The organism is Fischerella sp. (assembly GCF_013388695.1).
GTDB lineage: Bacteria > Cyanobacteriota > Cyanobacteriia > Cyanobacteriales > Nostocaceae > PCC9605.
Genome location: NZ_JACAEU010000163.1, coordinates 1 through 57,671, shown reverse-complemented (window position 1 = coordinate 57,671; position 57,671 = coordinate 1). Strand labels below are relative to the sequence as shown.

47 protein-coding genes and 3 pseudogenes (1 of these 50 running past the window's edge) are annotated in these 57,671 nt (G+C 41.9%); 15 read left to right on the top strand and 35 right to left on the bottom strand.

The genetic code is table 11. From position 1 onward, the window contains the following. Window positions 1-302: the end of a phosphoadenosine phosphosulfate reductase family protein gene (locus HXY43_RS22760; RefSeq protein ID WP_290888174.1), read on the top strand. It extends 637 nt beyond the left edge of the window; 302 of the gene's 939 nt are visible here — the last part of the coding sequence; its start codon lies beyond the left edge, outside the window; it ends in the stop codon at window positions 300-302. Between the two features lie 191 nt (window positions 303-493). Here the strand turns inward: HXY43_RS22760 and HXY43_RS22755 are convergent, their stop codons facing one another. The 3 genes from HXY43_RS22755 to HXY43_RS22745 all read right to left on the bottom strand — a co-directional run bounded on the left by HXY43_RS22755 (window position 494) and on the right by HXY43_RS22745 (window position 2,368). Beyond that, entirely contained in the window at window positions 494-916 is a 423-nt protein-coding gene (locus tag HXY43_RS22755; RefSeq protein ID WP_146007200.1) for a hypothetical protein, read from the bottom strand. Between the two features lie 336 nt (window positions 917-1,252). Then, entirely contained in the window at window positions 1,253-1,477 is a 225-nt protein-coding gene (locus tag HXY43_RS22750) for a hypothetical protein (protein WP_290888166.1), read from the bottom strand. A 186-nt stretch (window positions 1,478-1,663) separates the two neighbouring features. Continuing rightward, window positions 1,664-2,368 carry an NlpC/P60 family protein gene (locus tag HXY43_RS22745; protein ID WP_290888163.1) on the bottom strand — a complete coding sequence of 235 codons (705 nt, stop codon included), beginning with the start codon at window positions 2,366-2,368 and terminating at the stop codon, window positions 1,664-1,666. A 200-nt stretch (window positions 2,369-2,568) separates the two neighbouring features. Between HXY43_RS22745 and HXY43_RS22740 the strand changes: the two genes are divergently transcribed. Continuing rightward, window positions 2,569-2,859: a hypothetical protein gene (locus HXY43_RS22740; RefSeq protein WP_290888160.1), complete on the top strand. Its 291-nt coding sequence runs from the start codon at window positions 2,569-2,571 to the stop codon at window positions 2,857-2,859. Between the two features lie 212 nt (window positions 2,860-3,071). Here the strand turns inward: HXY43_RS22740 and HXY43_RS22735 are convergent. Beyond that, window positions 3,072-3,365: pseudogene (locus HXY43_RS22735) on the bottom strand (DUF4336 domain-containing protein); the annotation flags it as partial. A gap of 250 nt (window positions 3,366-3,615) precedes the next feature. On the opposite strand from HXY43_RS22735, the gene HXY43_RS22730 reads away from it, so the two are divergent. After that, complete coding sequence (locus HXY43_RS22730; RefSeq protein ID WP_026731893.1) at window positions 3,616-4,101, top strand: DUF4149 domain-containing protein; 486 nt, start codon at window positions 3,616-3,618, stop codon at window positions 4,099-4,101. Between the two features lie 39 nt (window positions 4,102-4,140). Here the strand turns inward: HXY43_RS22730 and HXY43_RS22725 are convergent, their stop codons facing one another. From HXY43_RS22725 to HXY43_RS22715, 3 genes are all read right to left on the bottom strand, one after another. After that, window positions 4,141-4,428 (bottom strand): TMEM165/GDT1 family protein, encoded by a 288-nt coding sequence (locus tag HXY43_RS22725; RefSeq protein WP_026731892.1) that lies wholly within the window; start codon window positions 4,426-4,428, stop codon window positions 4,141-4,143. 77 nt (window positions 4,429-4,505) lie between these two features. Continuing rightward, on the bottom strand, window positions 4,506-4,934 hold the full coding sequence (locus HXY43_RS22720) for a TMEM165/GDT1 family protein (protein ID WP_290888155.1): 429 nt from the start codon (window positions 4,932-4,934) through the stop codon (window positions 4,506-4,508). 233 nt (window positions 4,935-5,167) lie between these two features. Beyond that, the gene (locus HXY43_RS22715; protein WP_290888152.1) at window positions 5,168-5,530 is read right to left on the bottom strand and encodes a YkgJ family cysteine cluster protein; all 363 of its coding nucleotides are present in this window, start codon (window positions 5,528-5,530) and stop codon (window positions 5,168-5,170) included. A 229-nt stretch (window positions 5,531-5,759) separates the two neighbouring features. Here HXY43_RS22715 and HXY43_RS22710 point away from each other — a divergent pair, with 229 nt between their 5' ends. After that, window positions 5,760-5,882 carry a photosystem II reaction center protein Ycf12 gene (locus HXY43_RS22710; RefSeq protein WP_016873729.1) on the top strand — a complete coding sequence of 41 codons (123 nt, stop codon included), beginning with the start codon at window positions 5,760-5,762 and terminating at the stop codon, window positions 5,880-5,882. Between the two features lie 130 nt (window positions 5,883-6,012). Here the strand turns inward: HXY43_RS22710 and HXY43_RS22705 are convergent, their stop codons facing one another. From HXY43_RS22705 to HXY43_RS22685, 5 genes are all read right to left on the bottom strand, one after another. After that, window positions 6,013-8,121, bottom strand: a complete 2,109-nt coding sequence (locus HXY43_RS22705; protein WP_290888146.1) for a DHH family phosphoesterase — start codon at window positions 8,119-8,121, stop codon at window positions 6,013-6,015. A 103-nt stretch (window positions 8,122-8,224) separates the two neighbouring features. Beyond that, window positions 8,225-8,650 (bottom strand): hypothetical protein, encoded by a 426-nt coding sequence (locus tag HXY43_RS22700; protein WP_290888144.1) that lies wholly within the window; start codon window positions 8,648-8,650, stop codon window positions 8,225-8,227. A gap of 174 nt (window positions 8,651-8,824) precedes the next feature. After that, window positions 8,825-9,325 (bottom strand): cytochrome, encoded by a 501-nt coding sequence (locus tag HXY43_RS22695; protein WP_290888142.1) that lies wholly within the window; start codon window positions 9,323-9,325, stop codon window positions 8,825-8,827. Window positions 9,326-9,418: 93 nt separating this feature from the next. Beyond that, entirely contained in the window at window positions 9,419-10,027 is a 609-nt protein-coding gene (locus tag HXY43_RS22690) for a hypothetical protein (RefSeq protein ID WP_290888139.1), read from the bottom strand. A 213-nt stretch (window positions 10,028-10,240) separates the two neighbouring features. After that, on the bottom strand, window positions 10,241-11,122 hold the full coding sequence (locus tag HXY43_RS22685; RefSeq protein ID WP_290888136.1) for a 4-hydroxybenzoate solanesyltransferase: 882 nt from the start codon (window positions 11,120-11,122) through the stop codon (window positions 10,241-10,243). A gap of 312 nt (window positions 11,123-11,434) precedes the next feature. Here HXY43_RS22685 and HXY43_RS22680 point away from each other — a divergent pair, with 312 nt between their 5' ends. Then, on the top strand, window positions 11,435-13,084 hold the full coding sequence (locus HXY43_RS22680) for a Ppx/GppA phosphatase family protein (protein ID WP_290888133.1): 1,650 nt from the start codon (window positions 11,435-11,437) through the stop codon (window positions 13,082-13,084). 135 nt (window positions 13,085-13,219) lie between these two features. Here the strand turns inward: HXY43_RS22680 and HXY43_RS22675 are convergent, their stop codons facing one another. The 3 genes from HXY43_RS22675 to HXY43_RS22665 form a co-directional block, all read right to left on the bottom strand. Next, on the bottom strand, window positions 13,220-14,575 hold the full coding sequence (locus HXY43_RS22675; protein ID WP_290888130.1) for a heterodisulfide reductase-related iron-sulfur binding cluster: 1,356 nt from the start codon (window positions 14,573-14,575) through the stop codon (window positions 13,220-13,222). Window positions 14,576-14,630: 55 nt separating this feature from the next. Continuing rightward, window positions 14,631-15,944 carry an FAD-binding oxidoreductase gene (locus HXY43_RS22670; protein WP_290888127.1) on the bottom strand — a complete coding sequence of 438 codons (1,314 nt, stop codon included), beginning with the start codon at window positions 15,942-15,944 and terminating at the stop codon, window positions 14,631-14,633. Window positions 15,945-16,250: 306 nt separating this feature from the next. Then, window positions 16,251-17,588 (bottom strand): NAD(P)/FAD-dependent oxidoreductase, encoded by a 1,338-nt coding sequence (locus HXY43_RS22665; RefSeq protein WP_290888124.1) that lies wholly within the window; start codon window positions 17,586-17,588, stop codon window positions 16,251-16,253. A gap of 187 nt (window positions 17,589-17,775) precedes the next feature. Between HXY43_RS22665 and HXY43_RS22660 the strand changes: the two genes are divergently transcribed. Next, window positions 17,776-18,012, top strand: a complete 237-nt coding sequence (locus tag HXY43_RS22660; protein ID WP_367161498.1) for a hypothetical protein — start codon at window positions 17,776-17,778, stop codon at window positions 18,010-18,012. 150 nt (window positions 18,013-18,162) lie between these two features. Further along, window positions 18,163-19,923, top strand: a complete 1,761-nt coding sequence (locus HXY43_RS22655; RefSeq protein WP_290888121.1) for a peptide ABC transporter substrate-binding protein — start codon at window positions 18,163-18,165, stop codon at window positions 19,921-19,923. 415 nt (window positions 19,924-20,338) lie between these two features. Here HXY43_RS22655 and HXY43_RS22650 read toward each other — a convergent pair whose 3' ends face one another. The 12 genes and pseudogenes from HXY43_RS22650 to HXY43_RS22600 all read right to left on the bottom strand — a co-directional run bounded on the left by HXY43_RS22650 (window position 20,339) and on the right by HXY43_RS22600 (window position 37,752). Next, complete coding sequence (locus HXY43_RS22650) at window positions 20,339-22,828, bottom strand: BsuBI/PstI family type II restriction endonuclease (RefSeq protein WP_290888118.1); 2,490 nt, start codon at window positions 22,826-22,828, stop codon at window positions 20,339-20,341. Window positions 22,829-22,837: 9 nt separating this feature from the next. Beyond that, window positions 22,838-22,978, bottom strand: coding sequence for an SDR family oxidoreductase (locus HXY43_RS26985; protein ID WP_367161499.1), 141 nt, complete (start codon window positions 22,976-22,978; stop codon window positions 22,838-22,840). Between the two features lie 88 nt (window positions 22,979-23,066). Continuing rightward, a pseudogene (locus tag HXY43_RS22645) lies at window positions 23,067-23,661 on the bottom strand (dienelactone hydrolase family protein). Between the two features lie 165 nt (window positions 23,662-23,826). Then, the gene (locus HXY43_RS22640) at window positions 23,827-24,768 is read right to left on the bottom strand and encodes an ABC transporter permease (protein WP_026731872.1); all 942 of its coding nucleotides are present in this window, start codon (window positions 24,766-24,768) and stop codon (window positions 23,827-23,829) included. A gap of 17 nt (window positions 24,769-24,785) precedes the next feature. Then, complete coding sequence (locus tag HXY43_RS22635) at window positions 24,786-25,748, bottom strand: ABC transporter permease (protein ID WP_290888113.1); 963 nt, start codon at window positions 25,746-25,748, stop codon at window positions 24,786-24,788. Window positions 25,749-25,910: 162 nt separating this feature from the next. Then, window positions 25,911-27,155 carry a sulfite exporter TauE/SafE family protein gene (locus HXY43_RS22630; RefSeq protein ID WP_290888216.1) on the bottom strand — a complete coding sequence of 415 codons (1,245 nt, stop codon included), beginning with the start codon at window positions 27,153-27,155 and terminating at the stop codon, window positions 25,911-25,913. A gap of 600 nt (window positions 27,156-27,755) precedes the next feature. Then, window positions 27,756-28,820, bottom strand: a complete 1,065-nt coding sequence (locus HXY43_RS22625; RefSeq protein WP_290888110.1) for a DUF6765 family protein — start codon at window positions 28,818-28,820, stop codon at window positions 27,756-27,758. A 133-nt stretch (window positions 28,821-28,953) separates the two neighbouring features. Then, on the bottom strand, window positions 28,954-32,394 hold the full coding sequence (locus HXY43_RS22620) for a hybrid sensor histidine kinase/response regulator (RefSeq protein WP_290888107.1): 3,441 nt from the start codon (window positions 32,392-32,394) through the stop codon (window positions 28,954-28,956). A 209-nt stretch (window positions 32,395-32,603) separates the two neighbouring features. Next, window positions 32,604-35,315 (bottom strand): GAF domain-containing protein, encoded by a 2,712-nt coding sequence (locus tag HXY43_RS22615; protein ID WP_290888105.1) that lies wholly within the window; start codon window positions 35,313-35,315, stop codon window positions 32,604-32,606. A 153-nt stretch (window positions 35,316-35,468) separates the two neighbouring features. Beyond that, complete coding sequence (locus HXY43_RS22610; RefSeq protein ID WP_290888102.1) at window positions 35,469-35,960, bottom strand: chemotaxis protein CheW; 492 nt, start codon at window positions 35,958-35,960, stop codon at window positions 35,469-35,471. 10 nt (window positions 35,961-35,970) lie between these two features. Further along, window positions 35,971-36,333: a response regulator gene (locus HXY43_RS22605; RefSeq protein ID WP_026731862.1), complete on the bottom strand. Its 363-nt coding sequence runs from the start codon at window positions 36,331-36,333 to the stop codon at window positions 35,971-35,973. A 216-nt stretch (window positions 36,334-36,549) separates the two neighbouring features. Further along, a complete protein-coding gene (locus HXY43_RS22600) occupies window positions 36,550-37,752 on the bottom strand; it encodes a response regulator (protein ID WP_290888097.1) in 1,203 nt (400 codons plus the stop codon). 412 nt (window positions 37,753-38,164) lie between these two features. Here HXY43_RS22600 and HXY43_RS22595 point away from each other — a divergent pair. The 6 genes and pseudogenes from HXY43_RS22595 to HXY43_RS22570 all read left to right on the top strand — a co-directional run. Continuing rightward, a pseudogene (locus HXY43_RS22595) lies at window positions 38,165-38,371 on the top strand (isocitrate lyase/phosphoenolpyruvate mutase family protein); the annotation flags it as partial. A 372-nt stretch (window positions 38,372-38,743) separates the two neighbouring features. After that, complete coding sequence (locus tag HXY43_RS22590; protein ID WP_290888094.1) at window positions 38,744-39,946, top strand: AbrB family transcriptional regulator; 1,203 nt, start codon at window positions 38,744-38,746, stop codon at window positions 39,944-39,946. A 32-nt stretch (window positions 39,947-39,978) separates the two neighbouring features. Next, entirely contained in the window at window positions 39,979-40,647 is a 669-nt protein-coding gene (locus HXY43_RS22585) for a phosphoribosylanthranilate isomerase (RefSeq protein WP_290888090.1), read from the top strand. A gap of 7 nt (window positions 40,648-40,654) precedes the next feature. Next, window positions 40,655-41,542, top strand: a complete 888-nt coding sequence (locus tag HXY43_RS22580) for a DNA adenine methylase (RefSeq protein ID WP_290888087.1) — start codon at window positions 40,655-40,657, stop codon at window positions 41,540-41,542. 63 nt (window positions 41,543-41,605) lie between these two features. Beyond that, window positions 41,606-42,421: a DUF1838 domain-containing protein gene (locus tag HXY43_RS22575; RefSeq protein ID WP_290888084.1), complete on the top strand. Its 816-nt coding sequence runs from the start codon at window positions 41,606-41,608 to the stop codon at window positions 42,419-42,421. A 265-nt stretch (window positions 42,422-42,686) separates the two neighbouring features. Further along, complete coding sequence (locus HXY43_RS22570) at window positions 42,687-42,962, top strand: GntR family transcriptional regulator (protein ID WP_290888080.1); 276 nt, start codon at window positions 42,687-42,689, stop codon at window positions 42,960-42,962. On the opposite strand, the gene HXY43_RS22565 is transcribed toward HXY43_RS22570, so the two are convergent. Continuing rightward, window positions 42,939-43,595, bottom strand: coding sequence for a DUF3386 domain-containing protein (locus HXY43_RS22565; protein ID WP_290888077.1), 657 nt, complete (start codon window positions 43,593-43,595; stop codon window positions 42,939-42,941). The two genes, HXY43_RS22570 and HXY43_RS22565, sit on opposite strands and share 24 nt — an antisense overlap. A 107-nt stretch (window positions 43,596-43,702) precedes the next feature. Between HXY43_RS22565 and HXY43_RS22560 the strand changes: the two genes are divergently transcribed. Continuing rightward, window positions 43,703-44,371, top strand: a complete 669-nt coding sequence (locus HXY43_RS22560) for a LuxR C-terminal-related transcriptional regulator (protein ID WP_290888074.1) — start codon at window positions 43,703-43,705, stop codon at window positions 44,369-44,371. Window positions 44,372-44,414: 43 nt separating this feature from the next. Here HXY43_RS22560 and HXY43_RS22555 read toward each other — a convergent pair whose 3' ends face one another. From HXY43_RS22555 to lepB, 7 genes are all read right to left on the bottom strand, one after another. Beyond that, entirely contained in the window at window positions 44,415-46,187 is a 1,773-nt protein-coding gene (locus HXY43_RS22555) for a hypothetical protein (protein ID WP_290888070.1), read from the bottom strand. A 608-nt stretch (window positions 46,188-46,795) separates the two neighbouring features. Further along, a complete protein-coding gene (locus HXY43_RS22550; protein WP_290888067.1) occupies window positions 46,796-48,526 on the bottom strand; it encodes a R3H domain-containing nucleic acid-binding protein in 1,731 nt (576 codons plus the stop codon). Window positions 48,527-48,592: 66 nt separating this feature from the next. Further along, on the bottom strand, window positions 48,593-49,768 hold the full coding sequence (gene ldpA / locus HXY43_RS22545) for a circadian clock protein LdpA (RefSeq protein WP_290888064.1): 1,176 nt from the start codon (window positions 49,766-49,768) through the stop codon (window positions 48,593-48,595). 44 nt (window positions 49,769-49,812) lie between these two features. Further along, window positions 49,813-51,243, bottom strand: a complete 1,431-nt coding sequence (locus HXY43_RS22540) for a response regulator (RefSeq protein WP_290888213.1) — start codon at window positions 51,241-51,243, stop codon at window positions 49,813-49,815. Window positions 51,244-51,367: 124 nt separating this feature from the next. After that, window positions 51,368-52,420: a PleD family two-component system response regulator gene (locus HXY43_RS22535; RefSeq protein WP_290888061.1), complete on the bottom strand. Its 1,053-nt coding sequence runs from the start codon at window positions 52,418-52,420 to the stop codon at window positions 51,368-51,370. Window positions 52,421-52,448: 28 nt separating this feature from the next. Continuing rightward, complete coding sequence (locus HXY43_RS22530) at window positions 52,449-54,293, bottom strand: EAL domain-containing response regulator (RefSeq protein WP_290888058.1); 1,845 nt, start codon at window positions 54,291-54,293, stop codon at window positions 52,449-52,451. Window positions 54,294-55,157: 864 nt separating this feature from the next. Next, window positions 55,158-55,799, bottom strand: coding sequence for a signal peptidase I (lepB, locus tag HXY43_RS22525; protein WP_290888055.1), 642 nt, complete (start codon window positions 55,797-55,799; stop codon window positions 55,158-55,160). A 413-nt stretch (window positions 55,800-56,212) separates the two neighbouring features. On the opposite strand from lepB, the gene HXY43_RS22520 reads away from it, so the two are divergent. Then, a complete protein-coding gene (locus HXY43_RS22520) occupies window positions 56,213-57,538 on the top strand; it encodes a dihydroorotase (RefSeq protein WP_290888052.1) in 1,326 nt (441 codons plus the stop codon). The last annotated feature ends 133 nt before the right edge of the window (window positions 57,539-57,671 follow it).

Sequence of the window (57,671 nt, the reverse complement as noted above, 5' to 3'; positions counted from 1 at the left end):
GTGATTGGAAAGATATCGATGTTTGGGCTTTATTGGTAAGCGAAAATAGTCCAATTTCCCCCATATACTCAATGCACCAAATACCGCAAAAACAAGGCAACAAAGCCTTTCCTAGAACATTGTGGTATTGCACGCCAGAAATACTATGTTCACAGTATTACAAATGGCTTGCTTTTTATGCACCAGTTCAACTCAAAGAACTGTGTGAATTGTTTCCAGAAATTCAAGCACGGTTCACTCTCAGAAGGAAGAAGGAAGAAGGAAGAGGGAAGAAGGAAGAAGGAAGAGGGAAGAAGGGTTAAAAACGACGTGGTGGCTTGTGCATCCACCCATCCCCTTCATGGAACGGCGAACCATCAACAAATTCCCATCGCCGATACCAAGTTGCTAATTCATTCTGATTAAGCCCATCGCCAAAAGCTTCGCAACGCAGGCAGATTGTATTGTAGGGGTAAGTATTGAGAACCTCTCTAAGGAGCGATCGCCCATTGCCCTATCCTCTGGCTTTTAAATTGATGCGTATTTGCTCAATAGCCTGCTCGAAAGCCCTGATTTTATGAGGGTCTTTGCAATGCCCCCAAAAGACCGCTTGACAGCCTTTTACCTTTTCAATAGGAGTTTTAAATAAGATAGCCCTAGTCATTCTATAAGCATATCCTCCTTGGCTATCTGGAATGCAGTCTGCGATATAAGCAGCCCCTATTATGGCTGATCTTTTTATGTCTGCTGGATTAATCTTATATTCTTTAAAGCAATAGTCAGAATCCTTGGATTGCGAAGCATGAATTAAGACCCAGCCTCTTCTCTTGGTAGGTGAATTCCTGTATTCAAATGGCTTTAGCCCCAAGCAAATAGCATAGGCATGGGGCGCATGGATTGAAATGGCTTTAATTTTGTCTAATATTTGCTTTGTCATAATCTTCATTTAATTGCTTTTATGCATATATTATTCAATCAGCTAAATAAATAGGCAAAGATTTAATGAAGATATTAATATTAGAATTGCCAAAAATATTAACTAATTATATGAGAATTCCACAATACAATTTCATTGACAGGCACTTGCATTGGCGGCATTTACAAAGTAATTGCTAACGCGCTTAAGTAGTCTAAATTATTTTATCTAGCTTCCGTAAAAAATCAAATTCCTACATCAGTAAGAGCTTTGAACTTTGTGTAAGGAAATTGTGAATTACTGCAACAAAAAACCTGTCACATAATCTATGACAGGTAATGAAAAATTGTGCGATCGCTAATTCGCAGAATGAATTTCGTCCGTTGCTTTCTCTAAATAACCTACAACCTCATCAAGCTGTGGCTGCTCAGAAGCCCAATTAGCAAGAGCGTGTAACAAATCTTCAAACGTGTAGCTTTCAGAAAGCAGAACTGGCATAAACTCATTAAAAAACTGTGTTAACCCAGCACGGCGAGAATCCTGTAAACCGTGACGAATCCCTTTGCGTGATTCTAAGTCCATTACTCCTCCGATGAACTACCTACGCACTCCGCTTAAGCTACGTGCGAGGTTTCTGACGCTTCAACTGCTGAACTTTCCTAAAACCTCCACAAGGCTGTGGGTTTTTAGAAAGAGGTTCAGCATCGGCGTTTGAGAGGCTAGTTCCTAACCCCTTGGCATAATTAATTATGAATTACGACTTACGACTTACGACTTACGAATTACAGCCCGTGTCCTGTCTACCCAATAGCCCCCGTACATAAAAATTTCACTGAGTCGTCCCTCTCCCAAATTGTGTAGTGCCTTCCCAGTCCGTGGGTCTAAAAGTATGGCGGCATGGTGAGTGCGATCGCCCACAATACACATGAGTATCACGTCGTTTGCTTGGAGTGGTTCATCTGTTTCGAGCTTCCGAAAACCACAGTCTGCAAAGTTAGCCCCAAACATATCCCAGTTGGGTGAAACTGTTTCTTCGATATCACCTCTGGGAAAGTCGGGCAACTCGATATCCAACATCCCTTTGTAGTAGCTACGGAATAGCGTGTAACAATCGCTACGATTGTACTCAAATCGCCATCCCAAGTAGTATTCCAAATCTTTGGGTGTATGGGGATTGGGAATTAGGGGATATGGGTAAATATCGTTAGGGTCGTAGTAGTCCCACTGGCCAAAGCCACTGTGATACAAGAGGTAGGGTAATTTTGCAGCTTTACTATTAGCTATGTCTATAGGACTAAGTAAAGCTGGTTGCGAATCTTGCCAATGGCTGTGGTAAATAGCCACTACTCGGTTAGTAGCGTTTATTTGGTCAAAATAGTCTGTTGAGATCGCAAATTCTTCTTGTGGATTTTCTGCAATATTCGCACAAGGAAAAACCTCGCCATTCTCACAAATCAATCCACATATTTCCATCTCGCTTAGGTACTGAGAATGGTTGATAATTTTTTGTTTAATTTGGGTTGTGATGAGCATGTAAACTAAAACACAGTATATATACTGAATTTTAGTTTTTAAAATTATTACTTTTTCTAAAGCACAAAAATTTTTAAGCTTGTTACATAATTTGCTACATTTTAGTTTTATTTTTTCAAAACATTTACCAGTAAGGCTTTTTGAAGCAAGGCAGAGGTCTGCAAAACCTCCATTCCCCGGTTCAAATCCGGGTGCCGCCTTTGAGAAATCTTGTTGGCTCTCTTAAATATCTAAACATTAGTAGCCATTCAGTAGCCAATTATCGAGATACATTTGCACCGAATGTTGTCTACATCGAGCTGATGGCTATGGCGGGGCGATGGCTGCCTGGTGCCCGTGGTGTTTTATTTCTGCCCCACCTATCAGGAGAGCGCAGTCCCCACCAACAGGGATTGCTTAGATTAATGTTGATTGCCATAGCGATTGCTTAAGTTGGATTGTAAGCGATCGCCAACCATCAAAGGGTAATTCTAAAAAGCCTGAAACAACCAAATTTCGTTAATACACATGATGGTCTATTTGTACAGTGCGTAAGTCCTAATCTGCTCCAGCTAGCTTTAGCCATCCCCAAATATTAGTAGCAACGCACCCTACGGCAGAGATGCGATCGCACTGATGGCAAGTGAAGGCGAGATGGAAACTTTTACACCTTCTCCTTAGCTGGTGTAGCGATGCCGCGCTTGATCAGATCTGCCTCTAGTTCTCTGATAAATCTCAAGTCTTCCTCCAATAGGGGTTGGCTGTCGCTTCCAGATGAGTTCTCACTCACGGAAGAGTTCTTCTCTAGGAAAGCAAATGCCTGCCGGAACTGACGCGGAGTTGCTTCAATTGGCGAGTCAAAGTGACAGGAAATAATCCGCTGAAAATCCCAAGTCGCAACCTTAACAGCCCAGTTGAGTACTTGTGTTGGTGCTTGAGGAAAAATGAGAGTTTGTAAACCTGCTTTAGGCTTTGATGTATATCACTTATTTTTGATATGTTTTATTTTATCAGGTAAAAGTAACTTATCTTTTTATCAATTATACTTTCGCAAGTATTCTTAATAATCAAAGGTGATATGCGATCGCAAACTACTAGGCATATATACGTTTTAATCTGAAAATGTAAAAGATAATTGAAATTTGTTGTCAAAGCAATTCGTTAAGTTAGAAACTAAAAATATAGATACAAGCAATCATTGATTCACCATGAATACTGTTTCTAGCTTCGGATTCAAGCGTCCGATATGGCAATCAATTGTCATGCTGACTTTGGGCTTCTGGCTCAGTGCAAGTCTGTTTTTAGACTGGGTAATTATGCCTAGCCTATATGTTTCTGGCATGATGACACAAGCCAGTTTTGCAACAGCAGGCTATGTCATTTTCTGGAATTTCAATCGCATAGAATTATTGGCTGCTGGCTTGGTATTAACTGGCGTTTTAGCTTTAAATAAAACCCAATCAAATTGGCGTGTAAGTAGCCTTGTTTTAGCCGTGCTACTGCTAGCTATATCGCTAGTTGATACATATTTTTTAACCCCGCAAATGTCTGCCATTGGACTGCAACTAAACCTATTTCAGGCAGCAGCGGATATTCCAGCAAACATGAATGTATTACACGGTGGTTACTGGCTTCTAGAAGCAGTCAAACTGGTGGCAGGAGGTACGCTACTAACTTGGTACTGGCGGCAGTAAAATTCTTAAAAGACGCGCTTTGGGCGCGTCTTTTGATTATTAATCTTCTGGTGTCTGATTTTGAAACCACAGCAGACGTACAGCCAACACAGCAAATCCCACCGCAGCGATCGCTTTTAACAACCGCGTAGGCAATAATTCTGCCACCGCTCCCCCAGCTAATGCACCTAACAAGCTAGTTAACAGCAATGCACCAGCCGTACCAAAGAACACAGCACGGGGAGACTGGCAACGGCCTGAAAGTGCGATCGCAGCTAACTGGCTTTTATCGCCTAATTCAGATAAAAAAACGGTGATAAAGCTCAATCCTAAAAGATGCCAATTCATAAATTAGTCCTTTGTCATCGGTCATTTGTCACTTGTCCTTTGTCATTTGTCACTTGTCTTTTGTTATTTACTAATGACTAATGACTAATGACTACATCGCAAAACAACATCAGAGAAATCAGCAGTAGCATCACTCCTGCGGCTTTCTCTACAATCTTTGGAGAAAGGCGGCTAGCTATCCAACGACCTAAAAGCACACCTAACAAGCTGGTGGTTATTAGTGCAGCGGCAGATCCTATAAACACCACCCACGGTGAATGTGATTCCGCACTCATCAATAGAGTAGATAACTGTGTCTTATCACCGATTTCTGCAAGAAAAATGGTTAAGAAGGTAGTGAAGAAAACCGCTACATTTGACTGCTTCTGAGGACAATCGCCAACCACCGACGATAATGGCTCAAATTTGGCTATACTTGTGTTGCAGTCAGTAGTGCTTGTTACTTCCAGCTGGCATTCAGATTTAGATATACTAGCGGTGCTCACAGGTGCAGAATCTAGTTTCACAGGCAGTAGTTTTATCTAGAGGTTTTTCATATTTCTCTCATTTTCTCAGATTGTCGTTACAAATTGCAAGTCTAGTATTTAAGAATCGGTCAGTGGGGGAGTGGGGGAGTGGGAGAGTGGGAAATTGGGGGAATGGGCATTGGGCATAGTTAACAACCACTAACTACTAACCACTAACCACCAACCAACAACCAACCAACAACAACCAACCAACAACCACCAACAACTAGCCACTAGCCCTTGGCTAAATATCCAACGGCTTTATTAAAGCGCAACATTTCTAGACTGCGATCGCCATAAACGCCTTCTATTTGCTCTTGGCAGCACTCAATGGCAAAGTCGTTTAACTCTTCGGGAGTAATACCATACATATTTTCAAACACTTCTGGTTCTACCCGGCAGAAACGCGGACGATTAGGATAAATACGGCATTCACGCGTATTTATGTCAAAATTGATACACCATCCTTCTTCACCAACCATGCTCAGGTAAAGTTCCAGTTCTTCGGGTGACAAATAATCATGCAAATCTGGACGGTATGCTGGGTCAAGATGACAGCAAGCTCCACATTGCTTTACACATTGCCAAGTTGCCATTTTTCAAACTTTTTTTGGTTAGTGGTTAGTAGTTAGTGGTTAGTGGTTTACTACTCCCCCATCACCACATCTCCCCATCACCCCATCTCCCACTCGCCATTTTAGTTTTTTATGTTGTTTCTTATCATTTTGTTAAGTAAATTAAATTTAGCAGGCGATCGCCGGATATGATCAATTCCGAGTTTGACAATTAGAGTAACAGATTGTTTTAAGTTTACAGGGAGGGAAAATGTTTGAAGCTTTAACAAGCATCAATTGGGAAGTTATTTTCCAGCTATTGTTTGTAGCGCTGATCATGTTAGCTGGCCCAGCGGTAATTTTTGTACTAGCTTTTCGTGGCGGCGATCTCTAAATATTAAATCCAGTATTTAATCTTTTTTGCTCTGGCCCGCAGAAGCGGGCTTTGTTTTGATTTGTTGGTTGTTGGTTGTTGGTCGGTGGTTATCTGTTACAAACAACAAGCAACACACAACTAACAACAATTACTTTCTTGATTCTAAGGCTTTTAGGGCTGCTTGAATGATGGAGTCATACTGGGGTTGAAAAATATCAACTTCTTTTGCATCTTCACGGTTAATACCAAGTAAACCAATGCCCTGTCCTTGCTGAACGGCTAAAACTTTGCCTTCAGGATTCTTAATTCTTAATTCAGGTGAAGAACCATTGTGATAGATGCCACAGGTATAAAGACGTTGGTTGTACTCAAACGAGGCTTTTAGCGGAGTAGCGCAAGAGACAAAAAGCTGATGTGACTGATTTGGGAGCCTGACGCCAACTAATTCTAACTCGATGGTGGTGTTGCCATTAAAATAATTTTCTCGCAGTTTGTAGGCAATATCTATTCGCGTTGGTAGAGGAAAGTAATCACGCCACCGCCAAGCGATCGCTTTAATTTTAAATTGCCGATCGTTGATTGTTTCAGCACAAGTCAGTTTAATATGACCTTTGCCAACTATTTGTTGTTCAATGACTTGGACATTAGAAGTCCAAAAAACCGGATCGGGGTTATCGATCCCGCAGGGTTCTAAGGCGTTAAGTTGTTGATAGAGTTCTTGGTTAATTTGATTGAGGTTTGCTTGAGCGTCAATTTTTAGCAGCGGCTTCAGGTGTTGAATTTCAAGACATTGGTTGGCGAATTCCACCAGCCGCGATCGCAAGGCTGCTAAATTTTCGGCAGGTAGAGAAAATCCACCGGCGGCTTTGTGTCCACCGAATTTACCCAGCAAGTCTTGGCAATATTCCAAAGCAGCAAATACGTGAAACTCTGGTATTCCTCGCGCTGAACCACGAATTAAGTTGTCATCTTCGTAAGTGGCAATAAATACAGGAACACCGTAGCGTTCTACTAAGCGGGAGGCGACGATACCAATAACACCGTGATGCCAGTTAGGTTGAACAACGACCAAAACGCGATCTTGGTATAGAGACGTTGCATGCAACGTCTCTACAATTGCGATCGCCTCTTGTTCAATTTCTTCGCACATTTGCTGGCGATGCTGGTTAATTCCTTCACACTGCATCGCTCGTTCTAGCGCAATCCCCATATCATCTGTAGTTAGTAGCTCAATCACTATTTGGGGATCGCCAATCCTACCAATAGCATTAATTCGCGGCCCAAGACGAAAACCAATATCTTCAGGCTTTAACGATTTTGGTTGTTGGTTGTTGGTTGTTGGTTGTTGGTTGTTGATTAATCTTTCCCCGATCCCCGATCCCCGATCTCCTCTCGCCTGCACTCCAGACACCTGAATCAAGGCCTGCACTCCTGGTAATTTAGACTTGGGTAATTGCTGCAAACCACGTTTTACCCAACGGCGGTTTACTCCAGTCAGGGGGGCTAAGTCGGCAATTGTTCCCAATGTAAATAGTTCCAACATTGGCTTGATAATGCCACTATTAGCTTGCTCTAGCTGTTGTGCAAGAGAAATTGCCAAAATGTAGGCAACACCCACACCCGCAACACCGCGATAAAGTGACGATTCTGGTAGTAATTTCGGGTTAAGGATGGCATTCGCTGGAGGTAATTGTTGGGGTATGTCGTGGTGATCGGTGACAATTACCTTTACACCAAGTTCTTTAGCTCTAGCAATGGGTTCAAATGCAGAGATACCATTATCAACAGTCAGAATTAGTTTTACACCTTCACTGTGGAATTCTTCCACAATGCGTTTATTGATGCCGTAGCCTTCATGCATCCGACTGGGAATAGCGTAATTTACCTCCGCGCCCAACCAACGTAAACTACGCAACAGTAAAGCAGTGCTGGTCATTCCATCTGCATCGTAGTCGCCGCAGATGGCAATTTTTTCTTTACAGGTAATGCAAGATTGCAATAACTCCAAACTAATTGGCAGATCTGGAAACTCCTCCAAAGGTGAAGGCAAGTTCAAAGATTCGGATTCTAAGAAAGCTTGTGCTTGTTCGGGGGTTTCAATACCGCGATTAATCAGCAGTTGGTTGATCAGAGGTAATAAATTAGTCGCTTTTGTTAAATGTTGTGCTAATTCTGTTTTTTGTGGGTAAATCTGCCAGCGCTGATTAGGTAAGCGCCGACGGGTTTTGACTGCTGTAATTGGGGATTTGTCTAGCACAGTTGGAGTTAGGAGTGGGCATATGACTTATTGCTCATATACCTTATCAAACCCAAATTTTAGTACAGAAGCAACTAATTGCCTCTGTACCAACTCCTAAGTTTCACAACACGTCAACTCGACCATCATCAAGAATGTAAATTGCGCGATCGCCTGGAGGATACCAAGTCGGACGTAATTCTACTTGCAGGGTTGCAAAGTTTGGTTTAGAGACAGTTGCTTTCAGCGGCAACCCTGCTTCATTCCAAAATAAGAGAGATACATTTGGCTCTGTACCGTCTCCTTGGTTTAATTGTAGTTCTTGTCCAGGTCGGAGGGTAATTGGATTGGTAGTGGATGGTTTCTGTAAATTAACTAAATTTGGTGTTTTATTTAAGACTTTCAATTGAATGCGTTGACCTGGGGAAAATTGAATTGGGCGAGGGCCGCATTTTGAAGCACAAGTGCCAGCAATAACAGAGCTATAATCTTTATATACTGAGATAAGCAGGGCTGTTGCGATTAAGATTGCAGAGACAAACTTAGACATGGAATCAGTACTTAAACAGGTTTACTAAAAGTATGTAGAATCGAATACCTTAGACTAACACCATATTTTGCGGTTTGTGTAGCTAATGTGTATATAAAATTACCTGATTTTTTTAATGCCATTGTGTTTTTCAATGCTACTGGTGAGATCGTTTATAATTCCTTTTAATTTCTTTTAATCCAAACTACTATTTAAAATTTGTGTAGCAGTGGCGATCGCTGCCGTTACGCTCTCAACAACATGAACATTTTCTGGCGACAGTTTTTTGAAGAAAAATTTGCTTTCTTCATCCTCAGTTAACAAAATTACTTGCTTATTTGTCTTCAAAGCTAGCGCTACTTCTGAAGCAGTTCCTGCACCCATTCCACAGGCAATTACCAAGTCAGAAGAAAGAACATTAATATTATTTCGAGCATTGCCCATATCAGTGAAAATGGCAATATCTACTGCCTCAGAAACATTCTTTTGATTCTCACTAGGTAGGATGCCAATCGTTAAACCATTGACAGATTTTGCGCCTTTATTTGCTGCATCCATCACACCGACATTTCTACCGCCAGTGAGCAATACCCATCCTTTTTGAGCAATAAATTTTCCTAATTCGTAAGCATTTTGTACATCAGTTACTGTTGCTTTTTCTCCTGGCCCCATCACCCCAATAATGATTTTTTTCATTTTTAGTTATTTGTTGTTTGTTGTTGGTTGTTTGTTGGTAGTTATTTTGTAAAGTTACCAATCAACTACCAACTACCAACTACTAACATTTTCTTACCATTCTTCAGCCCAATAGACGATTTCCGAAGCTGAGCTATCAATTGCTACTCCATAACTATCGCCATGATTCCACTTAAATTCGGTATTTCCTCTATCATTTGCACCTAATACAAATATTTCATAGGAACTAGGAAAGGAATCTTCTTGAGAGCCACTGGTATAGAAAAAAGTTGTAGGAACACCATTGGGTAAGTTAGCGTGTTCGTTTGTGTTACCACCTCTATACAGATGTTTAGCAACTGTTCTGTATTGAGTAAGTAGTCTTTTGATCTGTTGTTCTGGAAGTTTAAACTTGATCTGAAAAAAATTACTTCCTTGCAAAAAACCACGAGAAAAAGCAAGGTTTACATTAGAAGCATCAGCAGGAATGCGATCGGGAAAATGTTTGACTTGGTTTTGATTCAACCACAGTTGATAGCGGATTTCTCGGTAGCGTGAGGTATCTTTTATTATCTTTGCTTGATGATTGCGAACGCTCAAACCTTGTTTGACAACGAAACCTACCCCAACAATACCGATGCTGCTAAGCGACATCAAAACAATAACAGCAATTTGTAAAAGTTGTATAGACCCATAGTGTCTTGTTGGCAAACTTCGCTTCATTTAGTTGGGTTTTGAATTATGGTTATATACCCAACTTTTATCTAAATTCGTAGAAATTCGGAAGCGATTCTAAGTGTATTTACTCAAAATTTACAAAAAGTTTATTAAATCACAGTATAAACTCGGTTACTGATAAAAGTAAGGGGAAGGTGAAAGAAGCTTTTTATCCCCTTGTCCCCTTGTTCTATGAACCAAAGTTTGTTTGTCAAAGTACTAAAAACTGCCAATAATCATTCCAGCTAGGACTATAAAACCAATCCAAACATTTTGCCGGAACATCTCACCATAAACAGAATTAGGCAAGTCTTGTTGATTTAAACGAATAAACTGCCAAATCCAGCCACCAGTAGCAATTGCAAGACTAACCCAGAAGGCGATGTGGAGGTGAATAACCACTCCCAACCAAGCGAGAAAAAAGACGGTTCCAGCAAAGAAAATTCCGATCGCAACAGGTGCGTAATTACCAAAAAATAAGGCACTGGAATTAACACCGATGCGGCTATCATCCTCGCGATCGCTCATGGCATACACAGTATCAAATCCCAGTGTCCAGAGTACAGTTGCACCCCAAAGTAGCCAAGCCGGTTGGGAGAGATTTTGTGTGACTGCACTCCAGCTAATCAACACGGCAAAACCCCAAGCGATGGAAAGCACCAGCTGCGGTACGGGAAACACTCGTTTTGCCCCTGGATACAGTAAAATCACGGGGACTGCTGCTACACACAGCCAAAATGAGATTGGGTTAAGATATAAAGCGAGAACCGCAGCACATCCCAAAGCCACCATCGCGACAACGATACCGACTTTTACGGAAAGCGCACGGGAAGCGAGGGGGCGATCGCGTGTTCTTTCTACTTCTGGATCTATATCTCTATCCCATAAATCATTGACAACACAGCCAGCAGCGCTTGTGGCAAGCGTTCCCAAAATAATCACGCTAACCAATGGTAAAGGTGGCTTTCCAGCGGCTGCCAGAAACACAGCCCAAAGGGCAGGAATCATTAAAATTAGTCGTCCCTCTGGTTTATGCCACCGCAAAAGGCGGACGATCGCAAGCCACGTAGGTTCCTGGTTGTGTTCTGGCGTACTCAACATAGGGGATAGGGGATAGGGGATAAGGGATAGGGGAGACAGGGGGACAAGAAAGAATTTATCTCTAAATTTATTTCCCGATCTTTAATTCACACATCTTCACATCTATAGAATAAGTTTATTTGATATTTGTAAAAGTAGATCTTAAAGTGGCAACTTTGATTGAAGATCATAGTCACTTTAGTGTGAAACGCCAGGGTCAACAGAAAGACTCAATTAGAGTCAAATAAACAGTCAACATATTGTTAACAACAGTCACTACTTCACTGCCATCGGCAAGCCAGCTTTTTCCATCATTTACAGAGAGAAAACTAAATGGTCAATTTGGTTTCTGCTAGCTGGGGGGATACACCAACTCCAACAGACAAGCAACAGCGAATTATCGCTGCAATTGATTTGGGAACCAATTCTCTGCACATGGTTATTGTGCGGATTGAAGCAACACTGCCAGCATTTAGCATTATTGGTAGAGAAAAAGAGACCGTCAGACTGGGCGATCGCGATCTAGACACAGGCTGCTTAAAAACAGAAGTGATAGAAAGAGCGATCGCTTGCTTGCGACGCTTTCAAGAAGTTGCCAAAACTCTCAACGCTGAAACAATCGTTGCTGTCGCAACTAGTGCTGTGCGAGAAGCACCCAACGGTAAAGAGTTTATCCACCAGGTAGAAGTCGAGTTGGGTTTGAGCATTGACCTAATTTCCGGTCAAGAAGAAGCACGGCGAATCTATCTGGGTGTGCTGTCGGGGATGGAATTTAACAACCAGCCCCACGTCATTATTGATATTGGTGGCGGTTCCACAGAATTAATTTTGGGGGACAGTTACCAAGAACGAACTCTCACCAGTACTAAAATTGGTGCAGTTCGACTCACAAATGAATTAATCTCTACCGACCCAATTAGCAACGCTGAGTTTCAGTACCTGCAAGCTTATGCACGCGGGATGTTAGAACGTTCCGTAGAAGAGGTGCAGGCAAACTTACACTTTGGTGAATACCCCCGGTTGGTAGGAACTTCCGGTACGATCGAAACTTTGGTAACAATCAATGCCCGCGAGAAACTGAATTTTGTTCCTTCCACGCTCAATGGCTACCAGTTCAGCTTGAAAGACTTGCGCGAGTGGGTTAATCGCTTGCGAAAAATGACTCACTCCGAACGCGCAGCAATTCCTGGTATGCCAGATAAACGCTCAGAAGTGATCCTGGCTGGGGCAGTCATCTTACAGGAAGCGATGAGCCTGTTGGGAGTAGAGTTGTTAACAGTGTGTGAGCGATCGCTCCGGGAAGGAGTGATAGTAGACTGGATGCTCACCCACGGGTTAATTGAAGATCGCTTGCGCTACCAAAGTTCCGTACGCCAGCGCAGTGTCCTCAAAACCGCGAAGAAATACCATGTCAACTTAGAACACAGCGATCGCGTGGCAGTATTTGCTTTGAGTATATTTGACCAAATTCAAGGTATACTTCATAACTGGGGAGCCGAAGAAAGGCAACTGCTGTGGGCTGCGGCAATCTTACACAATTGCGGTCACTATGTCAGCCACGACTCTCATCACAAGCATTCGTACTATCTGATTCGCAATGGAGAGTTACTCGGCTACACCGAAACCGAGATGGAAATCATTGCCAATATAGCGCGATATCATCGCAAATCCCCGCCGAGGAAAAAGCACGAAAATTTCCGCAATCTTCTGCACAAAGAACACCGCCAAGCTGTCACTCAACTGAGTGCCATTTTAAGATTGGCAGTTGCTCTAGATAGGCGGCAAATTGGAGCGATAACGCAATTGCAATGTGAATTGATTCCAGATACGCGAGAATTCAAAATGCAAATTTTTCCATCTCGTCCTGATGATGACTGTGCCTTAGAACTCTGGAGTTTGGATTACAAAAAAGGAGTCTTTGAGGCAGAATTCAATGTGAAATTAGTGGCGACTTTAGAAAATTCTGCGATCGCAGTTGGTTAGTTATTAAGTAAATTAACTCACATTTTGCAACTGTTGCAACACTCAGGAGGCGCAACCTCCAAATCCTCGTTACCAGGTTCAACCTGGTAACGAGAATTATAGGCTTTGGCTCTGCCAGGAAATGAGAGAATTTGCTTACTCTGGGAGTTTAATTCCCCGAATAGAATAATCCAACAACTCCATCGGATGCATAATCGAAATTTCCTTCCCTTGCAAATTCAAATGCTTGCTAATCTGCAACGTACAACCTGGATTTGGTGAAGCAATTAAATCAGCACCAGTATTCAACAAATTTCGCACTTTTTGCTTACCCAATTCCTCTGCAACTTCTGGTTGCAGCAGATTGTAAACCCCAGCACTACCACAACATATAGCTGCATCTAAAGGTTCTTTCAACTTCACCCCTGGAATTTGCTGCAACAATTGACGCGGTTGCACGCTAATCTTTTGTCCGTGTAACAAATGACAAGCATCTTGATAAACCAAACTCAATGTTTTATCAGTCAACGGTGATAGTTTTGCTGTTAAACCAACCGTTGCCAAAAACTCTTGTGCATCCCTTACTTTCGCGGCAAATTTCTTTGCTTTTTCTCGATATTTTGGATCATCTTCTAAAATGTGACCGTATTCTTTTAAAGTATGACCGCAACCAGCAGCATTGATAATCACAAAATCTACGCCTGTATTGGCAAAACTATCAATCATCTGCCTAGCCAAAGCTTTAGCTTGTTCAGTTTGTCCTTGGTGTTCCGGAAGCGCCGCACAACAACCTTGAGATTTAGGAATCACCACCTCACAGCCATTTGCCGTTAAAACTCTCACCGTTGCTTCATTCACAGGTGAGAAAAACAGCCGTTGTACACAACCCAAAATCACCCCAACTCGATAGCGTTTTTTACCCTTTGCCGGAATCACATCTGGCAAATTATCCTGAAAAGATTTCAACGTAATTTCTGGCAGAATAGATTCCATTGCTGCCAATCGAGGCGATATATTCTTCAATAACCCAGTAGCACGAAAAAACTTAGAAAAACCTAACTTCTGATACACCAACAACGGCACTAGTAAAATTCGTAAAGCATCAGGGTTAGGAAACAAAGAAAATATCAGTTGCCTAATCAATCTATCCGACAAACTACGCGGATAATTACGTTCAACTTGGTGACGAGTTGCAGAAATTAACTTGTCATATTGCACCCCAGAAGGGCAAGTCGTCACACACGCCAGACAACCCAAACAAGAATCAAAATGTTGGACACTAGCTGTATTCAGTGCAATTTCACCCTCATTAATCGCATCCATTAAATAGATGCGTCCTCTCGGAGAATCCATCTCCTTACCAATCACCCGATAGCTGGGACAAGTCGCAAGACAAAACCCACAATGCACACAAGTATCTATCAATTTCGGGTCAGGCGGATGATTAGCATCAAACCCTTTCAAATTCTTCAAACTAGCCGTATTATTAACAGAATCTTCCGAAACTTGCATAATATTTCTTACTCTCCCCTCTCTTGGCGTCCTCTGCGTCTTGATGGTTCGTTTCCTAAATTCCCCCCACAAACCGACCAGGACTTAAAATATTCTTCGCATCAAACTGCGCCTTTATCCGCCGCATTATCCCCAAAGCATTGCCAGTGTAACCCCACACATCCAACTTTTGCTTAACCGCCACTGGTGCTGTCAAAATCGTCAGAAATCCCCTATGATTTTCACAGAGCGATCGCATCCCCAACACCCGCTCAACCTCCGCTTCACTTTCAAACCGCAACACCCCCAAACCGCTAGCAATGTGAATCAAACCCTTTTGCGCCTGCATCAAAATCTCAACAGCCGCAGTAGGTAACACTCCTATTTTGCAAGTAATTGCCGACTCACTGCTACTAACATGCATTGATTCTCGCAATCTTTGCCATAAATCAGCTTCATCCGCCCCTGCGTATATTGTCCCTTGCAAACCCAACTGCTGCCCCACTTCCACAAGCCGATTTGACTGTTCCTTGACACTCTCAGCTATACTCTGGAAGCGAGCAATTAATCCCATTCCTTTACCCAACCCCAACTCAGACACCAGCTGCATTGAGAGTAAATCAGCTTGAGTTGGTGTTAGTGCCGAACCACGCAGAGTAGCAGCAGCTTGAGAAACATCCTCTGCTGTACCAGTAAGTACGACTGTTCCAGATATTTCCGGTAATGGGTAAACGCGGAAAGTAACTTGACTAATCACACCTAATGTGCAATAGGAGCCTGTAAACAACTTCATCAAGTCGTATCCAGCTACATTTTTGACCACTCGCCCTCCAGCTTTGGCGATTTTGCCATCAGCACGCACAAAAGTAATGCCTAGTAATTGGTCGCGCACACTACCATAGCGCTGTCTCAGAGAACCTGTATCGGCGGTAGCAATAATACCACCAACAGTTGCTGATTCTGGTGCTACTGGATCGAGGGCAAGAAATTGGTTAGCCTTTGCCAAAATAGCTTGGAGGTCAGAAAACTTCATCCCCGCTTCGACTGTAACCGTCAAATCACCCACGGCGTGGTCTATGAGTTTGTTGAGGTGTTTTGTGCTGATTACAACATCAACCCCCTTGACTAACCCCCCCCAACTGAGTTTACTGCCACTACCACAAGCAAAGACGCGCCATTGGTTGTGGTTAGCTTGGGCGATCGCTTCTGCTAGTTGTTCAGTAGTGCGGGGATAGACAATGCAACTGGGAAGGCTTCCAGGTATTATTGCCTGTGATATGAGTTGTTGCTGATTGGCTGTTAAATTTTCCCAAGAACAGACAGCATTTTCGCCAACAATAGATGCAAAACTAGCAGCACAAAGGCGTAGCGGGATTTGTTCGCTAGACATTAGCTTTCATCGTTAAACGGTTTTTCTCTATGAAAATACGATACCGCAAATAAAATGGTTAGTAGTTAGCAGATGGTAGATAGTTGCTGCAAACAACATCTACTAACCACTAACCACTACCCCTGTCAAGGTGTGAGTCTTGGAAATGTATTTTTCTTGGTGTCTTAGTGTCTTGGTGTTTCAATGATTCTTTTTTCACCACCAAGACACTAAGACACAAAGAGGAAAATTGTCTTCTCTACTAAGATAATGGTTCGTTTTTTACCCACCTTGACAGGGCTACCACTAACCACTAACCACTAACTATTACACATTAACCATCTCTCTACTTTTATCTGGTGCGTAGTAATCTAATTTTTCCTTACCTGTAATCAATCTTGCGCCACGTTTGCGGGTGAAATAATTCCAACCCCACTGAACCATAACTATCAATTTGTTGTCAAATTCAATTAAGAAGTAGATGTGAACTAATAGCCAAAACAGCCACGCTAGAAAACCTGTCAACTTCATGAAACCCAAATCTACAACGGCAGAGTTTTGCCCAATTACTGCTAAGCTACCTCTGTCAACATAATAAAACCGTGGCAATGATGTTTTACCTTGAAGCCGTTGTTTAATGAGTGAAGCGACGTATTCTCCTTCTTGCATTGCTACGGGTGCGACACCAGGTAGAGGTTTACCATCTTGATGGGCAAAATGCGCTAAGTCACCTATAACAAAAATATTAGGATGTCCCTTGATACTTAAATCGGGTTCAACGATAACTCGTCCGGCGCGATCGCACTCTACACCTGTTCTTTCTGCTAGCACTTTCCCCAGTGGCGAAGCTTTCACGCCTGCTGCCCATAATACCGTCTTGGCATGAATCTGCGTGACTTCATCGCCTTGTTTGAGGGTGACAACATCACTTTCAATATTCGTTACCAGTGTTTTTGTCTGTACCGTCACACCCAATTGCTGTAAGGATGCTTCTGCTTGTGCTGATAACTCTGATGCAAACGGTGGCAAAATGCGATCCAAGCCTTCGAGAAGTAAAACTTGTGCTTCTGTGGTGTCAATGTTGCGAAAGTCTTCTTTCATGGTGTGGTAGGCTAATTCTGCGATCGCACCAGCTAATTCCACACCAGTAGGGCCACCACCGACAATTACAAATGTTAACCAAGCACGGCGCAGTTGCGGATCGGTTTCCTTTTCTGCGGCTTCAAACGCCATAAAAATGCGGTGACGCATTTCAATGGCATCTTCTACAGTTTTTAAACCAGGGGCGAATGATTCCCATTCGTCCTTACCAAAATAGGAATGCTTCGCACCAGTAGCAACTATTAACGTATCGTAGGGTATCGCTTCACCACCCATCAAGACTTTTTGTGCTTGGGGATCGATATCATTCACTTCTCCCAGCAACACCTTTGTATTCTTACTCTTATTTAGTACCGAACGTAATGGCGAAGAAATATCAGCAGGTGATATTGCGCCTGTTGCTACTTGATACAGAAGGGGTTGAAATAGGTGAAAATTGCGTTTATCTATGAGAGTAACATTCACATTAGCGAGATTAAGTGATTTTGCGGCATAAAGTCCACCAAAGCCGCCACCGATAATGACTACCTGATGCGGTGGTTGATTCTCAGTTGTGTTCGCCATAAAATTGATTTCCTTGTGTTGAGAGTGCTGTCACCATTCTTAACAAATTTTTACCAATTTGGTCAGATGGTTCTGTTTGCTATTCACATATTAAATTTTGTAAAAGTAATCGATAACACAAATAAAATGTAGTTAAAACTACTTTTTCCCCAACTGCTGCGAAGTAATCAATGATATTGCTGAGGCATTGATTATTCAAGGTATTCCTTACTTGTCAGCAGACGATCGCAAAGTCAGAAAGATTGACTCTTTGCCAACAAATCTGGGAGAAGCGATCGCCCACCTCAAACAAGACGATGTACTTTTAAATGCTTTAAATTCACAATTGTCAGCAGCTTACTTAGCTGTGCGTCAAGCTGAGTGGGAAGCCATGAAAGATTGGGATTTACAGGCAGAAGTGAAAGCTTTGTTAGAGCAATATTAGTGAAGTCATTAGTCATTGGTTATGCAGCTACAAATATTGGTAACATTCTGCGCTATCCAGTGGGAAATCGGATAGAAATAGCACAGGTGAAGCATGAAATCGACACGCTAAACCTTAAAATTTACAACACTACCTTGAAAAAATTTAAATATGTTTGTATCTAAAAAATTTAGCAGAAGTCAAATTTTTGCTCTGTCGTTAATAAGTGTATTGTTTGTAACAGCTTGTTCTCCTCAAAAACCTGAATCTTCTAACACCACAGCATCTACTCAACAAGCATCAAGTAGTAATAATGACACATTACGATTACTTTACTGGCAAGCTCCAACAATCCTTAATCCTCATCTCACCCAAGGCACCAAAGACTATCACGCCAGTCGAATCACCTATGAACCTCTTGCCAGTCATGACAAGGACGGTAAATTAATTCCCTTTCTCGCCGCAGAGATCCCTACACTTGAAAACGGTGGACTAACGAAGGACGGCAAATCAGTTACCTGGAAACTCAAGCAAGGAGTTAAGTGGTCTGATGGAAAAGCTTTTACAGCGGCGGATGTGGTATTTACTTATAAATTCCTCTCCAATCCGGCTGTTGGTGCTACGACCACCGCTTACTACGAAACCATCAAAAGCATCGAAGCTATTGACGACCATACCGTTAAAATCACTTTCAAAGATGTCAATCCCGCTTGGTCTTTGCCGTTTGTTGGTCAAAATGGGTTAATTCTACCGCAGCACATCTTTGAGAAATACAATGGTTCCAACGCTAGGGAAGCTCCTGGAAATTTGCGGCCTGTCGGTACTGGGCCCTATCGAGTGGTAGAATTCAAACCTGGTGACATAGTTATCTTTGAGCCAAATTCCTTTTTCCGGGAACCCACTGAGTCTTTGTTTAAGCGAGTAGAACTCAAAGGCGGTGGTGATGTAACTTCTGCTGCTAGAGCCGCGCTACAGACTGGAGACGTTGATTTTGCTTGGAATCTCCAGGTAGAAGCACCCATACTCAAGCAATTGGAAAGAGTCGGCAAGGGTAAACTAGTCAGCAGCTTTGGAGGTTTGGCAGAGCGGATTTTTCTCAATCAAACTGATCCAAACAAGCAGACAGCGGATGGCGATCGCTCTAGTCTCCAGTTTCCCCATCCTTTCTTTACTGACAAGAAAGTGCGCCAAGCTTTTAGTTATGCTATTGATCGCGACACTATTGCTAAACGCTTGTACGGTTCCACTGGTCGTCCTATTGCCAATACTCTAGTTGCACCAGATATTTATAATTCGCCCAATACTAAATACGAATTTGGCCTCAAACAAGCAGCCGCTTTACTTGATGAAGCAGGATGGAAAGACACAAATGGTAACGGTATCCGAGATAAAAATGGCGTCGAAATGAACGTTCTTTTCCAGACAGGAGTTAATCCTATCCGCCAGAAAACTCAGGAAATCATTAAACAAGCATTAACATCGATTGGCGTGAAGGTGGAACTCAAAAATATAGATCCAAGTATTTATTTCTCTGCCGATCCTTCTAATCCAGATACGACTGCTCGTTTCTACGCCGATATGCAAATGTATACTAACGGCAATGAAAATCCCGACCCTGGTGCATATATGAAGACGTGGACTTGTGATGATATTCCTCAAAAAAAGAACAATTGGTCACGTTACAACGTTTCACGCTATTGCAATCCTGAATATGACAAGCTTTGGCAACAGTCTACAAAGGAGTTAAATTCAGAAAAACGCCGACAGCTATTTATTCAAATGAACGATTTACTAATTAAAGATGCAATTGTGATTCCCCTAATTGGTCGCGCCAACGTCAGTGCTGCAAGTAATCGGCTGGCTGGTGTAGATTTAACTCCGTGGGATACTGATACTTGGAACATTAAAGATTGGCGAAGGAATAATAATTGATAAACAGATAATCAACATGCAAGTAGAGACACAACGACTTGTTATTAGGGAATTTAAACAAGAAGACTTTCGGCAACTTGCACCAATACTTGCAAATCCGCAAGTCATGAAGATAACATCACAAAGCTATGCAACCGATAAACCAGTACTGGCGGTTAATAGTTCTGTGTTAGACAGCGAATTAAGATGTGGATGGAGAATGCATAAGGGCGATCGCTCCTCGTGTGATTCTTTATTAAAGATGCAATACCGTTTCTCGAAAAAATGACTGCAAATTTTCTCTGCTTGTAGTAAGCACAAAGCGTGCTTACTACGAACCATGTGTAGTTCTAGTTTTGAGAATTGGTATAAATTGTTTCATACGTTCTCACCGACAACTGAAGCAGTCTAACGATTAGTTATGCTGCGTTTGTCTCTACTTTCTACTCTCCGGTTCTTCATAGGGGCCAAGAAATCTCTCTCCGTTGAAATGAATCATGTGATCTGGTTGATCTGCAATCCAAACTTCTGTTTCCCAAGAAATCTCAGCAAGATACCGAGTCATTTCCTTGCGGCTTGGGAAAGCAGTAACAAAGACTAGACCCTTACTACTTGACTGAAACAGCCGCTTTAATTCATTGCGACGTTTTAAGTTAACCGGACCATGACTGGTTACGGCCTCTATCAATACAAGCCAGTCTGGCTGCTCATAATAAACTACAACATCTGGCATCTTACCGTGAGGATCTAACTCAACTCCCATTTCTCTGAACTTCTGGGTTTCGTTAATGATGAACTTATCGACTGCATCACCCACATACAGAACCACACCTCCAGGTGTAAATCTAGAGCAGAAGCTTTCCAAAATGTCTTTTATCAATTTGTTTTGTCCACCAGATGAAAGCTGAATTGCTTGACCGTCGGGTAAGCTAACAGGAATCATCGGTATATTTCGATTTCTGTGCTGCAATAAATTTGTTACTGAAACAGCATAATTTTGACGAGCCTCTTCCCACTGCTCAGAGCCATATGTTCGTAGAAGTGACAGTGCTTGCTGCTGAAGCTGATAACACCACTTGGGGCTATTAATCGGTCGATCTGGTCGATCTGGATTCTCAACAACTAACCCCATCTGCACAAACTGGTGCATCGTCTGTCGTCTGACTGTTTCGCGTGTATTCGGTGCGTATTGCTTACCGTAGTAATCGCGAAACCAATCCATCATTTCAGTAATTCTGCGTCTTGGTGCTGTCGCTTGATTCCAAGGAGTTTCAGGTCGAATGTCTGTCAATGCGAGTAAGCAAAGTGCTGATCGTTCATTTTGCTGCTCCCTTGGAGCAGAAATATCTTTGAGAATAGCAAGTGCTTCTTCGATTCGTTTACTAGCCTGGATCGCGTTTGTTGCTTCGCTCATGATTGACAGAGTTTTGTGTACAAGCGTATCAAGTTGCTCCTGGTCAAAGACAGAATCACCAATGTGGCTTCCCAGTTGGATCAGATCATCTTTGCACGGGTATTTAATTCTACGCAAATCCGTTGCATTGACTTGTGTATGCCCACTGAACTGCCGGAAGTAGTTATCAAATAAAGTTGAATTAAGAAATGCTGCTAAACCTCGTGCCAGATCGGGATTCATTCCCTTAGCTTTAGCATGGTAGTAGTTAAGGTGATTCTCTATGCCTAGTGCTGGTGCGTCTATAGGAGAACATACAGCAGCAACAACACGACGCTTCTCTTCCTTAGCAGAAAAACGTTTTGTTAAGACATACCAACCCGGTTGAACTAACCATTTTCCTGTTTCCTGGTTTTGTTCAATAGCAATTGGCTTACGGGGATTGATTGGTGGAAACAACACTTTCCCTGCTTTCATGGATTCTGGGTAAAGCAATGGGACGTTCTGCTCGCTCAAGCAATTTCTCAAAGCTGATTTGAGACGAAAATCTACAACCGGGCCTGTTGACACCTCTAAACCAAGTTCCTCTAAGGTGGAAGGAAATTTATCCATTTGCACTCTCAAAGAATCTTCGAGAGAGTTTGTAACAATATGAACAAACATCTCGGGATCATTTGTGTCAATAACTTCGCTATAGGGAACACGTCTCATTTCTGAAAACTCATCTAACCCATTTTCAGAATTACTAGTGACTTCTATAAACTCCGGTTTAATTTTTGTTTTAGTAGCATGAAAAATAATATTTTCTTGTAATACATCATCTTCTGAAAAAGCTAATGAACGACTTTCATAAACATGAATTTTTTCAAGTCCCATCTCTCCCAAAAAAGCTTTACGGAAGGGACGAAAATAAGTGCCATTACAGAAGCTTCTAGGAGTAATCGCAACTAACTCTCCACCCTCAGCAAGTTGTAACATAGCAAGCCAAACAAATGCACTATATAAATTGACAGTTTCAATTCCAAGTTTTGAAAGAATTTTTTTCTCGACTGATTGACTGTTGATCTTTTTGTAGGGTGGATTCAAAATTGCGTGAGTAAAACTTATAGATGACGTAGTAAAAAGTGGCAAATTTATTTCAGCAACAGCCTCTATGAAGCTTTCTTCGCGTAAACAATAATCTGCTTGAATTCCTCTGTTTTCTAAAGCTGCACAACACTCTGTAAGGCATTGTTTCAAAGATGATAGAAAGGTTACTTCCACTTCATATGCTGTGATGAAGCAACTCTCAACCTTATCTGAATTTATCAATAATCGCTCTACAAAGGCAGCAGTTAATGCCCCAACTCCGGCTCCAGGGTCTAGAAGACTAACGTGACCTGATAGATTGCTAAATTGTCCTGCCATAAAACGGGCAATGATCGCAGGAGTCAAAAACTGACCCAATTCACTACGCTGTTTCAGATTCAGCCTTGAGGAGAAATGAATCCTAGAGATGTCTGTGGAGTCTGTAAGGAACGGAAAATATTGCATGCCCAAGGATTAGAAATGAGTTAGATATCCACCATCAACCGCCAAAACCTGACCAGTGACGTAGGATGCAGCAGTTGAAGCAAAGAAAATGACAGCACCAGCGATTTCTTTGGGTTCTCCCCAACGACCAAGGGAGGTTCGCTTTTGCAGCCAAGCGGTGATTTCCCGATTTCAACGCAGAGGGGCGCGGAGGTAAACGCAGAGGCTCGCAGAGTCTTGGTGCAAAAGTTTCGCGCACTTAAACGCCATGCTGCTTAAACCATGCCTGGAGGCGTTGCCAGCCTTCTTTGGCTTCTTTTTCGCGGTAGGAGGGGCGATAATCAGCAAAAAAGGCATGGGGTGCATTGGGATAGACGATGATTTCGGATTTGCTGCTACTGGACTTGAGGCGATCGCGCATTTGTTCCACTGTATCAAGGGGAATGCCTGTATCCTTGCCGCCATAGAGTCCGAGAACAGGAACTTTCAGCCCGGAGGCAATGACGAATTTCTTCAATACTGCTTAATTTCGAGACATCGCCCTGACGCACGAACAATTCTGGAGCGATCGCCACGTATCCCAACTTTGCAAAGCGACGGCAGATATCCTGAATGTGTTCGTGTACGCCAAATATTTCCTGGATTACTAGGACAATTGGAAAATTACCGCCAGTGGCGGGCATTGCTCTGTAGGCAGGAATTTCACCATCTTTGACGGGAATTTTCACCGCACCCGCCACTAATCCTTTAGTATCGGTGGTGATGACTTTGGCAGAAATGGGTTGCACAGCCAAGACAAAACCCGTTGCAAGGGTGGCAGTGGCAATAAATTTGCGGCGTGTTATTTCTTTTATCATCTTTGAATTCGTGCGATCGCCCGGATAGCAATCGTAAAACTTTTTTATTAACAGTATGTACTCAGAAAATACCTTTTTCAAGCTAGACCCCACAGGTAAATAGCCTACAACGAGGGGATGAAAATCTCTTCCCCGCTTTCCGATCTCTTCCGATCTCTATTGTCAAGACAGCCTGGGATCTAAGGCATCTCTCAAACCGTCTCCAATAAAATTAATACTCAGTACCGTCAGAAATATTGCCGTCCCTGGAAACAGCACCATATAAGGAGCAAATTCCAGAAAATTTTGTGCTTCATAAAGCATTCGTCCCCAGGTTGGTACATCTGGCGGAAAACCAAGACCAAAAAAACTGAGGGTTGATTCCGTGATAATTGCATTGCCAACTGAAAGAGTAGCTGCAACCAGCACGGGACTAATGACATTTGGCAAAATGTGAATCCAAATTAGTCGCCTAGGATTAGCACCAAGTGCCCGCGCAGCCGTGACAAATTCCATTTCACGTACAGTCAAAAAATCGGCTCTGACTAGTCTAGCTACAGACATCCAATTGAGTCCACCAATAATCAAGACTACCAGTGCAAATATACCCAACTCTGGCCCTGCGATCGCTTTAATGGCATCACGGAATAGAAATATTACCAACAGTAACAACGGTAATCGCGGTAAAGCCAAGCACAAATCTGTCAACCGCATCAACAGCGTATCCAAAAAACCGCCATAAAAACCGGAGATCGCACCAATGAATGTCCCTATAAAGATAGCAACCAACATGGAAAAAATTCCCACGGCGATTGATATCCGTCCACCATATAACAACCTCGCTAATATATCCTGACCCAAATCATTTGTACCAAAGGGATGTTCCCAACTGGGGGGGAGACTAGATTTAGCGAAGTCAACTTGGTTGAAAGGAGTCGTGTATATAAATGGCCCCAAAATCACACTTAAAACTATCACCAGCAGCACCACAGTACCAAACAAAGCCTGACGGTTGCGCCGAAACTTGCGCCATATATCTAGACTGAGGGTTCTTTGTTCAAGGATAAAATCAGAACCGGAAAACTCGGAATCTACTGTGTTCTGATTTGGCGATCGCTCTAACATAAATTATTAGTTTCTCACTACTTCGTGTATTGAACACGAGGATCTAACCAACCGTAAAGAATATCTGCAAATAAATTAAAAATAACAATCAAAATTGCATAAATAAAAGTAATTGCCATCACGACTGGTGTGTCGTTGCGATAAATAGATTCAATTAATAAAGCACCAATACCAGGAACACGAAAAACCTGTTCTGTCACCAAAGCCCCTGCAAAAATATTGGGAATATCTAACGCCACTAACGTAACTACAGGAATTAAAGCATTCCGCAAAACGTGACGCTTGATGACTGCAAAGGTAGATAATCCCTTAGCATAAGCAGTACGCACGTAATCTTGATGAAGTTTTTCTAAAACTTCGGAACGGACAAAACGCATTAACAATGCTGTTTGCCAAAGTGTCAGCACACACACAGGCATAATCGATTGTTTAATTTGGGCTACAAAACTCTGCCAATCTGTCACCTGCAAAGTACTGTTATAGATAAAAGGTAGCCATTTTAATTGCACGCTAAAGACAATAATAAATAGCAACCCAGTAAAAAATGTTGGTAAAGAAAATCCTAAAAATACGATAGTTGTCACTATCATATCTACAACTGAATGGCGTTTAAGAGCGGAAATTACCCCCAAAGGAACAGCTAGCAGCGCACTGATAACATAAGCAGAACCAACTATCCATAAAGTTGTCGGTAGGCGTTGGAGAATCAACTCACTGACTGAGCTACGGCTGGTGAAGGAATAACCCATATCTCCACTGATAAAAGACGTAACCCATTTGATGTAACGGATATGCATCGGTTGATCTAAACCCAGCGATCTTTTCAAATTCTCCCGAACTTCTGCTGTAATGGAGGGATTAAGCGCAAATTCACCCATCGGATCGCCTGGTGCTAATGCCAAAATTGCGAAGACAACAATACTGATGGCAATGAGTGTCGGGATAGAAGTTAGTAAACGATTGATTAAATATTTGGTCATGCCATAGCTACTCGTTTTCTAACATTCTCTCTTAATCTGAATTCGATTGGGAGAGCCAGAGGCTCTAATTCTCGTTACCAGGTTAAACCTAATAACGAGGGTTTGGAGACTTTGCCTCCAGGCTGTTTCACTCACTATAATCTATTCATCTGAAAATAGCTGTCAGTTTTTACTTTTGATTTGGTTTGACTTACTAGGAGGGACGTAAAATTTTTCTAGAGATGGTATTGACCAAAAAAAGTGAGTTCTTACTAGCAAAACACTAAGAGAGATAATTCCTAGTAGCACTGTTGCTAACTTATTTCCCCAAGTTGATTGTAAAGAACCAAGATAATGAGAGCCAATCATCATAGTATGAATGGCACTCAATAACAAAGCTGGTAAACTCAACAGATGAATTTGCCGCCAGCGCTTGCCTAAAGACTTTTGTAATGAATCAAAACTCGTCATAGCAGCAGGAGTCATTAAAACCAGTGCCACAGTACCCGCAACCATACCCCACTGAAAATCTGGAGGCAAGAAAAAGAAGGCAGCAAAATTCCATTGCAGTGAGTGTTCCATCATATGGGTGGTGTGGACAATGGCAAGCACAAAAGCGCCTACTCCCAAAGCACGACGATAACGTAGAGGTGCTCCCCACAAGCCGCTCATCGGACGAGCAATGAGCGCCAACATGAGTAATATCAGTGCGGCATGTCCGGTGTAATCTGCCATTGTATCGCCAGTCCGCAACAGTGTTAGCACACCAATGGTGAGAGTTACCCAGCCACCTAAACGAAACAATTGACTGCGCCTATCTTTACTCAGTACAGATGCAGACACACCTACACCTAGCATTGTGGGGAGGGTTCCCAAGCCAAAAACCAACATTGTTAATGCACCCATCCACAAATTACCAGTTTCCGCAGCTTTAATTTGAGCTACATACAAAAAACCACAGGGCATTAAACCCCAAGTCATGCCCAAAACTGCTGGCGTCCACCATTTGTTTTGAAGAGAAACCTTGACCATTCCCGCACTCAAGCGGTTATGCAAACTCCCCTGCAATAGGGGGTGTAATACTGGTATCCGGGGCAGCAAATCGGGTTTGATTTGTCCTAGCCCAAACCAAATCAACATAATACCAGTAATTATTGCTATCCACTGGCGTAATTGGCTACCAATACCTGCCATTTGACCACTAGCAAGCAATACCGAACCCAGCGCTCCAATTCCCGCACCGACTAGAGTATAGCTCAGCATCCTCCCCAAGTTAAGCAGAGTGTGAAACTTGAATTGCTGTCGCCAATGATCATTTTCCTGTTGATGAGACAGAGAAAAGGCCACTGCCAAGGGACCGCACATCCCTAAGCAATGTCCAAAACTTCCCAGGAATCCCAAAGTCACGAGCAACCACAAATCCAACATTTTCACTTAGCTTTATTCAAGGTGATGTTTGCTTTTCTCTCTCATCAAAGTTTATTGCTCCTGACCCTCGTTGTGGGTTGCTCTTGGTAATTCGATAACTATTTCATAGGGAACTTTAAGCTAAGTTTTGACCTCTGTCAAAAGACGAACTGTCGAATTTGGTGAAAGTGCTATTCTAGGTCAAGAAGGCATGGATGTATCCCATGAAAAAATGGATTTGGTTGCTGCTGGCAGTATTGGTTGCATTTATTGAACGCTCCTTTTTTACCGGAGCCGCACAAGTTGTAATTAATGCTACAACTTATTTGTTAGCAAATTGATCTGGTTTAGATGCTCCAACTGTTCATCCTCAAGGTAAGACTAGCCTTGTGTGAGCCATAAAAATAATGATTTTGCTTGGTGTCTTTGTGTCTTGGTGGTGAAAAAATGTTTTTTAAACCACTAAGACACTAAGACAAAAAGGTAATAAATAAAACACTTCGTTTCGCAATAATCTCTCAGTATGTCGCCGCTGCTGTAGTTGGTATGCGCTTTAATTCTGGGTCTGTGTCTAGGTTAATGTGGTATAAGCCAAAATCACTGGCTGGGCCAAATTTCAAATTAAGCGACACAAATTCCATATCTAGGTAAAAGTTCGTGGATGATGTAAAAGTGATGTGCCTGCAAAGCGTCGTGAAATAGTTTCCAATCACTGGCTAAAAAGGTGGAGTGATAAGAAAATACTTCGTTTTCCCGGTCTACATCATCTTCTGTACCAAGGGCTAAATATTTCCAAGAATTTTTGCCTTTGGGGATATAGGTGACATATGCTTTGCCAAAACTAAACTTACCCTCAGCGATCGCTTGCAACCATTTTTTGTGTCTCACACTACCACTATTATCAGTAATATTTTCTAGCATGTAAGCAATTGTAGCCTTATCCGATTGCGGCAGTCCCGGCACAGATGCGTCTGGATCGCCTGCTAGATACCGCTGCATCGCTTTACACATATAATCAGCCGCCTCCAGAAAATCTTTAGGATTGTTTCTGGCAATTTTCTCACCCCTGCCATTGGTATAACCCCAACGTAAAAACGGCTTATCGGGGTGGCCGAGAACTGCTCCGTGTCCTAGAGGTAAAGCTTCGCTAACAAAGTAATTTTTTAGACGATCCATAAGACTGCGATCGGGTTTGCCGTATTCATCCACCAACTTTTTAGCTTCATTAACTTGATGGTTGACACCGGCAAAGCCCTGATGCGCCCAAGTGTCAACATATACATGCATTGTGATGCCAAGGCGATGCAGTCCGTAGGAGGTATCACGGCGGAGGATGCACTCTTTGACCATATCCTTAGCTATGTAGCTATTAGGGCGACAAATGAGCTTGTCAATAAAGTTTCTCGACGGGTCTTGCCCTGCTTTTAGTCCGCCGTTTCCTGGCAGAAAATGAAAGGGAATCCAAACGCGGTGATTTGCCAGTTCCTGAAAGTTGCGATAGTCGAGCATTTTGTGGGCGGAACTGATGCGGCTAAATAGTGCGCCGTTATCAAAGCGGATAACTCCAGCATTCGTGGCGTCATCCACGTACTGAGCGCAGTAAGCAATGATACTAGCAGCTTCACGATCAAATCCAGCCAATCGTGCTGCTATGTAGGTGACACCATGATGAAAGTCGATTTGCATAATTGTTAGTAGTTAGTAGTTAGTAGTTAGTAGTTGGTGGTCGGTAGTTGGTTTACCATTCCCTATTCTCTATTCCCACTAACCACTATCCACTAACCACTAACCTTGCTTGTGAATAGAATTAAGTATTTCTTTACGAATGAATCAGTTTCGGTAACTCATTCGTACCAAGACAACGTTCCACTGTAGAAACAAGTTCCTGTTCTACATAAGGTTTGGTAAGATATGCAGCTGCTCCTAGATGTTGTGCCATCTGACGATAGGTTTGCACGCTCCGAGATGTAAGAATTACAACAGGCTTGTGGGCAAAATGAGGATACTGGTGGAGACGGCTAAGGAATTCCAATCCATTCATGGATGGCATTTCTAAGTCAGAAATCACCAATTGAATTTCAGGATGTTGCTGTAATTGTTTTAGTGCTTCTAGTCCATTTTGTGCCTGCAAGACTTGATAGCCAAATTTTTGCAAAATCAGGGAGAGAGTTTGGCGAAAACTGAGGGAATCATCTACAACCATTACCACTTTTGTAGCAGCGTGAGTTGGCAATACAGACGAAGGTGTTATAGCTGGAGTTAACAATGGCACAGACTTCTCAGTCACTGCTGAGGGCTGTAAATAGTTTTTTTGCTGCCCAACATTTGCTGCTGGTAGCCTCATGTACTCTAATTGTGCTTGCATTTGCTGTGCTTGTGTCAATAAAGTACCATCGATGACTAAAATCAGCTTGCCATTTGCCAAATTTGTACAGCCATAGATATACTTTGGTGGTGCGATCGCCCCTCCCAAAGGTCGAATCACTAATTCTTGTTCACCAATAATTTGATCGACAACTAAAGCCACAATCCCTTGTTGACAACGCAATAACAATACAGGTGAGTGCGTGTTTGGGGTGTGATGATAATTGCAGCCAGTATAAGGCATTAAGTCTGCCATCTGCTGTAAATTGACCATGCACTCATCTTTACCTATCTGCAAGTAAAGAACATGCTTGCCATCAAATACTTTGATTTGTTCAGGAGTTGGAATCAGGATTTTTTCAATACTGTCCAACAGTAGCGCGTAAGTTACACCCCCCGCTTGGACAAGCATCAGTTTTTCAGTTGTCATAGAAAAAGGAATTGTCAGGATAAAAGTTGTTCCCTGTTCGGGTAAAGATTGCACTGTCACCGTACCGTTGAGGGCTTGTAATTGCGATCGCACAATGTCTAAACCCATTCCCCGTCCCGAAATTTCACTGACTTTATCAGTAGTGGAAAATCCCGGTGCAAACAGGAATTCGAGGAGTCGATCTGGTGTGGGATGAGTATTGTCTGCGTTTAACAATCCCAGTTGTATAGCTTTGGCGTGAATCTTTTCTAGATTCAATCCCTGTCCATCATCTCGGACTTCAATCACCGTTTGACTACCTCGATGGTAAGCACAGACTTCAATTGCACCTTGTTCTGGTTTACCTTGTTGGCGGCGTACTTCTGGTTGTTCAATGCCGTGATCGAAGGCATTTCGCAACAGTTGCACCAGAGGATCGTACAATTTTTCGGCGATCGCTTTATCTACCAGTACCTCTGTCCCAGTCAACTTCAACTCCACATGCTTGCTATATACCTGGCTCAGATGCTGTAACATTTGGGGGAAGCGATGTACAATCTGCTCCAGAGGTAACATACGTGCATTTACTAGCCGATCAATAATATTTAGCACCAAGCGCTGCTGCTTCTCGTGCATTTGCTGGGATTGTTGTAGCATTGCATTTAAAGAATCCGCCGTCTCTTGTAATTGCAGCGTTTCTTCGACAGCAGCATCTGACTCTACACGCCTTTCCCGAAAATCAAATTTTGATACGTCTTGATGGAGATGCAACGTCCCTAGATGTCTGTGCAATTGCTGCGACAAAACTGTTAGGGTATCTTTGAGTTGTTCATTTTGCAAACTACGTCTTTGTTCATAAACCAGTAATTCTCCAACTAAATAATCAAGGCGTTTTAGTTCTTCTACATCGACACGTACAAATGTTTTCTGGCGTGGGCTTGCTGAAGATACAGAAGGCGATTTTGGTGTAGAATTGTTGTTGAGTGCAACCGTAGACTCTGCTGTTACTAAAGTCTGAGTATCAACAATTTCTGGTGTTTCTGATATTTTGGTTGAGAATTGTTCTGCGTTCAGATTCGTAGAAGGTTCTTGTTCTTTCCAACTTTTTTCTCTAAAATTATCAGTAATTAAAGGTGGCTTAGTAGAGATTATTTCTTGTGAATCTTTAACTAACAGCTTTAATTTCTGACTTTTGAACCATTGCTTTTCCTGGGAAGTAACAGGCGGATATTGTTTATATTCTTGCGCTACAGCTTGAATTTGGCGTGTCAATTCTTCTAATATTGCAGTATTCGTTGCACCTTTGTGTGCTTGAAAGCGTGCCACTGCCAAAAGAATTGTTAAAACCACACCTTGCCGATAAAGGATAAGGCTGTGGCTATCTTCTGGTTCAGAGATAAACTGCCAAAATTGCTGTAGCCAATCTTTTAAAGAATCATGGGTACTAAGATTTGGTAATTGGGGAACAAGTAACGATAAATTCAGATCTGAGGTAGGAATATGTAATTTATGCTTAAACCAGCCTAAAAGATAGTGGACAATTTGAAGATATAGTTTGGCAGTTTTAGATTTTAAACACTGGCCTTTAACTTGAAAATTTTGCGTTAAAAATTTATATAACTCTTGAAGTTCTGCGTTTAAAGTTGTGCTAAATATTGGTTGTAATGTCTTGGCATCGACATCTATATCTATATCTATTATTGATGTGGTAAATTTTTGCAAAGCGGCAGAAGGTGTGCCACCTTGAAAGCGATCGCCTCCTAGCACAGCATCTCGCGCTTGTTGTAAATCAGCTAAAGCTAACTCTCCTATTTTGAAGACTTCTTGTGTATTCGTCTCCAGTGCCTTGATTGTAGTTTCGGCAATCTGACTGAATCCGGGTAAATTTAATGATTCACCTAAGCCAACAAATACTTCCGCTTGAGAATACAATAACCCAGCCATTTCCATCACATCTGTAGTTGATTGCAATGCTGCTGCAATCGTTTCCAGTCTTTGTGTTACACCAGTTCCAAAAATCGACTGGACAATATCAAACCCCAATTCAGCAGATGTGGGTATATGGGTGTTATCCTCAAATGCATCTCCTAGTTTTTCCTGCAACTTAGCGAACACAGTCGCTGCCCGTTGGAGAATCTCCTCCTCATCGATACTTGTTCCTGTTAATTCTGCTGTTAGAGGTAAACGCAGACACTCATAAGCCTCCACAAGCAGCGTTTGTAATTGGGCGTCTACAATGACATCGGGGTTATACAGACACTTGACGATATCTTCTAGGTAATGCGCTACCTTGTTAATCACCTCTAACCCTATATTTGCTGCCCCACCTTTGATGGTATGGGTTGCCCGCATCAAAGTATGGACTTTGGCAGTACTAAAATCTGTCGATAGGCTAAACAGTTCCTGTTCAATTTGTTGCAGTAATTCTGGTGCTTCCGCTAGGAAATATATATAACCTTGTTCGCGGATTGAAGAGTCTGCGATCATAATATTCAATCACCTTCATTGAAAAGATGGGGAGAGTGGGGGAGTGGGCATCGGGCATTGGGCATTGGGCATAGTTAACAACCACTAACTACTGTACGGGCGTAGACGCGATAGCGGCTTCCCGCAAGGTAGCATTTGTACGAAGATATTTCGTTTTGATGGAAAGATATCCATACAAATGCTTCGCCCCTACCCACCAACCAACATACTTAGTTAACTTTAAATTGACTTGCTGTTGTCAGTAACTCTTTTGCCGTTGCTAAAAGCTGTTGAAAAACTTCAGCGAGGGCTTGTGCTTGGGCAACGGTATTGTGGGAAATTTCCGCGACTTGTTGCATGGAGGTAGTAACAGAAACAGAACGTGTCATTTGGGTTTGGGTAGCTGCGGTAATTTGCTCAAGCAGTTGACTAATCTGTGCTGTAGCTGCCACGATCGCGTTCAGGTTGCGTCGGGTTTCACTGACTAGATTTGTTCCTTCCAACACCTGTTGAATACCCGTTTCCATTGCCATTGCTACTTCCCCTGTTTCTGCTTGAATCTCCTGCACCAGTTTTTCAATTTCAATCGTGGCTGCGGCAGACTGTCTCGACAGGGAACGAACTTCATCCGCAACCACCGCAAAGCCTTTACCGTATTCGCCAGCGCGAGTTGCTTCAATGGCTGCATTCAAAGCTAAGACGTTTGTTTGGGTGGCAAAGTTACTAATCAAGTTCACTACTTTCGAGATATTCTGGGAAGAATCACTCAGACGCTTAATCTTCTTCCCTGTTTGGGCAACGGTTTCTCGAATTGCTTGAATGGCTTCTACTGTCTGGTTCATGGCGCGATCGCCATCTTCCAAGGTTTGGTTTGCCTTTTCTACAGCGACGTGAACTAACTCGGCACTTGTAACGACTGCTTGTGTTGAGTCTGCCATCTGTTGAATTTCACCCAAGGCAGCGGAGATTTCTTGTGACTGCTGCTGTGCTAAGTTGGTGACGCCAATCAGGGACAGATCGCTATTTTGAGAGGTTTGGGCGACTTGTTGGGCAGCTTTTTGTACCTGAATGACAATTTGTCGCAGTGCCTGTAAGGTATTATTGTAAGCATCAGTAATAGTGCCCAACTCGTCTTCTGCGATCGGGGCGCGGACAGTCAAGTCTCCTTTCAGGGCTGGTTTGAGGATTGCCAGTGTCTGAATGCAACGCTGTTGGAATAATTCTTTTGCTGCCTTTTCTCTGGCAGCGACTTCCGCAAGTTGGGCTGACTGTGCTTGAACTTGTTGCAGATACTCAACTTGTTGCAAGGCAAGTCCTAACTGATCGCCAACTCGGGCAAGTAAGTTGATTTCCCATTCTTGCCAATGGCGAGATTGGGAATTTTGATAAGCAGCGAGGATACCCCATAATTTCTCCCCAAAAAAGACAGGTGAAACAATATAAGCCTTGGCTTCAAATTCTTCCAACAATTCTATGTAACAGGGTGACAATCCTTGCTGATGGATGTCATCAATCGCCAGGCTTTCACCTTTGGCTAGCCGTCCCCCTTTGGTTTCTTGTAAGAAAGTATCTTGCCAATGCTTGCTATCTGTACTTACCAAGCGCCCCCAAGCACTAGCGACAGATTCCGCAATAAATTCCCCACTCCAGTCGTCACGGAAGCGATAAACCGCAACGCGATCGCAATGCAATAGTTGGCGGATATCTTGAGTCGTGGTTTTGAAAATCGTGTCTAAATCCGCAGATTGGCGCAGGCGGTTGGTAATCTTACTATAAGCTTTTTCTTGCTCAGCAATTTGTGCTAACTGGTCTGATTTTTCTTGCAACTTTTCCAAGTACTCAGTTTGGATGATGGCGACACCAAAGCCCATACCAATCTGAGTTAAAAAGCTGATTTCCCACTCTTGCCATTTTCGAGAATTAGAGTTTTGATAAGCTGCCAACAAGCCCCATAATTTCTCTCCAGAAAATACAGGCGCAATGATGTAAGCTTTAGCTTCAAATTGTTCTAGAATTTCTATATGACACTGGGATAACCCTGCTTTGTAGATATCATCAACTGCAAAGCTTTCACTACGGGCATAGCGTCCTCCTTGGGTATCTTGCAGGTGGGTGTCTGCCCACACTGTTTTGATATCAGGCCCGACTAAACGCACCCAGCCATTACCTACTGACTCAGCAATAAATTCACCACTCCAGTCAGAGTTGAAGCGATAGAGGGCGACGCGATCGCAACGCAGTAAGTTACGCACTTCTTGTGTGGTGGTTTGGAAAAACTTATCTACATTGGAAATGCGAAGAATTTTATCAACCACCTTGCCAACAGCTTTTTTCGCTAGTGCTTGCTGTTGTTGTTCTTTTTGAAACTGAAATCTCTGCAAAGCATATGTCAATTCAGTGGCAATTTGTGCCAGTAAAGTTATTTCTGCTTCTTGCCACTGACGGGTAGTGCCACACTGATGAACCGCTAACAATCCCCAAAATTCACCTTCTACAACAATAGGTAACGAGACACTGGCTTTAATTTGAAATTGTTCCCACAACTGGCGTTGATAAGGTGTTGGTTCTAACTGATTGATATCTGCGATCGCTACAGGTTCCAAATAGTCTGGATTTGTATTGACACCAAATAAAATGGCAGGCAAGTTTTCACCAAAAGCGGGTGTCCAACCCAGAGTTTTCGCTTCTGCTAATACCACACCTGTATCTAGATTATGCCAACGGTAAATCAAGACGCGATCGCCTGCTATTTTTTCGCGTACTGCTTTTGTCGTGACTTGAAACAGTGTATCTGTATCTGTGGCTTGCTGCATCTGATTAGCGATCGCCTGCCACTGCTGTCGCCAATTTTTAAATTCTTGAGCAATATTTTCTCTATCTAAACTTTCCGGTTGGTTAAAACCATAACCATTTTCTTGATGATTGTCATATGTAATCGTCATGGTGAACACCCCTATCAAAAATTAAATAAAAAACAAACAAAGCAACTAAAAAACACTCCATTCTATATATGAAGTGAGACATCCACGTAATTTCATCACACAACAAAGTGTAAGAATTATTTTGTCCTAGTCTCTAGCCTCTAATCCCTTTCTTCAAGACAAAATTTGGTTGTGACTTATCCATATTGGTGTTTGGAGTATAGCCTTAACATCCAAGCAAATTAATATTTCCTCAGCCGGATTCACGAAGTAACCTTGCACAAAAGGAGCCATTTCTGGAGAAAATAACTGACCATCTGGCGATTTCAAAAATTGTGGGTCAAATGGCTCAATATCTCGAATTTCACGCACTAATACCCCTAAAGATTTCTCTTCATACAAGAGTTTTATAGCCATAAGTTTAGAGGAAAAACGCGCTTGTAGTGCTAAGGGAGGATAACCTAACATATCCTCTAAATTAACTAGCCATAGCATCTCACCACGCCAATTGTATACACCGAAAACACAACTAGGCATCTGCGGTACTCGGCAGATATCTGTCAATGCAATGGGAAATATTTCTTGGACATATTCCAATGTGAGGAGTGCAATATCTTTTTCTCCTAAAGAAAAACTTAAAAATCTTTGCTGACTTTCTATTTTCATCTGTTCGGAATCACTTAATTAATTGCCTGGCAACTATAACAAGTTCATCTCTATCTATCGGTTTACTTATATAAGCATCCGCGCCCAACATATTGCCCCACATTTTATCAACATCACTATTTTTAGTAGAGCAAAATACTACAGGAATCTTATCGGTTGCAGGATTATTTTTGATTTCTCTACACATCTCAAAACCGCTTTTACCTGGTAATATCACATCTAGAAAAATTAAATCAGGCTGACTTTGCATCAGCTTTTCTTCGGCTTCTTCACTACTTTTGGCTCTAATAACGTGATATCCAGCTTGTTGTAGATAACTACTAATGAGTTCCAAATCTGCCAATCCATCTTCAACAACTAAAACTGTATTCATAGCGATTTAAAATGCGATTTTGTACTAATTCAAGCGAAAAAATTAACTTGCCATTTCTAAGATATTCTTAATTCTGAAGCGATTTTTATTAAATAGGTTCAGTATCAATACGTATAATCTAATTTTTTATATTATTAATTTTTATTTCAAATTATACTCATGATGCTTTGAGGCAGATATCTGCTTACATTTACTACCCTTGAATATTGACTGATTCTAAACTTGTACTGTCGCAGGTTTCTCAAGTATCTTATTGACTGATGATTGAACTGACAAATATTTACGTAATATACCCATCACTTTGTCAGCTACAATTGGTTTAGTGATAAAATCTGTAGATCCTACTACCTTAGCGCGAGTTCTATCAAAAATGCCATCACTGCCAGTTAAAATAATTATTGGTGTCTGATTAAAAAGAGAAATTCTTCGTAATTGAGCGCAAAGTTCATAACCATTTGTACATGGCATCATTAAATCTAAGAAAATCAGGTTTGGCTTTCGTTCAATTAAAATCTCTAGAGCTTTTGTAGAATCTTGAATATGAATAAATTTCAAACCATTAGGAATAATCATTTCACCCAAGATACGACCTACTTGTGGACTATCATCTACACAAGCGACTAATAGATTTGTTTGTTTGATTAACGGTGTATCCACAGAAGTTCCTGTGGCTGTATTTATATTTAAATGCCAATCTGTTACTTCTCGAAGCTGAATTTGTCCTTTTTTTATGTATGGTAATAAATAATTAGTGATAGGCAACACACCTTGCTTCATTTTTACAGCAATATCACGCAAAGTATATTTACCGTTAATCAAAGTGATGAAATGATTGTAGACACTTTGATTAACTTCTTGTTGCAATTGTTCTGGTTGGTTTACACAAGGCGCTAGATTAGGAGAAACTCTTGATAATCCTGCTTGTGACCAATTTTGCCATAACTGGCGTACCTGCTGCAAAGAGATTTCTATACTTGCAAAACTCATAGGTGAATCTAAAATAACTTCTAAACGACGTTCGCAAAAAACATGAGTAGAATGTGCTTGCTGGATAATATCAAACAAGATTTCTGCGATTGTACTTTCCACAATTATATTAACTTGTGACAATTGAATTTTCTGCTTTTGATGTAAAGCTTTCAATAACTGGTAATCCCAATTGTTTATCGATAGATTTTGCCAGCGCCACTGGATACTCTGCAAATCTATTTGAGGAAAATGTTGAGCCATGTGTCTGCGTAAGCGTCGGTGGGGGTGATTTCCACCTGTTGCCCAAACAATACTTCCTTGATGATAATAAAAGCGAAATTTATGGCGATTACTAGTTGTAATATCTAAAGCCCCACTATATTGTGTTTTATGAAAATTCTGAAACTCCAATAGTAAATTCTTCACACCCATCTGTTCAGGATGATTCATTTTATCTTTCTCCTAAGAATCCAGTTTGCTACTAATCTCAGCTGTCAACTGGTGTACTATAAAGCTATCAATTTGTAATCTTTTATGATGTAATTATTACAAGTTTGCAAAAAAATATATATCCGTGCAAATTCTGATTTTTTCTATGCAATATTTTTAATGAAAGTCATCTCAACCTTTATGATTCAGCTATTTCAGCTACTAATTAGTAAAGGAACAGCTTTATGTATGAAATTTAACACTTAATTATACTTATATCATAAATTACAATAATCATTGGCGCAAGATAGGCTTGCCAGGTGATCGCTTCTTTGTAAGTTAGTAAAATAAATTACATTAATACTACCGTAGAAAAAGCCTCCCATATGCAGTCAAACTGGATCGAACGGAAAGAGGCTAAAATCTATGTCTTCTGGAAAAAAAACTGCGACAGTTGCTAGAACGTCCAGAAATTCTGGTAATTCCTGGCGTTTATGACTGTTTGGGAGCAAAACTTGCTGAAAAGCAAGGCTTTGAAGTCGTGGCAACTAGCGGCTTTGGTATTGCTGCTTCTACACTCGGTTTGCCTGACTATGGTTTTCTCACTGCCACGGAAATGCTCTACAGTGTAGAAGGAAGAGGGAACCACGGTTAATTTTCATGAGTTGGTTAACTTCAAAGATTTTCAAGAACTCATCGGCGTTCCTGAGTATTTGCAAATAGAAAGGCAGTTTGCTGAGTAGGAGAATGGGAATGGGGAATGGGGAATAGGGAATGGGAGTGGGAGAGTGGGAGAGTGGGGGAGTGGGCATTGGGCATTGGGCATAGTTAACAACCATTAACTACTAACCACTAACCACTAACCACTAACTACTAACCACTAACCACTAACCACTAACTACTAACAACCAACCACCAACAACCAACAAACAACAACCAACCACAGATGCATCTGTTGTGCGATCGCGCTAGCTTGGTTAAATAGTTAAGTTAATTTCAGAAGCGCGTGTTAATGAATCAAAGCTTAAGTGTTGCTCTTAATCAGCAAAAGGATGGCACTACAGAAAATCCTACTGCTACCAAACAACAGCAACAAATCAAGCAACTAATAGTCCCTGCTTTAGAAATGCTTCTGGCTTTACCCCTTGGTTTAGCCCTTTCCCTATTCAACATTGGTGGAATTGCGTGGATATTTGGGGGTATTGCCTCTGGTGTAGCGGTACTTCAGACAAGCCGGATTTTTTATAACTATTCTCCCAAACCCAACCGCACTACTAGAAAGATTGGACTGGTACTTGCAGGGTTGACTATTGGTGCTTCTAATGCTCACACTAATCTAGCCAATGTTGCTGCTGGTGTTCCAGTTTTTATCTTTCTCACGCTTTTTCTACTGTTGTGTGGTAGCTGCATTGGCTATATTTACTCGCGTCTGAGCAAAACCAATCTCTTAACAGCAATGCTGGCTACAGCTCCTGGTGGTGTGGGTATTATGGCGGCGATCGCCGCAGATTACGATAAAAATGTCACCCTTGTAGCGCTCGTGCAAGCACTGCGCGTTACTTCCGTAGTTTTTCTAATTCCTTTATCAGCTAGAGTCTCAAGTAGCGCTTGTTTCCAACCGCAAGCACTATCTATAAAAGATGGCTTGTTTTCTTTCGAGCCATCTCATCTAGGATTACTCTCGTTAGCGCTGTTAGTAACAGGATTAGCAGTTTACCTAGCGACATTATTGAAAATTCCTGCCGCCCCTTTTTTTGCAGCATTATTAGTGGGGATGGCGTTCAATCCGGTTTTGGATTCGCTGCCTTTTGTAGGTGACATTAACTTTACTCCGCCACTTGCAATCAAGTTACTCGGTCAAATACTGTTGGGAATTACTATTGGTGAGTACTGGGGTGACAAATCTACGATCAGAAAACAAACTATAGGATATGCTTTGATGTCGGTAGCGATGACTCTCGCTGCTGGGGCGATCGCTGCTTTGCTTGCCATGCAATTAACCTCTTGGGATTGGTTGACTTGTCTTTTGGTGACAGCACCTGGAGGATCTGCGGAAATTATCTTAGTTGCTCTGACATTGAATCATAATGTAGAAATTGTCACAGCAGGTCATGTAGTACGACTAATCGCAATTAACATTTCCCTGCCAATTTGGGTATTTTTGTTTCGCCATCTTGATATGAAGAGGACAGAAGGACTCCTACCTGAAAAGTAGAAAAATTAAGCTATACAACGCCTGATTAAATAATGGAAAGAACAGTAACGCCAAGAGTCAAGATTTGCTGTATCAGCAGCATTGAGGAAGCATGGACTGCTATCTGTTGCGGTGCATCTGCTCTTGGCTTCGTTTCTACAATGCCAAGTGGCCCTGGTGTCATCTCTTTTGAGCTAATTGCCGAAATCGCCGCTGCTGTACCACCGCCAATTGCTACTTTTTTGCTGACTTGCAGCCAAGATGCGAACGAGATTATAGAACAGCTGAAGTACTGCCGTACAAACACCGTGCAAATATGCGATCGCTTAGAATTTGGCAGCTATCAAGATATTCGCAACGCTTTGCCGGGAATCTCGATTGTGCAAGTAATCCACGTTAGTACAGAAGAATCGATAAAAGAGGCGATCGCACTAGCACCTCATGTAGATGCAATTCTTCTAGATTCTGGTAATCAATCACTGTTAGTAAAAGAGTTAGGAGGTACAGGACGCATCCACAACTGGAATTTGAGTGCTAAAATTCGCGAACTAGTGGACGTACCAATTTTCTTAGCAGGAGGGATAAAGCCTGAAAATGTTGCTTTAGCAGTCAAGCAAGTCGGCCCTTTTGGATTGGATTTGTGTAGTGGAGTTCGCAGTGATGGCAAATTAGATCCAGACAAGCTCAAGTGTTTATTTCAAGAGTTGAAATCTTGTATTTGACTATTTTATGCTTAAAAGCCCTCTCCGTTACCCAGGCGGTAAATCAAAAGCGCTCAATACAATTGCAGAATATTTACCAGAGAGTTTTTCTGAATTTAGAGAACCTTTTATTGGTGGTGGCTCTGTCTTCATATACTTAAAACAAAAATTTCCTGATTTGAAGTTTTGGATTAACGATTTAAATCGTGAGTTATTCCTTTTCTGGAAGTTTGCTCAATCCCATCTACCTCAGCTAGTTGCAGAAGTTCGTCGGATTAAACATAGTTATACAGACGGCAGATTATTATTTGAAGAATTGACAACCATAGATGTAAATGAATTATCTGATTTTGATAGAGCCGTGCGCTTTTTTGTTCTCAATAGAATTACTTTTTCTGGCACTGTAGAATCAGGAGGATTTTCTCAAGAAGCCTTTCATAAAAGATTTACTGACTCATCAATAGAACGTCTAGAAAAATTAGAATCCATTTTAACAGATAATATTAAGATTACTAACTTGGATTACAGTCACCTTTTAAATGCAGAAGGTGAAGATGTATTTTTATTTTTAGATCCACCCTATTTTACTGCTACAAAATCAAAATTATATGGTAAGGATGGCGATTTGCACACTTCTTTTGATCATCAAATATTTGCCGAGCTTGTGCAAAAATGCCACCATCGCTGGCTGATAACTTATGATGACTCTCCCCAGATTCGCGAAAATTTTCAACTATTTCATATCTATAATTGGGAATTGCAATATGGCATGAATAATTATAAACAGAGTGGTGCTGCTAAGGGAAAAGAATTAATAATTACAAACTACAAGATTCAACAGAGTTGGGAGCAAAAATTGAAAAATAACAGCCTTGCCAATACATCTGGACAATTGAGCCTGAATTTTTTCAACTAACTTTGGCTGTAAATTCACCTCAGAGAGTATTGTTGATTTAGTTACATTGCAAGGAGCCACATCATGGGTGCCCAAATTCAAGAATTAGACGCCTCGCACTGGGTTAAAACTCGTTCCTCCTTAGATCCCACCGAATCCAGTTTTCTTGTCTGGACAGGCAAAATCTACGCTTTTATTCCTGGTGAGAAGCGAACACTCTTGTTTAAAATGGTCGGCATGAGTGTGAGCAGATGCATTCCCACAGAAGAGGGTAGCTGGGATTTTACCTCTAGGGAACTGACTTACTACCTCAACCCAGAGACAGAAGAAGTGTTGCATAAGTGGGATAATCCTTGGACAAGGGAAACAGTTCCAGTGATGCACGTTGCTAATAATCCCGTGCAAGGTCACTTTAAAGGCAAGTTTCCGGCACAAGTAGATGGTGACAGTACAACTTTTGTGTTTGATATATTTCCTACTTATCCCAACCCCATAGTAGAAAATTCAAAACTTGCTAAATACAGCCCACAATCTACTTATCAAGCAGCGGAGTTATTTAAAATCACCGTTCCTACCGCAGATTTATTTAATTCAGAACTTCCTTCGGTTTCTCAACTCCGGCTGAGCTGGGATAGGATTGGTCAGTGGCTTCCTTGGATGAAAATGGGCGATCGCCCCGGTTATCTCATTTACAGTGCTTATGGTAGCAAAGTCAATGGCTTCAATGAGTTACCGCAACTGCTTCAAGACGAAATTAATAACCGCGTTCCTTTGTATAGGAATGCTCCCAAATCTTTTTTAGATGTGGAAGATATGACTTCTTGGCTTTACTTTCAACAAAATTTTGATGCTTATTTAGCTGGCGAAAGATTCCCCCTACCAGCAGCAGAAGAAAATTAATCATCCAGAAGAATATAAAACAGAAGGACTGTGGGGAATGGGTGTGCATCCAAGAGCGATCGTACCTGCACCCTAACTATATCTTTCACGTTCACTCAGAAATTTTGATTTGATAAGGTACAAATTTCGCAGATTTGACCTAGTACAGTTATGGGCGATCGCAACTGTTCTAGTCAAAAATCGCCCGATTGTACCATGCATAAGTTTGGAAAATCACTTATATTGCGAATATTCGTGCTTTTGTAGTCTTTAAAAGTGTGCCGAAATGAAGATTTTTTTGGATCGGCAGTCAGCTAAACCTCTGTATTTGCAAATTCGCGATCGCATCAGTAGTCTGATTAAATCTGGTGCATTGCAAAGTGGCGATCGCCTTCCTTCTATCCGTTCTCTAGCACAGAGTTTGCAAGTCAATAAACTAACCATTATTGAGGCTTATACCGCTCAATATAAAAAAATGGTGTGTGCTTATACACAAGCACACACCACTACTAATTTTTTATGCAGCTTATTGCATAAATTAGACTGCAACAGGTTCCAATAACTTAATGTTAGAAAAGATAAATTCTTGGATTGAAGGTTGTGCTTTTGTATCGGTGCTAATAAAACGACGATTCAAAATGAAATAGTTACCAACCTTTTCGTATTCATCCTCGAATTCGCTTCTACCGCCTTTTTGTTCCCCCGTTTTCGGATCGTGGTATACGGAGTCGTAGGTGTGAGAGAGGTAGCCTTCCCCAGTGTCCTGAGTGCTAAAGGTGTTAATTGTGACAACAACGCCGTGAATGTGACGGTGAACGAGGCTGACTATGTTGTTACGAACTTTGTATTTGTCGCCTGTGGACTTACCGCCAACTATAATCTCAACTGCGCCTGTCTCGTCGGTGTCACCATAGCTAAATGTATTTGCACCGTGGGTTTCTTCAAAGCTGCGACGGACGCGATGAACGGCTATTTCCCAAGCCTGATTGTGAATTGCCTGCTTGGCTTGTTCATCTTCTACCTCAAAAACCTCCGCTTTGAGATTGGCGTTGACGCGAATTTTGCCTGTAAACACCTGCTCGTCTTGCTTATAGGTGATATCTGCGGTGTATCCAGGGAAATTTTTATCCCAAGTGTAACGGTTCTCGTAAGCAGCCCGGAAGAGTTCTTGGGCAGAGATTTGTGTTGCAGTCACTTGTTTCTCCTATAGTTGCTAGTTTATGTTAGCTTTTTAGCTTAGCTGCTATTAGTTAGCATAGAAGTAATTGTGGAGTCCGCCTAGACCCCAACTGGGTACACTTTATGGTTCGTTCCCTTCATAGTTTATTTGATGCGATCGCCAACGCTCGTAATGAACAAGAACTACGGCTAGCTGTAACGAACACAGTTGGCGAACATTTTGGCGTGGAACGTTGGGGTCTATATTTATCAGACGACCTGTCCACGGTAGATGTGGACGTTCAAACTATTCCGGAAGTTTGTTTAGAAGGCAATCCGGTTGGGCGCTATGTTACTGAACGTCATGCTCCCGCCCATGAACAATTAATATTAGCCCCAGGAGACTGGCAGCATTTTTGTTCCCGCCAAGACCACGCCCACGTGATGAGTGGGCCAATTGTCTGTGATGGTCGCTTGGTGGGGACGCTGAACCTTGCCCGTGCTGACGGTAGTCCCGCTTTTGATGCCAACGATTTAGCCGACTTGAGCGCTTTGTGTTTGCATTTGTCAGCAAAACTTGCCACCCTCAGGGCGAAACCAAAAACATTCAACTCCCCATTAGTTAGTCGCCTGACTCCACGCGAGTTAGAAATTGCCGAGTTGGTGGCGCAGGGGTTAACGAATGGAGAAATAGGCGAGAAGCTGTTTATTACGCAAAATTCGGTGAAGCAAGCACTGAAAAGGATGTTTCGCAAGTTGGGAGTATCGGCGCGTGCGGAAATGGTGGCAAAACTGCAAGATATTGGGGGTTGATACAGTGTTATTGTTTTTTATAGACAATAGAGCAAATACTTCCCTACCGCTGTCCCTTGCGAACCATACCTAGTCCATATAAATATAATTCAACAACACCATATACTCGGGGGGGAGGATCTTTAAAACGAGAACGTTCCGTGAAAATACCAGCTTCGAGCATATCGTTGATGTGAAGAGCTAGTTCCCCACTATCTTCCACCTTCCATATTTCCGCTAAACGATTCTCATCAATAGGAGAACGTTCTCCTTGGAGTCTCTGTAGAAATTGATCTAATTCAGGGTATTCATTACGTACTTCAGCCACACGTTGTTGAGAAACATAGGGAAAAGAATCGATTAATGCTTTTGGACGCAAAGTAATCTCAGGACTGTATTCTGTAGTAAATTCTTTTTCAAGTTTCACTGCCTCTTGTAGAAGTAAAATCAAACTGCGTGGAAAACAGTTGTCTTTACTGTCAGCTATACGGTTACGAACCCAATTGTAAGTGTAGGCTTTTTTTGTACGCCCCATCCGCTCACCCCATAGGGGATAAAGGCTTTGACGCAATTGCTCAAGTCCAATTAAATTTAGTCGCTCGACAGTAACCCCTAACTTTTGCTCTAAAAATTTTCTCAGAGATTCGGAACTTTTGAGGGCTTGTCGAAGTACCAGTCGCCATAAATCAGTTTCTTCCCAACGTAGCTGGAGCGATCGCCCACTATAATGTCCTGTATTGGTAAAGTTGAGTTGATTCCAGATATCTTCGCGTAAAAATATCTTAGGGGTTATTTGCTTCAGACTTGTCCCGCTTTCTAACCACCAAGCAAGCAAAGCTTCAAGTGCGCGTCTGCGTCGCTCATAATCTTTTTGACTAGAACCAAAACCAGCATCTAGCTCATCATAAAGTAGCCATACAACTTGATTATTCTGCTGCAACCATCGGTCAATTGCACGTAACTCATCAGATGCTTGCGGCCGCGCTTGGGGAGATTTCGAGCGCTCCACCAACCATGAAACAATCTCAGCATGAGAAGGGTTGTCTTGAGCGCTTAATGCAACTAACTTCTGATCTAAACCAGAAACAGAGCGTAACTCTGATTTGCTATTACATAGTTGTAAAAGACCATAATTAAGCCAAAAAAATTGCCAGTCATTCTCACCGACTTGTTGCTCATAGCTAGCCAAATCACCACTTTCGAGAATGCTGCTTGATATTCTGGGCTGACCATGCGCTGGAATAAAATTAACATTATTTAAGTTTACGTCGCATTGAGCTAATTCCTTAGCTGCATCTGGCTGTTCTACAAAAAGTCGAAATAAAAGGCTTTTACCTGTTCCTTTTGCACCACGAATTAGCCAAGTTTTATTATTCAAAAATTTAGGAAAATCCTCCGTGCGTTGAAATATATTTGGAATGTTATCTGGTTCTAATTCCTGTGCAGTTGCTGCCTGAAACATTAACTCATTCAGTACATTTTTCCGGTCATCATTAGTTCTATTTACTATTCTTTGCTTAATATCTGGCAAGCTTGCATCAATCGTATCAGCAAGAGGTAGATAAGCATCTAGTAAACTCTTGGGTATATCATTAACTAAACTAGATAAAGTTGCGACATTAGGATTGTATAAAACTTCATAGTAAAGTTCTCCAACAGTCATTCCTGTTGGTAAACCCCAGTTGTCTTCGATCCAGTTTTCAACTTTATCTCTCCAAATTTTCTGCTGTTCAGCAGCTACTGGTGGTATCGGTGTTACCACAAATCGCACATCAGGTTTGCCCTGATATTCTCGTTGTTTGCGAGCGGCCTGTACAACCCAACGTAGTCCCTCCAAGCTTTGCTCAGTTGGTGAGAAACAGATGAAAGCAGTATCAGCTAGGTCAAAGAGTAAATAGGGATGATATGTTACTTAAACTACAAGCTGGTATAAAATAGCATTTATACTTATTTACTTCCTCAAAGTTTTTCCTAAGCGATTAGTCTAGCTAACACTTCTTAGCTAACAGCTAAACATAATGCGTCCCTGCCAAAAGCAGGACAGACTATTTATTAAAAGTGCCTTTTAACACTAACTTCTCAAGTTGGTAGAGCATTTCTACTTAACAAATTAGCACACAGGTTAGCAAGTATACCATGCTTGACTGTACCTGTTCTGATTGCTTCCAGCGTTTGTGCTGCATTTGTTGCTATTTATTTACGTCGTTGTTCCACTCGTCTTTTATATATCAGTTCTAGCAGCAAGTTGTTCTTCGGTCGAAAGAGCCTCTACATGCTCGACTATTCTCTGAAAAGATACTGGTTTGCTCATCGACAGTATTTATTACTCTTGCGAATCTGACATTTTTTCATCTTATCTTTAATTTCTGTTGTCTTAGCAGACTGCGATCGCACTAGCACTATTAATCCCCTCTCCGTTCACGGAGAGGGGGTTAGGGGGTGAGGTTACGCCGGATAAATCCGCAAGCGCCGATTTGGTTCTTCCCCAAAGCTATGGGACTTCAAGCGGTAGTGTTCCACCAACTCGTGTTGCATCTTCCGCACTTGGGGCGATCGCGGCAATAATTCTACAGGCTGTCCTTTGGGAATGACAATCTGCTCAACTGCAAGTCTAGCTTCCTCTAGGGCGTCAATCTCATCATCGCTGGCACTGTGGAGAAATAGTTGCAGTTCGCGATCGTCAGTAATTTCCGGATCGTCTATGTTCAGCAATCGCCGCAAGCCACGGGTAATTTGCGGAATCGTGCTGGATTTAATCATGTGAATCGGCACTTGTCGAGCTTTTGCCATTTGCCGCAATTTAGCGTGGTTTTTGACGTGCGATCGCAGTGCCAAAATTGCATCAGCACTATCAATATCTTTTGTCAATACCACTGGCAAATTCAGCACCTCAATTACTTGTTCTAATTGACTGCGGCTGACACCATAAGGGTAAACGTGCAGTGGCAAATCTTCGCCGTTAGGCCCTGCCAGTCTGGTATCAACGTCATTAAAGCTGTCAAAGTGATTTAACGATTCATCCAGCAAGCGGTCAAACTCACTGTGCCTAGAAAGCTTTGGCGGCTCTGCTGTGGGCGGCAATGGTAGCATTTGCCCCGATGAACGCCAGCCGTTAGACTGTCGTGCTGGTGCAAAAGATTCTTCTTTGCCCAGGCTTTGGGAGCGACCGTTGAGAGCAGTTAACTGGCGTGTAATCTTGACTTTGCCATCTTCATCAACAGTTCTGACTTGCGGGCTAGGCTGATGCCCTCTCAGCAGAGTATCGACTGTGTCAGCAACACTTTCGTGGACTACCCAGCGTTGCCGTTCCAGCATTTCTACAGCAATTTCAAAGGTAGGAGGGGCTTTGCGTTCCAAAACTGTTTTTTGACTGCCCCGTCGTCTAGCTTCATCGTCTCCCAACGTCACAGCTTGGATACCACCAATCAAATCGGAAAGGGTGGGGTTTTTGATTAAGTTTTCAATTTGGTTGCCGTGGGCAGTACCTACCAACTGCACACCCCGTTCCGCAATTGTACGAGCTGCCAAAGCTTCCAGTTCCGTGCCAATTTCATCAATGACGATGACTTCTGGCATATGGTTTTCCACTGCCTCAATCATCACCTGATGCTGCAATTCCGGATGAGCTACTTGCATCCGTCTTGCCTTACCAATTGCCGGGTGGGGAACGTCGCCATCGCCCGCGATTTCGTTAGAGGTATCAATAATCACTACTCGCTTGTTCAAATCATCCGCCAAAACACGGGCTATTTCCCGCAAGGCAGTGGTTTTACCCACACCTGGGCGTCCCAGCATGAGAATCGATTTACCAGTTTCTACTAAATCGCGGATCATGCCAATGGTTCCAAACACCGCCCGACCAACGCGGCAAGTTAAGCCAATTATCTTGCCGTTGCGGTTGCGGATAGCGCTGATCCGGTGCAGAGTTTGCTCTATTCCTGCTCGATTATCTCCGCCGAAGCTTCCCACTCGCTTGATGCAATCATCTATTACTTCCTGATTAACGGGCGCGTCGCTCAGATACTCAGCTTGATGGGGAAAGCGAGCCTCTGGGCGACGGCCCAGATCCAAGACCACTTCAACTAAACTATCTCGTTGGGGATGCTTCTCTAATTTTTGCCGCAGGTCTTGGGGCAAAATATCTAACAACTTTTGGAGATCGTCTGTAATCGTCATGCTTATTATGGTGACGTTTTTAGAGATAGCGAACTTGCTTGTACGGGCAAGGCACTGCCTTTGCCCCTACTGCTGTGACTTGAGCTGGGAAACGAGAGAATGGGCAAGCCCAACAGCTTGCCAGAGCAATTCTGGTTCCTCTTCTAGGCGGACAGTTGTTTTGACACTGGCGTCATTCACCTCCCTTGCTTCTAACTGCTCAAGAATTGGTGACAGCAATACACGGGCGTAGCTGCCATAGGCTACTCCAGAAATAGAAGACGCGGAGAATGGGAGACGCGGTGACGCGGAGAGGGAATTTGAGGAACAATTCCCTCCGTCCTCGTGTCCTCGCGTCCCCGTGTCCTTCCCGTTGCCTAGCAGTCCCATTGCCCTTAACTTGGCAACAGTGTAGCTATTAGTGCCACCTGCTAACTGCACGTATCCCGGTAATTTAGCTGCCAAAACTTTTTGCCCTAATTTCACCGTGGCTAAAGTGGTGCCATCACCTATATCACCACTCATCGGACGGCCGTCGGTTTGCCAAATTAGAGCACAATTACATGGGGCGATCGCGTCATACAAGGCGTGCAGGTAATCAATCATACCTTCGCCATCGGGACAGCTAATCGCTACTAACTTCAAGCGTTTAGTCCACGGTGAAATTGCTTGCCACAATCGCCGAAATTCTGTCAAACGCCCTACTTTAGTATGTATTTCTACAGCATCAACCCCAGTTGACAGGATCAATGGTGCGATCGCTTCTGGTGTTGATACATAGGAGGATGTATAAATTATCTCATATGGACAAGCTGGAATGCAACGACCACAGCCGTAGCATTTTTCGGAAATGACTCCTGAAAAATCCTCTTGTATATTGCTAAATTTAATTGCCCGTGCTGGACAAATTCTTTCGCATGGTCGGTGGCAATCTGGGGGACACTCTGTTGAGTCAAACTTTGCTTTGCGAAAATGCGGATCTTCACCATCGTTGAGGCTAACCATCAAAAACGGTGATTTTCCTGTGTTGCCAAAGCCTCGCTCTTTGGCATCCTTAGCAAATTTGGTAGCAACTTGTAGCGCCTCTCTCGCTGCGGCGATTACAGCTGGATCGGCAGCCACATCTATGCAGTCAGCGCCAGCCAAAGTGTAGGCTAATGTTAAACTTCTGACCGCAGGCAGATGCTGGAAACTGGCTCCGCAGATGAGCTTGAACCAGTGACCTTCTTTTAGAGATAGTAATGGGTCGAGGTGATCAGTCACATTTCTATTATGCTACGTGACTGAAAAATGTTGGAAGCAATTGCTCAATTTAATTGTGGTTGTTGTAGGGGAATTTCAATGGTAAAATTGGCTCCTTGTCCGGGTAATGAGGTGCAAGTGAGCTTGCCTTGATGTTTTTGCACTACAATTTGGTAACTAATCGATAATCCCAGTCCACTGCCTTTGCCTACAGGCTTTGTGGTAAAAAATGGGTCAAACACTCGCGATCGCACCGACTCATCTATACCGGAGCCATTGTCGGCTACACAAATCTTTACAGTATCTGAGTTTGTTAGCATCGTGCGAATGTGAATTTGGGGTTTAGTCAAGAGGAGCCAGCGCGTTGCGGAGGTTCCCTCCGTTGTAGCGACTGGCGTTCCAGAGTCCATAGTCAATAGTTCGGGGATTTTGACTATTGACTCTTGACTATTGAACGGCAGGTGCTTTATGCCGGGAGACCCGTCCACCGCACTGCCTCCTCTTGACTCATCCAAAGCATCAATCGCATTGTTCAACAGATGCATAAAAACCTGGTTGAGTTCACTGACATAACAGCTAACTAGGGGTAAGTTGCCGTATTCTTTCACTACCTCAATAGCAGGACGATTTGGTGTTTCCCTTAGCCGATGTTGCAACATTACCAGGGTGCTGTCTATACCTACATGGATATCAACCTGCTTCATCTCGGCTTCGTCGAGACGGGAGAAGTTTTGTAGTGCCTGAACAATAGAACGGATGCGATCAGATCCTCTGTACATCGCACCCATGAGGTTTTGCAGATCGTTAATCAAAAAATTCAGGTCTATCTCTTTGACGATTGTTTGAATTTTTGGTGTCGGATTTGGATATTCCTGCTGATATACCTCAATTAAATTCACTAAGTCTCGCACGTATTGACTGGCATATTCGAGATTACCATAGATAAAACTGATTGGATTGTTCACTTCATGGGCAATTCCTGCTACTAAATTTCCTAGTGCTACCATTTTTTCGCTTTGAATTCTTTGGACTTGAGCAGCCTTCAATTCATCAAGAGTTTCTTGTAATAAAAAATTTTTTTCTTGCAGTTTATTTTGTAACAAGCGTAAATTGATTTGATTTTCTATTCGCAATATAACTTCTGCACCATGAAAAGGTTTAGTGATATAGTCTACTCCACCCACATCAAAGGCTTTGACTTTATCCAAAACATCATCAAGAGCGCTAATAAAAATGACTGGAACTTGGCAAGTTTGATCATCAGCTTTCAGTTGCCTGCAAACTTCATAGCCATCCATTCCTGGCATGTTAATATCTAGCAAAATCACATCTGGTAATACCATTTGACAAGCGGTAAGCGCCATTTTCCCGTTTAAAGCCTTGCGAACTTCATAACCTTGTGCAGTCAACATTGCTGACAAAAGACGCAAGTTATCTGGTGTATCATCAACAACCAGAATATTTACTTGGTAATCTTTCTCTTGATTGAAATGCATTTTAGTCATATGTAAATTTATTTTTGCAAACTATTTTGATAGTGACAAAAATCAATTTTTGTCTTGATTAATTTCTCAGATATATTAGTTTTCTCACATTTATTTTTTGATCATCAGGGTTTTATCATAGTAAATAATGACTAGAAAAAGATATGTAAGCACAGTAATTATTACGTCCTTGTTGTTTAGCTTGATACAATGCTTGTTCGCTAGCTGCAATTAAAGTATCTGGTGAATATTGATGACTGGGTAGACAAACCGCAATACCAATACTTAATGTTAGATATTCACTTACAAAAGATGCAGAATGAGCTATTTTTAGTTCTTGTACTTGCAATTGAATATTTTCGGTTACTCGCATGGCTCCAGAAAAATTTGTGTTTGGTAAGATCACAGCAAACTCTTCTCCTCCGTAGCGAGCTACTAAGTCTGCTGGACGCCTAACTGCACTTTTAATTGCTTTGGCTACATGTGTTAAACAAGTATCACCAGCTACATGACCGTAAGTATCATTATATAATTTGAAATAGTCGATATCGCATAACATAAATGCTAGAGGAGTTTGCTCTCTGGCTGAGCGTTGCCACTCTCTTTGCAAGTAATCATCTAAGTAACGACGGTTAGCAACCTCTGTTAAACTGTCTAACAAAGCCATTGCTTGCAATTTTTCGTTAACTTCTTGCAGAGTTATTTCTGTATTGCGGCGTTTTTCAATTTCCAATCGCAATAACGAATTTTGCTCTAAAAGTTTTTGGTTAGTTTCTTGAAGTTGCATTTGTAGGCGCTGGATAGTTAGTTGATTCTGCACTCGCACTACTACTTCTTCAAACTGAAAAGGCTTGGTAATGTAGTCTACGCCACCCATTTTAATTCCTTTTACTTTGTCTGTAACATCATCTAAGATGCTGATAAAAATCACAGGAATATTACATGTTTGTGGGTTAGATTTTAGACGTTGACATACTTCATAGCCGCTAATATCTGGCATATTAATATCTAGCAAGATTAAATCTGGTGCTAGAGTTTGACAGGCAATCAAAGCCATTTGCCCGTTTAAAGCTTTACGAACTTGATAACCTTCTTCAGTAAGTATAGTAGATAACACACGCAGATTATCTAGCTGATCGTCAACGATGAGAATGTTACCTTGATTGGCAGATGCTGGCTCTTGATTCATTGCTGTTACCCCAGTGAAAGCTTGATATTTACCATTGAGGTGCAGTAGCAATTAAGTTTAAAACTAATTCTGGTTCTATGGCACCAGAAAACAAAAGTCCTTGAGCAAAATCACACTTTAAATTTTTCAGTTGAGTTAACTGGTGTTGGGTTTCGACACCTTCAGCAATTACTATCATCCCCATCGAATGAGCAATGCCAATAATTGCTGGTACTAATCCCATATTCTGTTGATTTTCCTGCATACGTTTGACAAATGACTTATCAATTTTGAGGGTGTTTAAAGAAAAGCTATGCAGGTAGCTTAAAGAGGAATAGCCAGTGCCAAAGTCATCCATAACTAATTTTATTTTTCGCTCTTTTAGTTCATAAAGAATAGTTTTGATAACATCACTATTTTCTATAAGTAAACTTTCAGTAATTTCTAGCTCTAAATTGGCAGGATTTATTTTAGTTTCATCAAGGATTTGGTCTATTTCAGCGAGAAAATTAGGTAGAGAAAACAAACGTGGTGAAAGATTGACACTAATAGTCAGGCTATTCAGGTTTTTGTTTGTAGCTGGATGATTTTGCAACAGACGTAAAGTCTGGCAAGCTGATTGCAATACCCAGATGTTGATATGATTAATTAAACCTGTTTCTTCTGCTATAGGAATAAATGCTGTAGGATAAACTAGTCCTTTTGTCGGATGCTGCCAACGGATCAGGGCTTCAAATCCAGCGATCGCACCTGTAGTTATACAAATGATCGGTTGATAGTGAACTACAAATTCTTGGCGTTCAACTGCTCTTCTCAGATCATTTTCTAACTCTAAAAGCTGAGAAACTTCCTGATGCATAGCAGGGTCGAAGACATGATATCTAGCTTTTCCCAGAGCCTTAGCACGATACATTGCCGTGTCAGCATCTCTTAGCAAGTACTCTGATTTTTCATAGTTATGATTGCCCCAATTAATCCCAATACTCGCATTAATAAATACTTCATATCTGAACAACTTAAAAGGCTGTGATAATTTTTTGAGAATACATTCGGCTACTTCGATTGCAGTGCTGATATCTGTGATGTTTTCTAAAAGAATAGCAAATTCATCGCCACCAAATCTTGCTAAAGAATCAAATGGGCTTAAAGATGCTTGCAAGCGACGAGCGATCGCTATTAGCAATTCATCTCCTACTAAGTGACCAAGAGAATTATTCACGACTTTGAAGCGATCGCAGTCTAAAAATAGAACAGCAAAGTGATAATCAGATTCTAGCTTGGCACGATTGAGAGCTTGTTCTAGTCGCTTGATAAATAAAACTCGGTTAGGTAATCCGGTCAGCGAATCATGCAATGCTATATCTAGCAATTTAGTTTGTAGTTGCTGACGTTGATTAATTTCTTGTTGGAGTTTATAGAGAGCTTTTTCTAGCTGCGAAGTGCGTTCGTTTACTCTATTTTCTAATTCGGTGTTGAGTTTCAAAATTTCTAGTCGTGCTGTCCTCAACGCCAGTTGATTTTCCACACGCACCAAAACTTCTTCAAATTCAAAAGGTTTTGTGATGTAGTCTACCCCACCTACCTGAAAAGCTTTTACTTTATCAAAAACATCTTCTAAAGCGCTAATAAAAATTACTGGAATATCGGCAGTTAGCCTACAAGCTTTCAAACGCCGGCAAATTTCATAACCATCAACCTCTGGCATCATAATGTCTAGTAAAATCAGATCTGGTAATAATGTTTGGCAAGCAGTAAGTGCCATGTACCAGTTCAATGCTTTGCGAACGCCATAACCTTCCCTTGTCAGGAGCGAAGATAAAACTCGCAGATTATCTGGCATATCATCAATAATCAAAATGTCTTTTTTTTCAAAGTATGATCGTTCGTAATTCATTTGTAAAAATATCTGCACAACCGACTTATATAGATTTAGCCTAATTTTTGTCAGTGTTAGGTTTAATGCGATCTGGATACATCTACATTTCACCCCTTTTTGTTGTGTAATAAATTTATGTAGGGTGAAATAATTGTTTGTCAGAAATTCATCGCATCATTGAGACTTTGTCTAAGAAATGGAGAATTCTGCTGAGTCGTGATAGAACCTGATTACAACCTGCTACTCAAAAATCCATGAATAACCTTAATAGTTTTGTATAAAACTGTTTAGTTAAATATACTAGTATTTTTAATCTTGTCATAGCCTTCTATACTTAAGCTTTAAATTCTAGTTATAACACTTAACTTGATTCAGTTAATATGCCAATTTTTCAAAATATTTTAGAAATAAAAGTAAAAATTATTTACTTTATTTAACATTAATGTTTAGATTCTCAAAAATTAGCTAGAAATTATTACTTTTTTAGGCTTTGTTTAAAAAAATGATTTTTTTTACAAAAAACTTAAAAAGACTAGCTGTGATTCTAGCTAGTTTAAAAAATATTTTTACTATTTAAATTTTGCACCAGTTGTAAAAAGCTTCTATTAAAACTTTAAGCACCGACGCCGTGCTTCTTACGCTGGTTCCTACAACGCTTAGTTTTAAAGTTCACCACGGAGCATGGGGTTGGGGGGAAGCGTTCCAACATATACCTTTACGGGAAGACGCCCAGAGGGCGTCTACAGGAACCTCCGTAACAGACTGGCTTTCCATAAGAAACTCTTGTGCAGGTTTCTCAACCCGCCCGTACGGTGGTTGGTTGTTTAATACTGCTTCTCTAGTTTCCCTTACTCACCCCAATACCTTCTACTTTCTTCTTTCCTAGGGATACAGTGGCGATTGATCGATACTGCCAATGTTATTTAAAGGCCAAAAACGAATTATGGCACGACCAATGATATTTTCACGCGGAACAACACCCCAGCAGCGGCTATCATAGCTGCTATTACGATTATCACCCAATACTAAGTAGGAGTTTGGAGGTATTGTCACTGGTTTGGATAGAAAAGGTGGTTGCGAACCTGACGTGCAAACATCTATTACTGTGCGCTGTGAAGAGGACAAGTACCTTTCTTCTGGGAGGGGCTGGTTATCAATATAAACTCTACCATTTCTTATTTCTACCTTTTCTCCCGGCAAACCAATAATACGCTTAATGAAAGCATCTTGATATTGTTCTTGCTGTAATTCTTTTGTAGGTGAAAAGACTACAATATCCCCTCTTTGTGGATTAGAAAAGTTATAACTCAACTTATCGACAATAATTTTATCTGCCTCCCACTGATTGGGTGAACCATGTAAGGTTGGTTCCATTGAACCAGAAGGAATCCAGCGAGCTTCGGCGACAAAGGTGCGAATACCCAAAGCTAGCACGATGCTTAATACAATAGTTCTACCTAGTTCTGCAATCCAGGAACTATCGGGTTTTTGGCTAGAGTTGTTATCAGACACTTGATTTTGCATGAAGTTACTTGATTAGAGAAGATGCAGCTAGTTAACTCGTCTGCTTGGGGATAGTATATTTTTAATCTTAACTGTACAAATTTGCTTTCTAAGTGATGTTGTGATCTTGATAGGCTTAATTCATAGTTAAAACGAGAAATTTTTTGTGACGAATATTATGGAAAGTAATCGCTAACAGTCCAATTAAGTTTAACCTAAAGGGATAATTCTTTTTCACTGGGGTTTAAAGGTGTAAGGGTTTGAGGAAATAAAGATGTAAGAGTGTATTTTGAATTTGATTTTTCCCTATACTGCCATACCCCTGCACTGCCACACCCTTATTTTCTTACACCCCCCACTCATTTACACTTCCACACTCCGCCCTCACAGGGTACTGTGTAACAAATAGCTCTTGTCTTAACGCTAGATCATCCATGTCATCTCCTACTAGTTTGCTGATTCGTCGTGCTCGGATAATTTTACCCAATGGAGAATTAATGATTGGGGATGTGCTGACGCGCGATCGCCAGATCGTCGAAGTCGCACCAGAAATATCCACGACCACAGCGCCGCTCAAAGAAATTGACGCAGAAGGGTTAACTTTGTTGCCAGGCGTCATCGATCCACAGGTACATTTTCGGGAACCGGGACTAGAACATAAAGAAGACCTGTTCACTGCTACTTGTGCATGTGCCAAAGGTGGAGTCACCTCCTTTTTGGAAATGCCGAATACCCGTCCCCTCACCACAACAGTGCAAGCGCTTGATGATAAGTTGCAGCGTGCTCAAAATAAATGTCTTGTCAACTATGGCTTTTTCATTGGGGCGACAGCAGAAAATTTGCCAGATTTGCTCCTGGCTAACCCAACTCCTGGGATCAAAATTTTTATGGGGTCAATGCATGGTCAGTTACTGATAGACCAACAAGAGGTTTTAGAGGCAATATTTGCCAAAGGAAACCGCCTCATTGCTGTTCACGCCGAAGACCAAGCGAGAATCAACCAACGACGCAAGGAATTTGCTGGAATTAGTGATGTAGCAGTTCATTCTCAAATCCAAGATAATCAAGCAGCACTGTTGGCAACTCAGCAAGCATTAAAACTTTCGCAAAAATACCAACGCCGTCTGCATATTCTGCATATGTCTACGGCGGAGGAAGCAGAGTTGCTGCGTCAGCATAAACCGGACTGGGTAACGGCTGAGGTGACACCCCAACATTTATTTTTAAATACCAGTGCATATGAAAAGATTGGTACATTGGCACAGATGAATCCGCCGTTGCGATCGCCCCACGACAACGAAGTCCTTTGGCAAGCTTTGCATGACGGTGTCATAGATTTTATTGCTACCGACCATGCACCCCACACCTTAGAAGAAAAAGCGCAACCATACCCTAATAGTCCTTCGGGAATGCCAGGGGTAGAAACTTCTCTACTCTTAATGCTAACAGCAGCGATGCAAGGGCGATGCACTCTTGCCCAAGTTGTTAACTGGATGTCAACCGCTGTGGCTAAAGCATATGGTATTGCTAACAAAGGGGCGATCGCTGTTGGTTATGATGCTGATTTAGTCCTTGTAGATTTAAATACCTATCGTCCAGTTTTACGCGAAGAATTGTTAACCAAATGTGGTTGGAGTCCTTTTGAAGGTTGGAATCTGACTGGATGGCCCACTTACACAATTGTCGGTGGTCAGCTTGTTTACGAAAAAGGCAAGTTGCATACACAAGTGCGGGGACAGGCTTTAACATTTGGTCAATAGTTAATAGTCATTGGTCGGCGTTGCTGAATCAAGATATGAATTTACAATTCACGGGTATGTAGAGACGTAGCATTGCTACGTCTCTACAATGATTTGGCATCGAACTACAAAAATGTATGCACACATAATTCAT

Bases quoted from the DNA above. Each gene is read 5' to 3' on its own strand.
- HXY43_RS22755 (WP_146007200.1), bottom strand. From the start codon at position 916: ATGACAAAGCAAATATTAGACAAAATTAAAGCCATTTCAATCCATGCG.
- HXY43_RS22750 (WP_290888166.1), bottom strand. From the start codon at position 1,477: ATGGACTTAGAATCACGCAAAGGGATTCGTCACGGTTTACAGGATTCT.
- HXY43_RS22745 (WP_290888163.1), bottom strand. From the start codon at position 2,368: ATGGAAATATGTGGATTGATTTGTGAGAATGGCGAGGTTTTTCCTTGT.
- HXY43_RS22730 (WP_026731893.1), top strand. From the start codon at position 3,616: ATGAATACTGTTTCTAGCTTCGGATTCAAGCGTCCGATATGGCAATCA.
- HXY43_RS22725 (WP_026731892.1), bottom strand. From the start codon at position 4,428: ATGAATTGGCATCTTTTAGGATTGAGCTTTATCACCGTTTTTTTATCT.
- HXY43_RS22715 (WP_290888152.1), bottom strand. From the start codon at position 5,530: ATGGCAACTTGGCAATGTGTAAAGCAATGTGGAGCTTGCTGTCATCTT.
- HXY43_RS22710 (WP_016873729.1), top strand. From the start codon at position 5,760: ATGTTTGAAGCTTTAACAAGCATCAATTGGGAAGTTATTTTCCAGCTA.
- HXY43_RS22700 (WP_290888144.1), bottom strand. From the start codon at position 8,650: ATGTCTAAGTTTGTCTCTGCAATCTTAATCGCAACAGCCCTGCTTATC.
- HXY43_RS22695 (WP_290888142.1), bottom strand. From the start codon at position 9,325: ATGAAAAAAATCATTATTGGGGTGATGGGGCCAGGAGAAAAAGCAACA.
- HXY43_RS22690 (WP_290888139.1), bottom strand. From the start codon at position 10,027: ATGAAGCGAAGTTTGCCAACAAGACACTATGGGTCTATACAACTTTTA.
- HXY43_RS22685 (WP_290888136.1), bottom strand. From the start codon at position 11,122: ATGTTGAGTACGCCAGAACACAACCAGGAACCTACGTGGCTTGCGATC.
- HXY43_RS22680 (WP_290888133.1), top strand. From the start codon at position 11,435: ATGGTCAATTTGGTTTCTGCTAGCTGGGGGGATACACCAACTCCAACA.
- HXY43_RS22675 (WP_290888130.1), bottom strand. From the start codon at position 14,575: ATGCAAGTTTCGGAAGATTCTGTTAATAATACGGCTAGTTTGAAGAAT.
- HXY43_RS22670 (WP_290888127.1), bottom strand. From the start codon at position 15,944: ATGTCTAGCGAACAAATCCCGCTACGCCTTTGTGCTGCTAGTTTTGCA.
- HXY43_RS22665 (WP_290888124.1), bottom strand. From the start codon at position 17,588: ATGGCGAACACAACTGAGAATCAACCACCGCATCAGGTAGTCATTATC.
- HXY43_RS22655 (WP_290888121.1), top strand. From the start codon at position 18,163: ATGTTTGTATCTAAAAAATTTAGCAGAAGTCAAATTTTTGCTCTGTCG.
- HXY43_RS22650 (WP_290888118.1), bottom strand. From the start codon at position 22,828: ATGCAATATTTTCCGTTCCTTACAGACTCCACAGACATCTCTAGGATT.
- HXY43_RS22640 (WP_026731872.1), bottom strand. From the start codon at position 24,768: ATGTTAGAGCGATCGCCAAATCAGAACACAGTAGATTCCGAGTTTTCC.
- HXY43_RS22635 (WP_290888113.1), bottom strand. From the start codon at position 25,748: ATGACCAAATATTTAATCAATCGTTTACTAACTTCTATCCCGACACTC.
- HXY43_RS22630 (WP_290888216.1), bottom strand. From the start codon at position 27,155: ATGTTGGATTTGTGGTTGCTCGTGACTTTGGGATTCCTGGGAAGTTTT.
- HXY43_RS22625 (WP_290888110.1), bottom strand. From the start codon at position 28,820: ATGCAAATCGACTTTCATCATGGTGTCACCTACATAGCAGCACGATTG.
- HXY43_RS22620 (WP_290888107.1), bottom strand. From the start codon at position 32,394: ATGATCGCAGACTCTTCAATCCGCGAACAAGGTTATATATATTTCCTA.
- HXY43_RS22615 (WP_290888105.1), bottom strand. From the start codon at position 35,315: ATGACGATTACATATGACAATCATCAAGAAAATGGTTATGGTTTTAAC.
- HXY43_RS22610 (WP_290888102.1), bottom strand. From the start codon at position 35,960: ATGAAAATAGAAAGTCAGCAAAGATTTTTAAGTTTTTCTTTAGGAGAA.
- HXY43_RS22605 (WP_026731862.1), bottom strand. From the start codon at position 36,333: ATGAATACAGTTTTAGTTGTTGAAGATGGATTGGCAGATTTGGAACTC.
- HXY43_RS22600 (WP_290888097.1), bottom strand. From the start codon at position 37,752: ATGAATCATCCTGAACAGATGGGTGTGAAGAATTTACTATTGGAGTTT.
- HXY43_RS22590 (WP_290888094.1), top strand. From the start codon at position 38,744: ATGAATCAAAGCTTAAGTGTTGCTCTTAATCAGCAAAAGGATGGCACT.
- HXY43_RS22585 (WP_290888090.1), top strand. From the start codon at position 39,979: ATGGAAAGAACAGTAACGCCAAGAGTCAAGATTTGCTGTATCAGCAGC.
- HXY43_RS22580 (WP_290888087.1), top strand. From the start codon at position 40,655: ATGCTTAAAAGCCCTCTCCGTTACCCAGGCGGTAAATCAAAAGCGCTC.
- HXY43_RS22575 (WP_290888084.1), top strand. From the start codon at position 41,606: ATGGGTGCCCAAATTCAAGAATTAGACGCCTCGCACTGGGTTAAAACT.
- HXY43_RS22570 (WP_290888080.1), top strand. From the start codon at position 42,687: ATGAAGATTTTTTTGGATCGGCAGTCAGCTAAACCTCTGTATTTGCAA.
- HXY43_RS22560 (WP_290888074.1), top strand. From the start codon at position 43,703: ATGGTTCGTTCCCTTCATAGTTTATTTGATGCGATCGCCAACGCTCGT.
- HXY43_RS22550 (WP_290888067.1), bottom strand. From the start codon at position 48,526: ATGACGATTACAGACGATCTCCAAAAGTTGTTAGATATTTTGCCCCAA.
- HXY43_RS22540 (WP_290888213.1), bottom strand. From the start codon at position 51,243: ATGCATTTCAATCAAGAGAAAGATTACCAAGTAAATATTCTGGTTGTT.
- HXY43_RS22535 (WP_290888061.1), bottom strand. From the start codon at position 52,420: ATGAATCAAGAGCCAGCATCTGCCAATCAAGGTAACATTCTCATCGTT.
- HXY43_RS22530 (WP_290888058.1), bottom strand. From the start codon at position 54,293: ATGAATTACGAACGATCATACTTTGAAAAAAAAGACATTTTGATTATT.
- lepB (WP_290888055.1), bottom strand. From the start codon at position 55,799: ATGCAAAATCAAGTGTCTGATAACAACTCTAGCCAAAAACCCGATAGT.
- HXY43_RS22520 (WP_290888052.1), top strand. From the start codon at position 56,213: ATGTCATCTCCTACTAGTTTGCTGATTCGTCGTGCTCGGATAATTTTA.